Raw genomic sequence first — 55,868 nt, forward strand, 5'->3', positions numbered from 1 at the left:
ACCGGGGACGGGACGCCCCGGCGAGGACTCGGCCCCCGCCCCTTCGGACACCTCGTCCTACACCCCGTCGGCGGAGTTCTTCGACCTCGTCGCCGCCGAGCACACCGCGACCGCGAGCGCGCCCGCGATCGCCGAGCTCCTCGCCGACGCCGACCTGAGCACCGGACCGGTGGTCGACATCGGCGCCGGCACCGGCCTGGTGACCGAGGCCGTCGCCCGTGCCCGGCCGGACGCCGAGATCCTCGCCTGCGAACCGGCGGTCGGCATGCGTGCCGTGCTCACCAGCCGGGTCTTCAGCGATCCGGACCTGCGCTCCCGCGTCACCGTCACCGCGGACGCGGCTCCCGACCTGGACCTGCCGGACCGGGTCAGCGTCGTCCTGCTCTGCGGAGTCCTCGGCCACCTCGACGCCGACGGACGAGCCCGGCTCTGGCGGCGAGTGAACCGGCGACTGGCCCCCGGCGGGCTGGTGGTCGTCGAACTCATGCGGTTCGAGGAGCCGTCGACTCTCCCCGAGACCAGGCTCGCCACCGCCACCGCCGGACGGCACCGCTACGAGTGGTCGTTCGCCGGAGCGCCGGACGAGGCGGAGGACGGCGTGATGCGCCTGCACTCCACCTGGCGCGTCTACCGGGACGACGCCACGGAGGCGGAGCGCGAGGTGCACGACTCCTACCGGTGGGCGACCTTCGGGCTGAAGGACGTGGTGGCCGAGTCCGGGATGACCGCACGCGCCCTGCCCACCCGTCCCGGGGCGCCCCCGCTGGCCGTACTCACCCGGGCACCGGACGCGCCCGACACGGCGCATGAACCGGCCCTGCCGAAGGCGCGGACCGCCCCCGACGGCCCGGGCACGCCACGCGCCACCACCCCGTTCGTCTCCACCCCCACCTCCACCTCTACTTCCACTTCCACCTCCCGCGACGGCTGAGGACCACCCATGACAAACCCCGTATCGCCGACGGCCTCCGACACCCCCGACGCCCCCACCATCGGTGCCGCCCCGGCCCTCGCCGACCCGCCCCGTGAGTTCCCGATCCAGCGCGGCTGCCCCTTCGCCCCGCCCGCCGAGTACGCCGCGATGCGCACCGACGACCCGGTCGCCCGCGTCACCCTGCCGACCAAGCGCGAGGCCTGGGTGGTGACCCGCTACGACGACGTACGCGAACTGCTCTCCGACCCGCGCGTCAGCGCCGACATCCGCCGCCCGGGCTTTCCCGCCCTCGGAGAGGGCGAGCAGGAGGCCGGGGCCAGGTTCCGTCCCTTCATCCGCACCGACGCCCCCGAGCACACCAAGTACCGGCGGATGCTCCTGCCGGCGTTCACGGTGCGCCGGGTCCGCGCGATGCGGCCCGCCGTGCAGGCGCGGGTGGACGAGATCCTGGACGGCGTGCTGGACGGCGGCGGTCCGGTGGACTTCGTGACGGTCTACGCCAACGCCGTCTCCACGTCGGTGATCTGCGAACTGCTCGGCATCCCGCGGCACAACCTGGAGTTCTTCCGGGACGTCACCAGGATCTCCGGCTCCCGCAACAGCACCGCGGAGCAGGTCTCCGAGGCTCTCGGCGGCCTCTTCGGCCTGCTCGCCGAGCTGATCGCCGAGCGGCGGGAGGAACCCCGCGACGACCTGATCTCCAAGCTCGTCATCGACCACCTGGTCCCCGGCAACGTGACGATGGACCAGCTGCTGTCCACTCTCGGCATCACGATCAACGCCGGCCGCGAGACCACGACCAGCATGATCGCCCTGAGCACCCTGCTCCTCCTGGACCGGCCGGAGCTGCTGGAGGAACTGCGCCAGGATCCCTTGCTGATGCCCGCGGCCGTCGACGAACTCCTGCGCGTCCTGTCCGTCGCCGACTCCATCCCCCTGCGCGTCGCCGCCGAGGACATCGAGCTGTCCGGCCTGACCGTCCCCGCCGACGACGGCGTCATCGCCCTCCTCGCCGGGGCCAACCACGACCCCGAGCAGTTCGACGACCCCGAGCGGGCCGACTTCCACCGCACGGACAACCACCACGTGGCGTTCGGCTACGGCGTCCACCAGTGCGTAGGACAGCACCTGGCGCGACTGGAGCTGGAGGTCGCCCTGGAAACGCTGATCCGCCGCGTCCCCACCCTTCGCCTCGCGGGGGACCGGGACCAGGTCGCCGTGAAGCACGACTCGGCCACCTTCGGCCTCGAAGAACTGATGGTGACCTGGTGACCCCGTCCTTCTCGCCGCACGCCTCCGCACGCGCCGCGCGTGCCGGCAGCCCGTGGATCAGGCTGTGGAACGAGGACTCCGCCTCCCGGCTCACACTGATCTGCCTGCCGCACGCCGGCGGCAGCGCGGGCTTCTACCGGCCCTGGGCGGCGCTGATGCCCCCCGAGGTCGAACTCGTCGGCATCCAGTACCCGGGCCGCGAGGACCGCTTCGACGACCCGGCGAGCGCCGACATGGGCGAGCTGGTGACCGCGGTCGCGGATGCCGTCCAACCGCTGCTCGACCGGCCGTACGCCCTGTTCGGGCACAGCATGGGCTCCGCCGTGGCCTGGGAACTGGCCCACGAACTCGAACGCCGCGAAGCTCCCGGCCCGCGCCGGCTCTTCGCGTCGGGCCGGGCCGCCCCCGGCACGGCGGTGACCGGGCAACTGCACCGCCAGGACGACGACGTCCTGTGCGCGGAACTGAGCCGCCTCGGCGGCACCAGCCGTGAGGTCCTCGACGACCCCGGGCTGCGCTCCCTCATCCTCACGGCCGTGCGCCACGACTACCGGATCATCGAGACCCACCGGCCCGAGGACCGGCCGCCGCTGTCCTGCCCGATCCACGTGCTGACCGGCGACGCCGACCCGGAACTCGGCGAGGAGCGCAGCCGCGACCGAGCCGGCGGCTGGGCGGACCTCACCACCGCCCGCACCGAGGTCCGCGTCTTCCCCGGCGACCACTTCTACCTCACCCCGCGACGCCGTGAGGCGGTCACCACCGTCCTGCGCAGGATGGACCCCTCGCTGACCACGGACGGCAGGCGCACGTGGCCGAGCACCCCGTGAGCTCCCACTTCCCGGTCGCTCCCACCCGGCCCGCCACGCCCGCCCCCGCCTGGAGACTGTCGTGATCGACTACTACTCGACCTCGGCCGAGTTCTACGAACTGGTCGCCACCCGGCACACCGCCAGCAGCGGCCCCCCGCTGTCCCGCGTCCTCGCCGGTCTGGACGTGTCGCACGGCCCCGTCCTGGAGATCGGCGCGGGCACCGGACGCGTGACCGAGGTCATCGCCGCCGCACTCCCCGAGGCCGAGATCCTCGCCGCCGAGCCGTCGGCCACCATGCGGGCCATGCTCACCTCCCGGGTCGCCCGTGACCCGGACCTGCGACGCCGGGTGACGGTGGTCGACGGTTCCGCACAGGACCTCGTCCTGCCCGAACGGCTCTCCGCCGTCGTCATCTTCGGCGTGGCCGGTCATCTCACCGTCCCCGAGCGCGTGGCGCTGTGGAAGCGGCTCGCGGCCCGCCTGCCGGACGGTGCGCCCATCGTCGTGGAACTGATGGGCGTCTCCTCACCCCGCGTCATCCCCCCGGTGATGTCCCTGAGGGAAACCATCGGACACCAGACGTACGAGTGGTGGATCGGCGGCGAACCCATCGAGGGCGACGCCATGCGGTTCACCACGACCTGGAAGGTCCTGCGCGACGGCCGCACCGTGCGCGAGGTCGCCGACAGCTACGACTGGCACACCTTCGACGTCGCCCGGCTGGCCCGCGAGGCGGGCATGACCAGCCGCCGCGTCACCGAGGCGGGAGGCCGGCCCATCCCGGAAATCGGAGTACTCGTCAAATGAAGTCACACCCGTCCGAGTCCGGCCCGGGCTCGGTGCCCCGAGGCCCGGCGGCCCCCGGCGTGGGCACCGAGCCACCCCCGCGCCCGCTGCGCGCGCTGACCGAGCCCGTCCGGGGCCGACTCGCCGTCGCCGTCGGCCTCCAGACCGTCGCGGCGCTCGCCGGAGTGGTGCCGTTCATCGCCGTCTCCGAGATCGCCGACCGCCTCACCGGAGGGACCCCCGCCGACGGTGACACCCTGTGGCCGATGGTCATGCTGGCCTGCGCGGCGGGGCTGCTCGCCCTGGTGTGCGGCACGGCGGCCGGTGCCCTCGCCCACATCGCCGACAACGACCTCCAACTCGCCCTCCGCCGCCGCCTCGCCCGGCACATCGGGCGGCTGCCGCTCGGCCGGCTCACCGACCGGGGCACCGGCGAGGTCAAGCAGGCGGTCCAGGACGACGTGAGCGCGCTGCACACGCTGTTCGCCCACACCCTGCTCGACGTCGTCGCCGTGCTCACCGCGCCCGTGCTGGCCCTGGCCTACCTGTTCACCGTCGACTGGCGCCTCGCCCTGGTGGGGGTCGTGCCCCTGTCGCTCGGCGTGTTCCTCTTCAGCCGGGCCATGGCGGGCGCGGCGGCGCAGATGGCCGAGTTCGGCGCAGCGCTGGGGCGGATCTCCGCCGCCGCCGTGGAGTTCGCGTCCGGCATCGCCGTCTTCAAGAGCTTCGGGCGTGAGGGCAAGGCCCACGAGCGTTTCGTCGACGCGACCGAGGGCTTCGCCGACTTCTTCTCCCGCTGGGTCCGGACCACTCTGGCCAGTTCCACCGCCGCCGTGCTGGTGGTCGCCCCGGCCGTGGTTCTGCTCCTCCTGACCGTGGTGGGCACGGTGCTCGTCACCCAGGACTGGATGACCGGCGCCGAACTCGTCCCCTTCCTGCTGCTCGGCCCCGCCGTAGCCGCTCCCATGGGCGTCGTCGGCCCCCGCGTCCAGCAGATCCGGGCCGGCCAGGCCGCCGCCGTGCGCATCACGGAACTGCTCCACGCCCCCACCCTCCCCGAGCCCGCCGACCCCGCCCTCCCCGACGGCCACCACATCTCGATGCGCGGGGTGTCCTTCTCCTACGACGGGCAGACCGACGTCCTCAGCGACGTCGACCTCGACCTCGCGCCCGGCACGGTCACCGCGCTGGTCGGTCCCTCCGGCTCCGGCAAGTCGACCCTGGCATCACTGCTGCCCCGCTTCCACGACGTCACAGCCGGCACGGTGACCCTCGGCGGTGTCGACCTCCGTGACATCGCCGCGACCGAGCTGTACCGCCGGGTCGGCTTCGTCCTCCAGGACGTACGGCTGCTGCGGGCGAGCGTCGCCGACAACATCCGCCTCGGCCGACCCGAGGCCACCGACGAGGAAGTCGAGCGGTGTGCCCGCGCCGCCCGCGTCCACGACCGCGTCATGGCCCTGCCCGACGGCTACACGACCGAACTCGGCACGGCCGCCACCCTCTCCGGCGGTGAGGCACAACGCCTCTCCATCGCCAGAGCCCTGCTCGCCGACGCACCGGTCCTCGTGCTCGACGAGGCGACCGCGTACGCCGACCCGCACTCCGAGGCACTGATCCAGGACGCGCTGTCCGCACTCGCGGCCGGCCGCACCCTGCTCGTCATCGCCCACCGGCTGTCGACCGTCCGCTCCGCCGACCACATCGTGGTGCTGGAGGACGGGCGCGTCACCGAACAGGGCCGCCACGACGACCTGCTGGCCGCCCGGGGCCGCTACGCCACGCTGTGGGACGCCCAGGGGAGCGCGGACGACATCCGAGAAGGAAGTGCACGATGATCCGTCAGCTCTACCGTGTCCTCGGGCCGGAAGGCTCCCGTCCGCTCAACCGGCTGCTCCTCCTCCAGTGCGGCGCGGCCGTCCTGCAGGGCGTGGCCTTCGCCCTCCTGGTGCCCGTTCTGCGGACCCTGCTCGGCCCGGAACCCGACGACGTGTGGCCGTGGCTGACGGCGTTCGCCGCCTGCGCGCTCGCGCACGCCGTGATCCAGGGCGCGGCCATCAGCGGCGGGTTCACGGTCGGCTCCCAGCTCTCCCGGGTACTGCACCGCCGTTTGGCCGACCAGGCCCTGCGCCTGCCGCTGGGCTGGTTCACCGCCGGCCGCACGGCCGAGTTCAGCAGGCTCGCCGGGCAGAACGTCATCCAGGTGATGAGCACACCGGCCCACCTGCTGCGCCCGTTCATCAGCTCCCTGCTCACCCCGGCGACGCTGGTGATCGCCACGTTCTTCTTCGACGTCCGCACCGCCCTGGTACTGCTGGTCTGCGCGCCCGTGCTGTTCGCCGTCCAGCGGGCGAGCACGGCCGTGATGCGGCGGCTCGACCTCGGCCGTGACGCCGCGATCGGCGAGTCCGCCGACCGGGTCCTGGAGTACGCGCGCAACCAGCCGGTACTGAGGGCGTTCGGACGGACCGCCGAGGGCCATGGAGCGCTGGACGACGCCCTGGTGGCCGAGGCACGCGCGGACCGGCGGCTCATCGCGCGGGGGCTGCCCGGCCTGGTCTCGTTCTCGTTCGCCACCCGGCTCGTGTTCGCCCTGCTGCTCGCCCTGGGCGTGTCCTGGCAGCTCGACGGATCGCTCACCGTGCCCACCCTGCTGGCGCTGCTCGTCCTACTGGTCCGCCTGATCGACAGTGTGTCGTCCGCCGCAGAGGCCGGCGCCGGAATGCGCATCGCCCGCAACACCCTGGAACGCCTCGGCGCGGTCCTCGACGAACCACCGTTCCCCCAGCCCGCCGAGCCGAAGACGCCTCGCGACGCGAGCGTGGAGTTCGCCGGGGTCGGCTTCCGCTACGACGCCGGCCCGGCGGAGGGGGCAGGCGCACGTCCGGTCCTCCACGATGTGACCTTCCGTCTGCCCGAGCGCAGCATGACGGCGCTGGTCGGGCCCTCCGGCGCGGGCAAGACCACGATCGCCGGGCTGCTCGCCCGGTTCCGGGACACCACCGAGGGCACCGTCCGCATCGGCGGCGTCGACGTCCGGGACATCAGCGCCGACGACCTGGCGGCCCACGTCTCCCTCGTCTTCCAGGACGTGTACCTCTTCGACGGCACGATCGAGGAGAACGTCCGCGTCGCCGCCCCCGGCGCGGGCCCCGGCGAACTGGCCGAGGCCGCGGCTCTGTCCGGGCTGGACCGCGTGATCGAGGAACTGCCCGAGGGGTGGGCCACGAAGGTGGGGGAGGGCGGCGCGCGACTGTCCGGCGGGCAGCGGCAACGCGTGTCCGTCGCCCGCGCGCTTCTCAAGGACGCCCCGATCCTCGTCCTCGACGAGGCCACCGCCGCCCTCGACCAGGAGAACGAGCGGCTGTTCGCACAGGCCGTGCGGGCTTTGGCGGACCGCAAGACCCTCCTGGTCATCGCCCACCGGCTGAGCACCGTCGTGAACGCCGACCGGATCCTCGTCCTGGAGGACGGCGAGATCACCGAACGGGGCACGCACGACGACTTGTTGACGGCGGGGGGCACGTACGCCTCCTTCTGGGAACGGCGGGCCCAGGCCCACGGCTGGCGACTGGAGGCGGCACCGTCATGACCCCTCACCCGGAACCAGCGTTCGCCCCTCACCCGGCACCAGCGTTCGACCCGGACTCGGCGCCAGCGTTCAACCCGGACCCAGCGGCAGAGAGAAGGCACGACACCATGAGCACCGGAGCCCGGAACACCTGGGAGGCATGGGCGAGGTCCGTCCCCCCGCTCGCGTGCGCGAGCACCCGGGAGCCCCGCCACGACCCGGCGGCCACCGCCACCCGCCTCGCACAGGCCGGACTGGCCGGCCAGTACGTGGTGTACGAGGGGGAAGGCGGAGCCTGGCACTTCGCGGCGGGCTCCGACGTCAGTGTCACAGCGGACGCCACCGGCATCACCGCGCGGGCCGCCGGACGTACCTGGACCTCGCGCACCGACCGGCGGCCACTGACGGCGTTCGCCGCCGCCCTGTCCGCGCTGCGCGACGAGAGCGACGAAGGACGCCGCTTCTACGGCTGGGCCGCCTTCGAACTCGCCCACCTCCTTCACGCGGACCCGGCGGCGGCCGGAGACCAGCCCCTGCTGCACGCGCTGATCCCGGCCGTCGAGGTGACCCTCACCGAGGACCGGACGGTGGTCCGCGCCGTGGACGAGGCATGGGCGCGCAAGGTCGCCGACCTGCTCGCGGAACCTCCGGCCGGGCGGACCTCCCGCGACGAGCCGACGCGGGAGAGGACCGAGGGCGTCATCGCCGTCGGCACCGCCGCCTACGGCCAAACGGTCTCTCGTACGGTCGGGGACATTCGCGCCGGACTGCTGGAGAAGGCCGTGGTCTCCCGGAAGGTCCCGTTGCCGGCCGAACCCCGCCCGGACTTCCCCGCGACGTATCTCGCGGGTCGCCGGGCCAACACACCGGCACGGTCCTACTTGCTGGAACTCGGCGGCTACCGGGCTGCCGGGTTCAGCCCCGAGACCGTTCTCGAGGTCGGGGACGACGGGCGGGTCAGCACACAGCCGCTCGCGGGCACCCGCGCACTGGGCGCCGACCCGGCGGAGAACGAACGCCGGCGCGCGGAACTGCTCAGCGACCCCAAGGAGATACACGAGCACGCCGTGTCCGTACGCCTGGCCTGGGAGGAGATGGCCGCCGTGTGCCGCCCCGGCTCCGTCGTGGCCGAGGAGTACATGTCGGTCCGGCCACGGGGATCGGTGCAGCACCTTGCCTCACGGGTGACCGGCCGGCTCCGTCCGGACGCCGGACCGTGGGACGCCTTCGCCTCCCTCTTCCCGGCGATAACCGCCACCGGGGTCTCGAAACGCGCCGCGCTCGAGACCCTGGCCCGCCACGAGGACGGGCCACGGGGCCTGTACGGCGGCGCGGTGTTCCGGGGGAGCACGAGCGGCGCCCTGGACGCCGCACTCGTCCTGCGTACGCTCCTCGGCACGGAGAAGGAGGCGTGGCTGCGGGCGGGCGCCGGTGTCACCGCCCAGTCCAGCCCCGAACGGGAGATCGAGGAGACCTGCGAGAAACTCCGCAGCGTCGCCCCGTATCTGCGGTTCTCCACGGAGTGACCCGAGACAGGTAGCCGAAGAGTCGTCGGGGAGGGCGCGTGGCTGGGGCGCTCCTCACCGGCGATTACAGTCGGTTACGATGCACACTTCGTACGCAAGGCCAAAGGGACAGGCTGGCTTCGGGAATGCTGAGAGATGTCACCGCCACCCGCTACATCACGCCCTTGCGTGAGGGCGGCTCGCTGCCGGGACTCGTCGAGGGCGACGACCTCGGCACGTATGTCCTCAAGTTCACCGGCGCGGGGCAGGGACGCAAGACGCTCGTCGCCGAGGTGGTCTGCGGCGAACTCGCCCGCCGGCTGGGCTTCCGGGTGCCGGGTCTTGTGACGGTCGACCTCGATCCCGTGCTGGGGCTCGGTGAGCCCGACCAGCAGGTGCAGGAACTGCTCAAGGCGAGCGGCGGCACCAACCTCGGCATGGACTTCCTCTCCGGCGCGCTCGGTTTCGACCCGCTCGCCTTCGAGGTGAGCGCCGAGGAGGCGGGGCGCATCGTCTGGTTCGACGCGCTGGTGAACAACGTCGACCGGTCCTGGCGCAACCCCAACCTGCTGCGGTGGCGCGGCGAGGTGTGGCTCATCGATCACGGCGCGACCATGATCTGGCATCACAACTGGCCGGGCGCCGAGACCTCCGCCGCCCGGCCGTACGACACCTCCGACCACGCCCTCGCGCGCTTCGCGCCGGACGTCCGCTCGGCCGCCGCCGCGCTCGCGCCCCTGGTCACCGAGGAACTCCTCGCCGAGGTCACCGCCGAGATCCCCGACGTCTGGCTGCTCGGCGAACCCGGCTTCGCCACCCCCGACGACCTCCGACGCGCCTACGCCGAGCCCCTCCTCGCCCGGGCCGCCACCATCCACGAACGCGTCAAGGGGGACCGGTGAGCGACCGCCATGTCTTCGAGTACGCGCTGCTGCGCGTCGTACCCCGCGTCGAGCGCGGGGAGCGCGTCAACGCCGGAGTGCTCCTGTACTGCCGGGGCAGGTCCTACGTCGGGGCCCGCACCCACCTCGACGAGACCCGGCTGCTGGCGCTCGACCCGGACGTGGACCTGCCCGGCGTACGCGCCGCCCTGCGTGCCGTCGAGGGCGTGTGCGCCGGCGGCGACGCGGCGGGCCAGGCGGCCGGCGACGACCCGGGCCGCCGCTTCCGCTGGCTGATCGCTCCCCGTTCCACCATCGTCCGGCCCGGCCCCGTCCACACCGGCCTCACGACCGACCCGGCGGCCGAGATCGAACGGCTCCTCGACCTGCTGGTGCGCTAGGGGGTGTCGTTTGGATCAGGTCGGCTCCAGGAAACGGCGCCTTGCAGCGGAGCAGACCCCGCGACCCCGGCAAGATCCAAACGACACCCCCTAGCCGTGCTTCGCGGCGCCCCGCCTCAGGTGTGCCGGCGGCGCCTGATCGCGTAGCCCGCCGCGAGCGCGGCGCTTGTCACGAAGCCCAGCCCGATGCCGATGTCCCGGCTGCTCGGCCCGGTACCCGAGGCACCGCCGAATCCGCCCTGCGTGCCGAGCGTCGGCGCGACGGTGGGAGAGGTGGCGGGAACCGGCGTGGTGGTGGCCGGGGTCGGGGTGGGACGGGGCATGGAGGTCGCGGAGATGGTCGGGAGCGAGGCCTGCCTCGGCGGTGCCGCGCCGGCCGCGCCTCCGTCCGCCTTCCCGGCGGCGTCGGTCCCGCCCTGGTCGAGCCGGCCGTCGCCGGGTCGGCCCGCGTCTGATCCGCCCTGGCCGGCGTCCTGGCCGATTCCGTCCTGTTCGGGTCGGCCCAAGTCGTGTCCGCCCTCGTCGGGCCGGTACTCGTCGACGCCTCCAGAGTCGTTCCCGCCTTCGTCGGGCCGGTACTCGTCGAGTCGGTCCTCGTCGAAGTCGCCCTGTTCGAGCCGGCCTTCGTCGGCTCCGCTTCCGTCGGCTCCGCTCTCGTCGGGTCGACTCCCGTCGGGCCGGTCCCCGTCGGACAGGTCTGCGGTGAGCGCGTCCGGATCCAAGGCATCAGGGGCGTACGGGTCCGGGTCGACCGGGTCGTTGTCGAGGGCGGACCGGGACGCCTTGTGGTGGGTGAGATCCCAGGAGTCCGGTCCCTGGGAGTGTGCGGGGTAGGCCAGCGGCACGATCGCGGCGATCGCGACGGCTATGCCTGCGGCACCGGTACGACGGCGCATGGACGCCTCCTTTTCCGGCCACGGGTGGCTCGCGCTTCGACGCTAGGGCGCCGGTGGCGTGGGGGCCCGCAGCGCTGGGCCGATCGGGTTGGCCGGGCGCGGTGCCACCCCCGGGAGTCCAGGTAATGGATCACACCGGCCCGGTGTCCCGTTGACACCGGGTGCCAGGGCTTCTAGCGTCACGTCTGCGGAAGGTACTAAGCGGTCGCTCACCCAGGGCGCACCGCGACACTCCGCACGGGCCGCATCCCCAGGACGAGGAGAAGCAGCAATGTCCACCACTGAGCAGCGGGTCGCCGTAGTCACCGGAGCCGCGCGCGGCATCGGTGCCGCCACCGCCGTACGACTGGCCGCCGAGGGCCGTGCCGTCGCCGTCATCGACCTCGACGAGGCCGCCTGCAAGGACACCGTCGAGAAGATCACCGCGGCCGGCGGCAAGGCCGTCGCGGTCGGCTGCGACGTCTCCGACGAGTCGCAGGTCGAGGCGGCCGTCGCGCGGATCGCCGAGGAGCTGGGCGCGCCGGTGATCCTCGTCAACAACGCGGGGGTGCTGCGCGACAACCTGCTGTTCAAGATGAGCGTCTCCGACTGGGACACCGTCATGAACGTGCACCTGCGCGGCGCCTTCCTGATGTCGAAGGCCTGCCAGAAGCACATGGTGGACGCCGGCTTCGGCCGCATCGTCAACCTGTCCTCCTCCTCGGCACTCGGCAACCGCGGCCAGGTCAACTACTCCGCCGCCAAGGCCGGTCTGCAGGGCTTCACCAAGACCCTCGCCAAGGAGCTCGGCAAGTTCGGCGTCACCGCCAACTCCGTCGCCCCCGGCTTCATCGCCACCGAGATGACCAAGGCCACCGCCGACCGCGTCGGCATGGGCTTCGACGACTTCAAGGCCGCCGCCGCCACTCAGATCCCGGTCGCGCGTGTCGGTGAGCCCGACGACATCGCCAACGCCATCGCCTTCTTCACCGGCGAGGCGGCCGGCTTCGTCTCCGGCCAGGTGCTGTACGTGGCCGGCGGACCGCTCGACTAGGGACGCGGAGACTAGGGAAGACTGGGACTAGGGACCACTGACATGACTGAACTCCCCGGGCTCTCCGGCAAGGTCGCGCTCGTCACGGGCGCCAGCCGCGGCATCGGCTACGGCGTCGCCGAGGCGCTCGTCGCGCGCGGTGACCGCGTCTGCATCACCGGCCGGGGCGAGGAAGCCCTCAAGGAAGCCGTCGACAGGCTCGGCTCGGACCGGGTCATCGGCGTCGCCGGCAAGGCGCACGACGAGGCCCACCAGGCCGTCGCCGTCGAGCGCACGATGGAGGCCTTCGGCCGCGTCGACTTCCTGGTCAACAACGCCGGCACCAACCCGGTGTTCGGGCCGATCGCCGACCTCGACCTGAACGTCGCGCGCAAGGTCTTCGAGACCAACGTGATCTCGGCGCTCGGCTTCGCCCAGCGCACCTGGCACGCCTGGCAGAAGGACAACGGCGGCGCGATCGTCAACATCGCCTCCGTCGCGGGCCTGTCGCCCTCGCCCTTCATCGCCGCCTACGGCGTCAGCAAGGCCGCGCTGATCAACCTCACGGCACAGCTGGCGCACGAGTTCGCGCCCAAGGTGCGGGTCAACGCGATCGCCCCGGCGGTCGTGAAGACCAAGTTCGCCGCCGCCCTGTACGAGGGCCGCGAGGAGGAGGCCGCCGCGGGCTACCCGCTGGGCCGGCTCGGCGTGCCCTCCGACATCGGGGGTGCCGCCGCGTTCCTCACCTCGGAGCAGTCCGGCTGGGTCACCGGTCAGACGCTCGTGGTCGACGGCGGCATCTTCCTGAACGCCGGCGTGGCCTGATTTCAGCTGCCGCCCACACCTCAGGATCGATCCCGGACACGGGCGCCGTCGACGAGACCGGCGCCCGTGTCCGCGTTTCGAGACGCCCGGGGTCATGACAACGTAGTCATCGCCAGATGATCAAAACCCCTGTTCAGAAGGGGGTTCAGGTGACGCGGCGCTGCGGTATGGTCTGCCGACCCTTGGTACGGCGGATCGAGGAGCGTGCGCGTGTTCAACCGGAACCGAGGCCTGCGGCGGGCGGCGGCCATCGTGTCCATATCGTCGCTGGTCACCGGATGCGGCATCCTGTCGTCCGGCAGTTCGAAGGACGAGGGGCCGATCGTCGTGGGGACGACCAGCACCCCCAGCACGCTGGATCCGGCCGCTTCCTGGGACGGTTCGTGGGAGCTGTTCCGCAACGTCTACCAGACGCTGCTCAGCTACCCCAACGGCGCGACCGCGCCCGAGCCCGACGCCGCCGAGAACTGCGCGTTCGCCGACTCCACGAACCAGGTGTACCGCTGTGAGCTGCGCGAAGGCCTGACCTTCTCCAACGGGGACCGGCTGGACGCCCAGGCCGTCAAGCACTCGATCGACCGGATCAAGGACATCAACGTCAACGGCGGCCCCGCCGGTCTGCTGGGCAGCCTCGAACGGGTCCAGGCGCCGAGCGAGCGCGAAGTGGTCTTCCATCTCAACAAGCCCGACGCCACCTTCCCGTTCGTGCTCGCCACGCCCGCGATGTCGATCGTCGAACCCGGCGGCTACCCGGCGGACGCCCTGCGCGAGGACGGCGAGGTCGTCGGCTCGGGCCCGTACACGCTCCAGTCGTACGACGAGGGCGAGCGGGCCGAACTCGTCCGCAACGACCGCTACAAGGGCTTCGCCGAGCGCCACAACGACGCGGTGACCATCCGCTACTTCAAGGACTCCGCCGGCATGGTGAAGGCGCTGCGCGACGGGGAGATCCAGGTCACCTACCGAGGTCTCGCGGCCGACGACGTCATCACGCTGCAGGGCGGGGCCGCCAAGGAGGAGGACCTCCAGCTGGTCGAGGGCAGCGGTACGGAGATCCGCTACCTCGTCTTCAACCCCGAGGACCCGTGGGCGGGCCGCAGGGAGGTGCGCCAGGCCGTCGCCCAGGTGATCGACCGGGCGGCGATCGCCCACAAGATCTACCAGGACACGGTCGACCCGCTGTACTCGATGGTCCCCAAGGGCCTGACCGGCCACACCACGGGCTTCTTCGACGACTACGGTGATCCCAGCGTCCCCAAGGCCCGCGAGCTCCTCACCGACGCCGGCATCACCGAGCCCGTCCCGCTGACCCTCTGGTACACCAGTGACCGCTACGGTTCCGAGACGGCGCGAGAGTTCAAGGAGATCAAGCGCCAGCTCGAGTCCTCCGGCCTGTTCACGGTCACCCTCGAGAGCCGCCCTTGGAAGACGTACGTCGAGGGCTACCAGAAGGGCGAGTACCCGGTGTTCGGGCGCGGCTGGTCCCCCGACTTCCCGGACGCGGAGAACTTCATCGCGCCCTTCGTCGGTGAGCAGAACGCGCTCGGCACGCCCTACCTCGCACCGGAGATCACCGGTGAGCTGCTGCCGCGCTCACGCCGGGAGAGCGACCGCGCCGACGTGGAGAAGGAGTTCGAGCGGGCGCAGCAGATCCTCCTGGACGACGCGCGGCTGCTGCCGCTGTGGCAGGGCAAGCAGTACGTCGCCGTCAGCACGGACATCTCGGGCGCGGAGCGGGCCATGGACCCCTCGTCGATCATGATGATGTGGCAGCTGTACCGGAAGACCAGCTGGTAGGCGCTGTCGGGGGCCGGCGGGCGCTCCGATTGTCAGTGGTCGCCGGTAGGTTCTTCAGGAGTGGAAGCGACCGCACAGCGTAAGGAAGTTGACGTGACCGACATCGCCATGCTGCCCGAGTCCTGGCGCGAGGTGCTGGGTGGCGAACTGCACAAGCCCTACTTCAAGGAGCTGATGGAGTTCGTCGAGGAGGAGCGGGCGAACGGCCCCGTCTACCCCCCGCGCGAGGAGGTCTTCGCGGCGCTGGAGGCCACACCGTACGACCAGGTGAAGGTGCTGGTCCTCGGGCAGGATCCGTACCACGGCGAGGGCCAGGGCCACGGGCTGTGCTTCTCCGTCCGGCCGGGTGTGAAGGTGCCGCCGTCCCTGCGGAACATCTACAAGGAGATGCACGCGGAGCTGGACACCCCGATCCCGGACAACGGCTATCTGATGCCGTGGGCGAAGCAGGGCGTCCTGCTGCTCAACGCGGTGCTCACGGTCCGGGCCGGCGAGGCGAACTCGCACAAGGCCCGCGGCTGGGAGCTGTTCACCGACGCGGTGATCCGCGCGGTGGCCGGCCGGACGGACCCGGCGGTGTTCGTGCTGTGGGGCAACTACGCGCAGAAGAAGCTGCCGCTGATCGACGAGACGCGGCACGTGGTGGTCAAGGGCGCGCACCCCTCGCCGCTGTCGGCGAAGAAGTTCTTCGGCTCCCGCCCGTTCACGCAGATCAACGAGGCGGTCGCGGAGCAGGGACACGAGTCGATCGACTGGACCATCCCCCAGCTGGGCTGACCCCGACGGGCGGGCCGGTCCGCCACCGGCCGGCCCGTGCGCGTCACGGGCAGCCTGACCGGTATTTCCGTTATGTGCCGTTAGCGTCGTCGGGGACAGCCGACGACGGGCACGGAGGACGCGGTGGCCAAGGGACAGGAGCAGGCGGCGCCGGATGCCGTGCTGACGCGGATCGGGCAGGTCGTCATGCTGCATCACGCGGGCGACCGTGAGGAGGCCCGGCACCGCTTCCTCGGCCTGTGGGCGGAGATCGGCGAGCGCGGCGATCCGTTGCACCGCTGCACCCTGGCCCACTACCTGGCCGACACCCAGGACGACCCGGGGGACGAACTGGCCTGGGACCTGCGGGCGTTGTCGGCCGCCGAGGAACTCACGGAGGACCGGCCCACCGACCGGTGCCGGGGCACGCTCGCCGCGCGTGCCCTCTACCCCTCGCTGCACCTGAACCTGGCCGCCGACTACGACCGGCTCGGCCACCGTGAGGCCGCCCGCGTTCACCTGCGACGAGCCCGCGGCGCGGCCGGGTCACTCGCCCCCGACCGCTACGGCGAGGGGGTGCGCGCGGCGATCGACCGGCTGGAGCGACGACTGGGCGAGGACGGTCCCACGCCCGATCGCCATGACCGGCCGGACGGGCGGTGGGGACCACCGCGCCAGCGGCCCTAGGAAGTGTCGGTGTCGTTCGTGGCAGGTCTGCTTCGTGAAGCGTCCCGGTGGGCGAGGGTACGGCTCAGCGGCCGTACGCCTGCTCGCAGATGACCGACTGGGGGCTGCCCGGCCGCCAGCCGCCGTACTGCTTGCCGAGGGAGCACACGTTCGCGTTCCGGCCGGCGTCCTGGCCGGCCGGCGGCGGTACGTCGGGGACCTGGGCGCGAGGTCGCTCGGACCCGTGCGCCCGCTCCGGCGCCTTGGAAGGGGCGGGGCGCGGCTGCTGTTCGGGGCGGGCAGGGGCGGCCGGGGGTTTCCGCGGCGGTGGGGCCGTCGGAGGCGTCGTGCGGCGCGGCTCGCCGGAGGCGTGGCCGGGGGTCCGGGAGGGACCGATCATCTCCAGCGCCTCGCGGGCCGGGGCCTGCACGACCCGAGGCTCGGCCGGGCCGTCCGGGTGCGGCGCGGACGAGCGGGCGCCGGCCGCCGACGGTTCTGCCGCGGCCGGGCCCTGGACCGTCGTACAGGCGGCCAGGGCCGAGACAGCCACGATCACGAGGAGCGTTGCGGTGGTCGTCGTTCGATGCACCCGGGCCACTCTGCTGGGTCGGGCCCCGTCCGCGGCGCCGGACGAGCGGAGGTTGCCCCGCACGGGTGATCTCCCGCCCCGTACGGAGGCCCCGGGGCCGTCGAAGGTGACGTCAGTCGCCCGTGGCGCCGTCGAGGCGTTCGCGGATCAGGTCGGCGTGCCCGTTGTGGCGGGCGTACTCCTCGATCATGTGGGTGTGGATCCAGCGCAGGGTGTACCGCTCACCGGTGCGCCGGTGCCTGCCGCGGGTCGGTTCGCCGAGAGGGAAGCCGGCCGCGTTGCGCCTGGCCGCCCCGATCTCGGCCTGCCAGGTGGCATGGGCCTCCTGCCACGTGTCCGCCTCGGTCACACGGAAGTCGCCGTCCGGGTCCTCGGCGGTGTAGTAGATCGGGTCCGCGTCCTCGTCCGCCAGCACCCTGCGGTACCAGCTCCGCTCCACCTCCGCCATGTGCCGCACCAGCCCCATCAGGGACAACGTGGACGGGGCCACGGAGGCGGTCCTGAGCTGGGCGTCGGTGAGGCCCTCGCACTTCAGCGCGAGGGTCTGCCGGTGGTACTCCACCCAGCCCTCCAGCATGGTGCGTTCGTCGGCGTCGGTGGCGGGTTCGCGGCGTTCGTTCGTCATGTCGGCATCCTCGCCGACGAATACCCCGGCCCACCAGGGGATTTCAGCCGCCCAGCATGCCGTCGAGCATCTCGCGCAGTCCCGCCCGGACCTCCTCGAGGCCCGGCACCTCCGCGTGGAAGGACCCGGCCACGCAGCTGAACATCAGTCCGTCCGCCCAGGCGACCAGTGACAGCACGTGCCGGGCCGGATCGGCCGAGCCCATCGATGTGACCAGGGTGCCGAGCTGCTCCCGGAAGCGGGCGCCCGCCGAGTCGAAGTGGGCCCGCAGCTCGGGGCGGCGGGTGGCCTCGAGGGCCAGTTCGTAGCGGGCCAGCGTCAGTTCGCGGTGCTGGGTCAGCGCGCGGTGCGTGGCCAGTGCCAGGGCGTCCACCAGGGAGTCCAGGCCGTGGCGCGGGTCCGGCATCTCGTGCAGCGCCAGCAAGCGCGCATCCCGGTCGGCCAGGCGCCGCACCGCCAGCTCCAGGAGCGCCTGCCGGGTGCGCGCGAGGTTGGACGTGGAGCCCTGGGGGAGTCCGGCCGCCTCGTCGACCGCACGGTGCGTGAGTCCGCGCATCCCGCGCTCGGCGAGCAGGGCGAGGGCGGCGTCGGCGACGAGGCCGGCGCGGGAGGCGCCGGCCGGGGGCGGGGGAGCGGCGGTGCGTGCGGACACGGGTCGTGCGGACATGGGTACAACCTACCCGCCTCACTACGTCTGTAGTACAGTCGGGACGGCAGGCGTCACTACGCCTGTAGTGAGCGTGAGCCGGAGGAGGAGCCATGACACGGACCAGGCAGGCCCTAGTGATCGGCGGCGGGATCGGCGGCCTGACCGCGGCGGCGGCCCTGCACCGCCGCGGCCTGCGGGTCACCGTCCTGGAGCGCGCCCCCTCGCTCCAGCCGATCGGCGCGGCCATCTCCCTGTCGCCCAACGCCCTGCGCGCCCTCGACGTCATCGGCCTCGGCGACGAGATCCGCGAACTCGCCGCCTGGCAGGGCGACGGGGGACTGCGCACGCCGGGCGGGCGCTGGCTCTCCCGTTCCAGCGCCGAGGCCGCGGCGGCACGGTTCGGCGGGCCGCTGGTGCTGTTGCACCGGGCCGCCCTCATCGACCGCCTGGCCGCGCGACTGCCGACCGGCGTCGTGCGCACCGCCGCCGACGCGACGCTCACCGACCCCGGCGGCAGCGACCGGCCGGCCCGGGTACGCACACCCGACGGCGAGCTGGAGGCCGACCTGGTCGTCGGAGCCGACGGCATCCACTCCGGCGTACGCGGCACGCTGTTCCCGCACCACCCCGGCCTCGTCTACTCCGGCTTCACCACCTGGCGGGTGGTGATCCCGGTACCCGGCGCCGAGTTCGCCTCGCACGAGACCTGGGGCCGGGGCCGCATCTGGGGCACGCACCCGCTGGGCGACGGCCGGGTCTACGCCTACGCCGCCGCCGTCGCCCCGGCCGGCGGACACGCGGCCGACGAGAGGGCCGAGCTGCTGCGCCGGTACGGCGACTGGCACGAGCCGATCCCCGCCGTCCTCGCCGCCGCCCGCCCCGAGGACGTCCTCCGTCACGACGTGCACCGCGTCGCCGAGCCGCTGCCCGCCTACCACCAGGGCAGGGTCGCTCTCCTCGGGGACGCCGCGCACGCCATGCCGCCGACCCTCGGCCAGGGTGGCAACCAGGCCGTCGAGGACGCGATCGTGCTCGCACACCACCACGACGACCTGGCCGCCTACACCGCCGCCCGCCTCCCCCGTACGACCGCTGTCGCCCGCCGGGCCGTCAGGGTCGCCCGGTTCAACCTGATGACCAACCGCGCCGGGATCGCCGTACGCGACACCGCGATCACCGCGCTGTCCAAGGCCGGGCCCGCCCTCTTCCTGCGCGGCTTCGACGGCATCGCCGACTGGCGGCCCCCGGTGGGGGCCCCGCCCGCTTGAACGAGGCCGGGAGTGCGGGACGCCGTATGCTTCCCAGCGGACCCAGCTCGGCGAACGTCAGAGGAGCACACCCCGTGAAGGTCGGCTGCATCGGACTCGGCGACATCGCGCAGAAGGCCTACCTGCCGGTGCTCGCCACCCTCCCCGGCGTCGAGCTGCATCTGCAGACCCGTACCCCGGCGACGCTCGCCCGGGTCGCCGACGGACTGCGCCTCCCGGACGGGCAGCGCCACGCGGACCTCGACTCGCTCCTCGCCGAGGGCCTCGACGCCGCCTTCGTACACGCGCCGACGGCCGTCCACCCGGAGATCGTGACCCGCCTGCTCCAGGCCCGCGTCCCGACCTACGTCGACAAGCCGCTCGCCTACGAACTCGCCGACTCCGAGCGGCTGGTGGCCCTCGCCGAGGAACGGAACACCGGCCTCGCCGTCGGCTTCAACCGGCGCCACGCCCCCGGGTACGCGCAGTGCGCCGAACACCCGCGCGAGCTGATCCTCATGCAGAAGAACCGCATAGGCCTGCCCGAGGAACCGCGCACGATGATCCTCGACGACTTCATCCACGTCGTCGACACGCTGCGCTTCCTGGCGCCCGGCACGGTGGACGACGTGACCGTGCGCGCCCGTGTCGAGGACGGCCTGCTCCATCACGTCGTGCTCCAGCTCGCCGGGGACGGTTTCACCGCGCTCGGCGTCATGAACCGGCTGAGCGGCTCGGCGGAGGAGATCCTCGAGGTCTCGGGCCAGGACACCAAGCGCCAGGTGGTCAACCTCGCCGACGTGATCGACCACAAGGGCCAGCCGACCGTGCGACGGCGCGGAGACTGGGTCCCGGTGGCCCGCCAACGCGGTATCGAGCAGGCGGTGCTCGCCTTCCTCGACGCCGTGCGCGTCGGCAAGGTGCTCAGCGCCCGGGACGCGCTCGAGACCCATGAGCTGTGCGAGCGGGTGGTGCGGGAGGTGGCGGAGCGCTCCGCCTGACCCGTACTTCCCGTACGCCCTCGGCGGCGGCCCAGGCCGCGAGGATCAGCAGCGCCGCGTGCAGCGTCCAGTCGCCGTGGCGGACATACGGTGTGCTGCCGTGGGTGAGCGGTACCTCGTACACCCGTGAGGCGCTCGCGTCGGTGCCGAGCCACGAGCCGATCCGCGCGCCGCCCGCGTCGTAGACGGCGGAGACACCGGTCAGGGTCGCGTGCACCATCGGGCGGCCCGTCTCGGCGGCGCGCAGCGCGGCGAGCGAGGCGTGCTGCTCCGGTGCCCAGGTGTGCTGGAAGGTCGACGTCGACGACTGGGCGAGCAGCACCTCGGCGCCGTCGGCGGCCAGCCGGCGGCTCATGTCGGGAAACGCGCTCTCGAAGCACACCATCGGCCCGATCCGCAGCCCGTCCCCGACGTCCATCACCACCTGCTCGGTGCCCCGCCTGCGGTCCTCGCCCGCCGCCTCGCCGACGGAAGTGGCCCAGCCGAGCAGCGAGCGTGCCGGGACGTACTCCCCGAACGGGACGAGCCTCATCTTGTCGTACCGGTCGCCGGTCGGGCCGTCGGGGCCGACGAGCACGGAGCTCTTGTAGATGCCGGGCTTGTCGGAGCGCCGCGCGTCCACGTTGACCAGGATGTCCGCGCCGGTCTCCCGCGACAGCGCCGCCAGCCGCCGGGCCAGGTCGGGCCGGTCGTCGAGGTCGAAACCGACGCTGCTCTCGCCCCAGACGATCAGGTCGAGGTCCCGGTCGGCGAGCCGGCGGGTCAGCTCCTCCTCGCGGTCGAAGCGCCGGTCGGGGCCGGCGGCCCCGGTGACGACGCCGGGCTGCACCACGGCGATCGCGGCCCGCTCGCCGTCCGCGCCGGGACGCGGCGACCAGACCCAGGCCGCGGAGGTGGCGGCGGCGGTGGCGACCAGCCCGGCCAGGGCGGGCACCCGGGCCCGGCGGACCGCGACGAGTACCGCGACGGCGACATTGACGGCCACCACGAGGAAGCTCAGCAGCCACACCCCGCCCACCGAGGCGAGCCGCAGCGCCGGTGCCACCTGCCACTGACTCGAGCCGAGGACACCCCAGGGACCGCCGAGCCCTTCCCAGGAACGGATCAGCTCCACCGCCAGCCAGCCCGACGGCAGCACCACCAGTGCCGCAGCGGCCCGCCCGGCCGAAGGCGCCCCGCCCAGCAGCCGGCGCACCAGCCAGCCCCACGGCGCCCAGAGCGCGCCGAGCAGCGCGGCGATGACGAACGTGAACACGTGCAGGTTGGGCATCAGCCAGTGATGCATGGCCAGCATGAATCCGAAGCCGCCGCACCACCCGTCGTACGCCGCCCGCTTCCAGGTCGGTGCCGTCCGGGCCAGCAACAGCCAGGGCACCAGCGCGACCCAGGCCCACCACCACAGGGCCGGACCCGGAAAGGCGAGTACGGGCAGCGCGCCGACGACCGCGGCGGCGGCCGAGCGCCGCCACGGGGAGGCGAGCCGGTGGCCGAGCGTCTTCATGGGCACCTCCCTACCCCGTGGTCCCTTCAGTGTGCGCTCTCGACGAGGGCGGATTCAGTTGATCACAGCGGTCGTCCGTGGCGTGGCGCGCCGAGCCGGTGATCTCACTTACGATGATCGATGATCGATCAAACAGCTCTCATTCCCCCTCGGAATTCCGATCTACTGCTGGAGGCAACTCATGGAGCGTCCCGTCACGGTGGTCACCGGTGGCAGCCGCGGAATCGGCGCGGCGACCTGTCTGCGGCTCGCGGCGGACGGCCACGACGTCGCCGTGGGGTACGTGCGGGACCCGGCGGCCGCGGAGGCGGTCGTCGCGGGGGTGCGCGAGGCGGGCGGCCGCGGTGTCGCCGTACGCGTGGACACGTCCATCGAGGCCGACGTCGAGCGGCTCTTCGACGTGGTGGAGGAGCGGCTCGGGCCGGTGACGGGGCTGGTGAACAACGCGGCGGTGACCGGTCCGCTGGGGCGGCTCGCCGACAGCGACACCGCCGACCTGCGCCGGGTCCTCGACGTCAATCTGCTGGGCGTGCTGCTGTGCGCCCGGCGTGCCGCCCGGCTGATGACCGCGCGGGGGAGCGGCGTGATCGTGAACGTGTCGTCGGGCGCCGCGACCATCGGCAGCCCGGGGGAGTACGTCCACTACGCCGCGAGCAAGGCGGGCGTCGACGCCCTGACCCTGGGGCTGGCCAAGGAGCTCGGCCCGGACGGCGTCCGCGTCAACGGCGTGGCGCCCGGGGTCGTGGACACCGAGATGCACGCGTCGATGGGCGACCCCGACCGGGCGCGGCGGATGGGATCGGCCGTTCCGCTGGGGCGTGCGGGCCGGGCGGAGGAGATCGCCGCGGCGATCTCCTGGCTGATGTCGCCCGACGCGTCGTACACGACGGGGACGGTGCTGCGGGTGGCCGGTGGCCGCTGACGCCGGACGGCGCCGAGGGTGGACGCCGACGCCGGGCGGCGCCGCGGGTGGGCGGGGCTGAGGGCGGCCGGCCCCCCGCGGGGCACGCCGGCCGTCAGGCGGCCTCGATGACCTCGCCGCGGATCGCGGTCGCCCACTCGACCACCAGCAACTCGTACTCCACACGCTCCTGTGCCGACAGGGTCCCGCCCGCGCGCCGCCACAGCGCACGGATCTTGTCGTTCAGCTCCGCGGCGGACCGCACGGAACCAGAAGTCAGGGAATCGGGGGACATGAGGACAAGCCTAGGGGCAAGCACTGACAGTGCGCTACCGGACGGCTACCCAGGCGGATGCGGTCAGCCCGACGACTCGGCGGCGTGCGGGCTGAGGACACCCGTCGCGACCAGGGCGATGATGACGATGCCGAGCGCGATGCGGTACCAGACGAACGGCATGAAGCTCTTGGTCGAGATGAACTTCATGAACCAGGCGATGACCACGTACCCGGTGGCGAAGGCGATGACCGTCGCGAAGAGCGTCGGCCCCCAGGAGACGTGGTCGTTCTCCATCGCGTCGTTGAGCTCGAACAGACCGGAGGCGAGCACCGCCGGGATCGCGAGCAGGAACGAGTAACGGGCCGCGGCCTCCCGCCGGTACCCCATGAACAGGCCGCCGCTGATGGTGGCCCCGGAGCGGGAGACGCCGGGAACGAGGGCCGCCGCCTGGCAGAGGCCGTAGATCAGGCCGTCCCGGACGCTGAGGTTCTCCAGTTCCTTGCGCCGCCGGGGCGCGCGGTGCCGGCCGCCCTTCTCGTCCCGCGCGGCCATCCGGTCCGCGACGCCGATGATGACGCCGACGACGATCAGCATGGTCGCGGTGATCCGCAGGTCGCGGAACGGCCCCTCGATCTGGTCCTTCAGCGTCAGACCGAGCACACCGATCGGGATCGAGCCGATGATCACCAGCCAGCCCATGCGCGCGTCGGGGTCACCGCGCAGCTCCTTGTTCGCGAGCGACCGCGTCCACGTCGAGATGATCCGCCCGATGTCCTTGCGGAAGTAGATGAGAACGGCGGCCTCGGTGCCGATCTGCGTGATCGCCGTGAAGGCCGCGCCCGGGTCGTGCCAGCCGGAGAACGCCGCGGTCAGACGCAGATGCGCGCTGGAGGACACGGGGAGGAACTCGGTCAGCCCCTGGACGAGTCCGAGGATGAGGGATTCAAACCAAGACATGAGGTAACGGAGTCCAAGTGCCGAGCGAGAAAACGGTCTATGGGCACACCGGACCGCCGTGTGCGGTGATCGGGATCAGGGCGCGCCGAGGGGCAGCGTAACGTCCTTGGGTGAAATCCAGGTGACATGGGCGGGCGGGCGGACACGCCGAGGCGATGGTCCTGGAGGCGGTGTGATGTCCAGTCAGCGCCCGCGCAACTGGTTCCGCTTGCGCCAGGCCACCACGGCGCCCGCCAGCCCCGGCAGGGCGATGCAGGCCAGCGCGATCAGGAAGGCGGGGGAGGTCGGCGTCGAGGCGCGGGCGCCGGCGACGGCGTAGGCGGCGGTGTTGGGGATCGACCCGAGCCCCGTCGCCAGCAGGAAGGGCAGCAGGCCCATGCGGGAGACGGCCGCGCAGTAGTTGGCGGCGGCGAACGGCACCCCGGGGAACAGCCGAGCCGCCAGCATCGAACGGAAACCGTGCCGGCTGAGCTGCCCGTCCGCGGCCTTCAGCCACTTGCCCCGCAGCAGCGGCCGCAGCGCCTCCTGGCCCAGCGCCCGCCCGAGGCAGAAGGCGATCCCGGCGCCGAGCACCGTCCCCGCGAGGGCGGAGGCGAGCCCCAGCTGCGATCCGAACAGCGCGCCGGCCGCCAGGTTCAGCAGCGGACGCGGTACGAAGGCGACGGTGCACAGTCCGTACGCCACCGCGTAGGCGACCGCCGCCGCGGCTCCACCGAGTTGCGGCGGCCAGCCGTCGGTCAGCAACTGCTGCGGCTGGAACAGCACAACCGCGGTCGCGGCCGAGGCCAGCAGGGCGACGAGCAGGGAGAGCCGGGACCACGGAGAGAGCAGGACTCTCGTCACGCGGGCGGCGAAGCCGGTCGGTTCGACGGGCGCGGCGGCGGTGGCGACGGCGAGCTCTGTCGCCGCGGTCCGGGGAGAGACCGTGGCGGTGCCCCCAGAGCGGGTGGTGGCATCGAACATCCGGTGACACTAACCGACAAATGTGTGTGATCGCCGTATGGTGCGTCTCATGACCGTTACAGCCGAGGGAATTTCGGGCGTTCCGCGCAGCCCTCTCGCCGACACGGTACTGAAGCGGCTCCCCGCCGTGTACACCGCCGCGGCCGATCCCGAACGGGCCGTGGCCATGCGGGCGTACATGAAGGACGTGGCTCCCTTCCTGGGCCTGACCTCCCCTGTTCGCCGTGCCCTGTCCCGCACCGTCCTGGAGGGGCTGCCCCGCCCGGGCGAGTCGGACTGCGCCGCGGTCGCGCTGCGTTGCTGGCGGCTGCCCGAGCGCGAGTACCACTATTTCGCCGTCGACTACCTGCGCCGTCATGTGACGCATTGCTCTTCCGGTTTCCTTCCCGTGGCCCGGCACCTGCTCACCACGGTGCCGTGGTGGGACACCGTCGACCTGCTCGCCGCGCACGTCGTCGGAGGGCTCGTCGCGGCCGACCGGGACCTCACGGCCGAGATGGACGCCTGGATCGCGGACGAGGACCTGTGGCTGGTCCGCACGGCCCTGCTCCACCAGCTGCGCTACCGGGAACGCACCGACACCGAGCGCCTCTTCGACTACTGCCTGCGCCAGTCGGGCCACGACGATTTCTTCGTCCGCAAGGCCATCGGCTGGTGCCTGCGCGAGTACGCGAAAACCGACCCGGACGCCGTACGAGCCTTCGTGTCCGAACACGGGCGACGTCTCGCGCCGCTGTCCGTACGGGAGGCGCTGCGGAACATCGGTCCGTAGCGGACCGGGGAGGCCGGGAGGACCGGCACGGTTGTCGAGGTTATCGAACGTCCGTGCCATAAAAAACCATTCGACGTGGGGCAAAGCGTCGGCAAGTATCGACGGCATGTTCCGGTACGCCTTCCACCTCGCGACATCCGCGGTCGCGGATGCCCCGAAGGCTGCCGTCCTCTTCTTCCCGGCCGCCGTCGACGGCGCCCGAAGCTGACCCTCCCCGGATCGTCCGGCGGACCCCGCAGGGGGAGGGTCGGCCAGTCCCCGGGGTCCCCACCACCGCCACGAGGCTTCGAGGTACCGCCATGTCCAAGACGGCGTACGTCCGCACCAAACCGCATCTGAACATCGGCACGATGGGCCATGTCGACCACGGCAAGACCACCCTGACCGCCGCCATCACCAAGGTCCTCGCCGAGCGCGGCACCGGCACGTTCGTGCCGTTCGACCGCATCGACCGCGCCCCCGAGGAGGCGGCGCGCGGCATCACGATCAACATCGCGCACGTCGAGTACGAGACCGACACCCGGCACTACGCGCACGTGGACATGCCCGGCCACGCCGACTACGTCAAGAACATGGTCACCGGCGCCGCCCAGCTCGACGGGGCGATCCTCGTCGTCTCCGCGCTGGACGGGATCATGCCGCAGACCGCCGAACACGTACTGCTCGCCCGGCAGGTGGGCGTCGACCACATCGTGGTCGCGCTCAACAAGGCCGACGCGGGCGACGGGGAACTGACCGACCTGGTCGAACTGGAGGTGCGGGACCTGCTCACCGCGCACGGCTACGGCGGCGACACCCTGCCCGTCGTACGGGTGTCGGGGCTGAAGGCCCTGGAGGGCGACCCGCGGTGGACCGCGTCCGTCGAGGCGCTGCTCGACGCCGTGGACACGTACGTGCCCATGCCCGAGCGGTATCTGGACGCGCCGTTCCTGCTGTCCGTGGAGAACGTGCTCACCATCACCGGCCGCGGCACGGTCGTGACCGGCGCGGTCGAGCGCGGCACCGTCCACGTCTCGGACCGGGTCGAGGTGCTGGGGGCGTCCGTCGAGACGGTCGTGACCGGGCTGGAGACCTTCGGCCGGCCGATGGAGGAGGCGCAGGCCGGGGACAACGTGGCCCTGCTGCTGCGCGGTGTCGCACGCGACACGGTGCGTCGGGGGCACGTGGTCGCCGCGCCGGGCAGTGTCGTTCCCGCGCGGCGCTTCACGGCGCGGGTCCACGTGCTGTCGGCGCGCGAGGGCGGACGTTCGACGCCGGTCGCCACCGGTTACCGGCCGCAGTTCTACATCCGGACCGCGGACGTGGTCGGGGACGTCGACCTCGGTGCGGTGGCGGTGGCGCGACCCGGGGACACGGTCACGATGACGGTGGAGCTGGGACGGGACGTGCCGCTGGAGACCGGCCTGGGGTTCGCCGTCCGCGAGGGCGGGCGGACCGTGGGGGCGGGGACCGTGACCGAAGTCGGGTGAGGGCCGGTGCGGACGGGCCGGGCACAATGAGGAGGTGAACGAAGCCCTACCCGTCAGCCGCGTCACCGACCACGGCACCGCCAAGCTCATGCCCGACGTCGACCGGCGGCGGGCCTGGCTGCTCACCGTCGACGGGGCGCCGCAGTCGTACGTCGACCTGGACGAGCCGGCGCACCTGGAGTTCGAGTACACGCGCCGGCTCGGCCACGTCCTGGACACGGTCGCCGAGCCGGGGCGTGCGCTGGACGTACTGCATCTGGGCGGGGGCGCGTTCTCCCTGCCCCGGTACCTGGCCGCGACCCGGCCCGGTTCCCGGCAGGACGTCGTGGAGGCCGACCGGGGCTTGCTGGACCTGGTCGCCGAGCACCTGCCGCTCCCGGACGGCGCGGGCGTCACCGCGCACGGTGCCGATGCCCGCGCCTGGCTGGAGGCGGCCCCCGCGGACTCGGCCGACGTCCTGGTCGCCGATGTCTTCGGGGGCTCGCGGGTGCCCGCGCACCTGACCTCCGTCGGCTACGCCCGCGAGGCGGCACGGGTGCTGCGCGCCGACGGCGTGTATGTGGCCAATCTGGCCGACGGGGCGCCGTTCCCCTTCCTGCGCGGCCAACTGGCCGGCTTCGCCACGCTCTTCGCCCAGCTGGCGCTGGTCGCCGAACCGGGTGTGCTGCGCGGACGCCGCTTCGGCAACGCCGTCCTCGTCGCCGCGCACCGGCCGCTCGACACGGCGGCCCTGGCCCGGCTCACCGCCGCCGACGCCTTCCCGGCCAGGGTCGAGCACGGGCCAGCCCTGCGGGACTTCATCGGTGACGCGCGGCCGGTGAGGGACGAGGACGCGGTGCCGTCGCCCGAGCCTCCCGCCGGGGCGTTCGGTATCGGCTGAGCGGCGCGCGCGGCGCCGCCCGCCGGTCGCCTACGTGTCGGTCGGCGGGGCCTCGGTGAGGCGCACGGTGCTCAGGATCTTCTGTACCGTCGCCTCCGGGATCTCCTCGTCGACGCCCTTGACGCCGTACAGGTTCCACGTGACGAAGTCGCCCGCGCCGTTCTTGAACGCGAAGGTGGTCGCCTTGCCCTCGGTGTCGCACTTCCCCTTCTGGGGGGTGCCCTCCGAGTGCGCCGTGATGAGGCTGCCCTCGATGCCGGACGTGGTGGTGTACGCCTTCGGCTTGCCGTACTTCACGCTCTTCATGTCCGGCTGCGTGTAACCGCCGAAGATCCACCACGGCACCCGCGTCTCGGCCGCATGGTCGGTGTTCTTGGCGCCTTCCTCACCACGCGTACCGGCGGTGGCGAGGGCGGTGCTCTCCTTGCGGCCGTCCTTGTTCTCGTCGCTCGTGCACCACTCGGACTTCAGATAGGCCGGGGCTGTGACCGAGGTGCGGCCCAACTTCCCGTCCTTCTCCTCCCACTCGAAGCCGGTGCTCATGTCGACGGTGTCGATCTCCCAGTCGGCGGGCACGTCGAACATGGTGCCGAAGCGCGGGTTGGCGACGACCTTCCAGCCGTCGATGGTCGCCTTCACACCCTCTCCGCCCCGCGGGTTGTCGTCGCCGGACGCGCTCGGGTCGGTGGACGGGGTCTCGGACTTGTCGGCGGACGCGCTCGCGGACGGCTTCTTGTCCTTGCCGTCGTCCGCCTGGTCGTCCTTGTCACCGCCCAGTACCAGGAACCCGGTGACACCGGCGGCCACCACCACGGCGAGCGCCGCGACGATCGCGACCACCTTCGTCCGGTTGCCGCCACCGCCGCCGCCCGGAGACGGCTGCGCGGCCCCGGCGGGCTGCGGAACACCCCACTGAGGCTGCTCGACCGTGCCGGGCTGCTGCTGATAGCCGGGCTGCTGCTGGTAGCCGGGCTGCTGATAGGGATTCGGCTGTTGGTACCCCGGCTGCTGGTACGGATTGTTCTGCGGGTTCTGCTCGCCCCCGGGCGGCTGCTGTCCTGGCCACATGAGCAGTCACCCTAATGCCGCCCCGGACACGATTCGGTCACCGGCCTTTGTCAGGGACGTACCGAAGTCCACGACGCGCGTCCCGGCGGCGGCACTTGGGCTTTCCGCAATCCGCAGGCCGGTGCCTCAGGAATCCGCCGGCGTGAACTCCCTGACCGTGGCGAGGATCTTCTGGACGGCGGCGTCCGGTACCTCGTCGTCGACGTCCGCGGCGCCGAAGAACGACCAGGAGACGAGGTCACCGTCGGCGTTCTTGAAGGCGAAGGTCGTCGCCTTGCCGTCCACGTCGCACTTGTCCTTCTTCTCGACCCCGGACGACCGGGAGGTGGCGACGCTGCCCTCGATGCCGGAGGCGGTGGTGAAGGAGGTCACCGGCCCCGTCGAGACCTTGTCCCGGTCCGGCTGGGTGAAGCCCCCGTACACCCAGGCCGCCGAGTCGGCCCGGGCGATCTCCTCGGTGTTCCGCGCGCCCTTGTTGCCGCGGCTGCCCGCGCTGGCCAGGGGCGTGTGGTCGACCGAGCCGTCCCGGTCGTCGTCCGTCGCACACCACTTCTCCTTGAGGACGGCCGGGGCCCTCATGGCGACCAGGGGCTTCTCCTCGGGGTCGTCGTCCTCCGCGACGTACGTGACCCAGTCGGGCGACTGCCGCATCCAGGTGGCCGGTACGTCGAAGGCGATCCCGATGTCGGGGTTGGCCACGACGTTCCAGCCCTCGACGGTCGGCTTCGGGCCGTCCTCCCCGTTCCGCGGGTTGTCGGCGACCGGCGCGGTCGTCGAGGCGGCGGTGGGGCCGGGCCCGGCCCCGTCGTCCTCGCCGCCGCCCAGCAGGAAGACCCCGGTCACGGCGGCGGCCACCACGACGGCCGAGGCGGCGACGATCGCCACCACCTTCGTACGGCCCCCAGGACCCCGGCCGGGGGGCGGGGCGGCCGTGACCGTGGGGGCGTTCCACGGGGCGTGCGGCTGCTGCCCGGCGTGCGGCTGGTGCTGCTGGTAGCCAGGCTGCTGGTACGGGTTGGGCTGCTGGGGGTTCGGCCCGCCGGGGGGCGACTGCTCTCCTGGCCACATGGGCGAAAAGCATACGACGATCATCGCGGATGCCTGGCCCCTGGATGCTACTCATGGGTAACCTGCCTCCATGAGCGCAGATCAGATGTCGATCGGCGAGTTGCTCGCCGCCACGGTGCCGATGGTCCGGACCCTGAACCTCGAGTACCTGGAGACCACTCCGGAGAAGGCCGTACTGGCCCTTCCGGACCAGAACGAGTACCGCAACCACGTCGGCGGTCCGCACGCCGGCGCCATGTTCACGCTGGGCGAGTCGGCGAGCGGAGCGATCGTGCTGGCCGCGTTCGGCGACCAGCTCTCCCGGGCGGTGCCGCTGCCGGTCTCCGCGGAGATCGCCTTCAAGAAGATCGCGCTCGGCCCGGTCACGGCCACCGCGACACTCGGCCGCCCCGTCGCCGAGGTCGTCGCGGAACTGGACGCCGGCAGCCGCCCCGAGTTCCCGGTGAGCGTCGCCATCCGGCGCGAGGACGGCGCGGTCACCGGTGAGATGTCCGTCATATGGACCCTGCGTCCCAACAGCTGACGTCGGCCGAGCCGGTAGGCTTCCCGGGTGCGCCTCGACGAGGCGCACCCGGGAAGCGGACAGGACAGACGCTGGGCCCACCCGGAACGCAGCGGAAACGCGAACTCGGAGGGTCCGGTCTTGCACGTCCAGGAGTGGCTCGACACGGTGCCCGCGGCGGCCGTCTACGCCGTCGTCGGACTGGTCATCGGTCTGGAGAGCCTGGGCATCCCGTTGCCGGGCGAGATCATCCTGGTCTCGGCGGCCCTGCTCTCCTCCCAGCACGGCGGCATCGACCCGCTGGTCCTGGGCGCCTGCGCGAGCGCGGGCGCGGTGATCGGCGACTCCATCGGGTACGCCGTCGGCCGCAAGGGAGGCCGGCCGCTGCTGGCCTGGCTGGGCAGGAAGTTCCCCAGGCACTTCGGCGAGGGGCACATCGCCACCGCCGAGCGGTCCTTCCAGAAGTGGGGCATGTGGGCCGTCTTCTTCGGCCGCTTCGTCGCCCTGCTGCGCATCTTCGCGGGTCCGCTGGCCGGCGTGCTGCGGATGCCGTACTGGAAGTTCCTGATCGCCAACGTCCTCGGCGGCATCGTCTGGGCGGGCGGCACCACCGCCGTCATCTACTACGTCGGCGTCGTCGCCGAGTCCTGGCTCAAGCGCTTCTCGTGGCTGGGCCTGGTGGTGGCGGTCGCCCTGGGCATCGCGTCGATGCTGATCGTCAAGCGCAAGGCCGGCAAGGCCGGCGAGGCCCGGGCGGCAGCCCAGTCGGCGACCGCCGGGGAGTGAAGCGCCCTGTGAGGGGCGCGGGGCCGGCACACTCCGAGGCTCCGCCACGGGCGTGAGCGACCCGCGCACCCCACGGACGGCGACCATGGACGGCCCCGGACGGCGACCGTGCGCGACCCCCGGACGGCGACGGTGCGCGACCCCCGGACGGCGACGGTGCGCGACCCCCGGACGGCGACGGTGCGCGACCCCCGGACGGCGACGGTGCGCGACCCCCGGACGGCGGCCACGCGCGACCTGCGGACGGTCTCCTACAGAACCTCTCCGAGCGCACCCCGGTGCTCCGTCGCCAGCGCCGCGTACATCGTCCCGTTCAGCGTGACCCCCTGACGCTCCTCCTCCGTCAGCTCCCGCTTCACCTTCGCCGGCACCCCCGCGACCAGCGAGCCCGGCGGCACCCGCATCCCCTGCGGGACCAGCGCCTGGGCCGCGACCAGGGAGCCGGCGCCGATCACCGCGCCGTTGAGGACCGTGGCGCCCATGCCGATCAGGCAGTCGTCCTCGACGGTCGCGCCGTGCACCACGGCGTTGTGCCCGATGGAGACGCGTTCGCCGACGGTGACGGGGAAGCCCGGGTCGGCGTGGAGCGTGCAGTTGTCCTGGACGTTGCTGCTCGCGCCGACGGAGATCCGCTCGACGTCGCCGCGCAGCACCGCGCCGTACCAGACGCTCGCCCCCGCGTGCAGCGTCACGTCCCCGATGACCGAGGACGTCGGCGCCACGAAGGCCTCCGCGTCCACCTTCGGATCCCTGCCGCCGATGCCCGTGATCAGCGCCTTCTGCGTCATCTTCGCCTCCTGCTCGGGTGATCTACGGCACCGTACGCCACCCGGTGGGGTGAAGATCACAGACCTCCGTAGTCATGGCCCTACCGCACGCCGACTACCGTGAGCGAGTGCCGAAGCGCAAGAACACCCACCCGTCCTGGCGGAGCCGCCTCGCGCAGCGGGCCGTCCACGCGGGCTGGGCCTGGGTGCAGCGCACCGGCTCCGTCACCGCCGCACACCCCGGACGCTTCCGCTTCGGCGCGCTGGGCACGGGCACCCGGCTCGCCTTCCCGCTCGGCACCGTCTTCGGAGAGCCCTGGATCCATGTCGGCGCCCACTGCATCATCGGCGAGCAGGTCACCCTGACCGCCGGGCTCATGCCCGACCTGGACCTCGGCCCCGAGCCGATCCTGCGCATCGGCGACGGTGTGGTCCTCGGCCGCGGCAGCCATGTCATCGCGGACACCACGGTCACCATCGGCAGCGACTGCTACTTCGGACCGTACGTCTACGTCACCTCCACCAACCACTCCTACGACGACCCGCACCAGCCCATCGGCAAGCAGTGGCCCCGGATGGACCCGGTGGAGATCGGCTCCGGCTGCTGGATCGGCACCGGCGCGGTGATCCTGCCCGGCGCCCGGATCGGGCGGAACGTGGTGGTCGCCGCCGGTGCCGTGGTCCGGGGCACGGTCCCCGACCACGCCGTGGTGGCGGGCGCGCCCGCCCGCGTCGTACGGCGCTGGACGGCCGACGAGGGCTGGCAGCCGCCGCTGCGGACCCCGGCTCCGGTCCCGATACCCGACGGGGTCACGCCGGGACAGCTGCGCGCGCTGTCGGAGCTGGACGACGAGGCGGTGGCCCGGCTGGCCGAGCTGGACGGCGAGGCGGGAGCCGCGGGCAGGCTCGCGGAGCCGGCCGCCGAGAGCTGAACGTCCGGACGCCTCGGCCCGTCGCGGGGAGCGGCGTGCACACCGGGGAGACCCGCGGGCCCGCCCGCCGCCCGCCGTCCGCACCTCGTACGGCCGTTCAGCGCGCCGTCCGCTGTTGCTAGCGTGCCGCCATGCACGCACCCATCGGCAACTTCGACAACGCCACGCCCGCCCCGGAAAGCCTCGACGAGCTGACCCGCCCGGTCGCCGACGCCGTACGCCACTGGAGCGGCAGCGTCCCCGCCGACCAGATCGTCTACGTCGACACCGAACCGGAGTGGGCCGACACCGCCACCTTCGTCGAGCACTACGGCCGTGAGCTGCTCGAACAGTCCGCCAACTGCGTCGTGGTCACCGGCAAGCGGGGCGGCGGCGCGACTCTGGCCGCCTGCGTGGTGCTCTCCACCACCCGGGTCGACGTCAACGGTGTCGTACGCCGTCACCTGGGCGCCCGCAAGGCCTCCTTCGCGTCCATGGACACGGCGACCGGTGAGACCGGCATGGAGTACGGCGGCATCACCCCGGTCGGCCTGCCCGGCGACTGGCCCGTGCTCGTGGACTCGGCCGTCATCGACCTGCCGTACGTCCTCGTCGGCAGCGGACGCCGGCGCGGCAAACTGCTGGTGCCGGGCAAGGCCTTCGCACAACTGCCGGGAGCCGTGGTCCTGGACGGGCTGGGCGTCGCCTGACCTTCACGCGGTGGCGTGGTGGGCCAGCCCGAGATGCGGGTCCGCCTCGCCCGGAGCCGGTGCCGGGTCGGCGTGGACCAGGGCGGCGGTGAGGCGCGGCACCGCGTGCAGCAGGGCGTGCTCGGCCTCGACGGCGATGCGGTGGGCCTGGCGGACCGTCACCTCGCCGTCCACCACCAGGGCCACCTCGGCGCGCAGCCGGTGCCCGATCCAGCGCAGCCGCAGCTCACCCACCCCGCACACGCCGGGCACCTCGCGCAGTACGCGCTCGGCCCGGTCCACCAGCGCCGGATCGACGGCGTCCATCAGGCGCCGGAACACCTCGCGCGCCGCGTCCCGCAGCACCAGCACGATCGCGGCCGTGATCGCCAGGCCCACGAGCGGGTCGGCGAGTCGCCACCCCAGCGCCGCGCCTCCGGCGCCCAGCAGGACGGCCAGTGACGTGTAGCCGTCCGTACGGGCGTGCAGTCCGTCGGCGACCAGTGCGGCGGAGCCGATCTCCCGGCCCGCGCGGATCCGGTAGCGGGCCACCCACTCGTTGCCGGCGAAGCCCACCACGGCGGCCACGGCGACCGCCGGTACGTGTGAGACCGGGCGCGGGTCGAGCAGCCGGTCCACCGCCGTCCACGCCGCGAGGACCGCCGACGCGGCGATCGTCAGAACGATCACGACGCCTGCCAGGTCCTCCGCACGCCCGTAGCCGTAGGTGAAGCGCCGGGTGGCCGCGCGCCGGCCCAGGACGAAGGCGATGCCCAGCGGTACGGCGGTCAGCGCGTCCGCGGTGTTGTGCACCGTGTCGCCCAGCAGCGCCACCGACCCGGAGACCAGCACCACGGCCGCCTGCGCCGCCGCCGTCGCGCCGAGCACCGCCAGCGACACCCACAGCGCGCGCAGTCCGCGGGCCGAGGACTCCAGGGCGGGGTCCAGCTTGTCGGCACTCTCGTGGGAGTGCGGGGTGAGGCGGTGCGCCAGACGGTGCCACGGGCCGGCGGGGGAGTGGCGGCCGGGGGCGTGCTCGCCGTCGTGGGGAGGGTGAGGACGAGGGCGAGGGCGATGGTGATGCCGGTGCGGGTCGCTCACGGGGTGCCCCTTCCGGTGTTTCAGCGCGGGTTGCGACGCGGTGGGCCGGTGCGGTGTTCCGGGCCGGTCTTCCTGTGCGTCGGTGGACGCCCGGCGTCCGTCAGGCCATTATGTGCGTATGAGCGCACGCATGCACCTGTCACCTGCGGACGATGCGCACCCGCGCACGCCGGGCGAGGAGCAGTTCGCGCTCGCCGCCGAGGTCCTCGCCCTGCTCGGGGACCGTACTCGCCTGACCCTGCTGCACGCCCTGACCGGTGGCGAGGCCGACGTCTCCACCCTCACCGAGGCCTGCGGAGCGGCCCGGCCCGCGGTCAGTCAGCATCTGGCCCGGCTGCGGCTCGCGGGGCTGGTGAGCACCCGCAAGGAGGGGCGCCGGGTGGTGTACGCGCTGCGTGACGGGCATCTGCGCCGTCTGGTCGACGAGGCGCTGAACGTGGCCGACCACCGGCTCGGCGACCGGCCGCTCCACGACTGAGCGGGATTCCTCGGCCGAAGGACGGCCACACCTGCTCGAGCAGGGTGTCGGCGGTGTGCGGGAACGGTCCGCGCGGCGCCGTGCGGAAAACCCCTGGCAGCCCGAGGACGGGCGCCGCTATGCTCCCCGCGATGACTACTCCTTCTGTCGGCAGAATGGGGGACCCGTCCGCGCAAGGTGAGTGCTGATGCTCACTCACACCGCGAATGGGGACTCCCGCCTTTCCCTCTGGCGGCGCGTGCGCGAGTTCGCCGTGCCGCCTTCCATGATCGAGACCGCGACAGTCCGCCGCCACGCCGGGGACTGGGCCGGGGCGTGTGCCGCCGCGGGCATCGACGTCGACCTCAACCTGCGTTCCGCGGCGCGCGTGTACGGCCTCGACCTCGCGACCCGCGTCCGGGCCGACCTGCGCCACCTCGCTCCCGACCTGCTGCGCTGGCACATGCCGAGAATCGCTCCGGACGGGCTGCTGCGTCCGGGCCTCACGCTCACTCTGGCGCGGTACGACATCGCGACACGTGACGGCGCGCGTCCGGTGCACCTCGTGGTCCGGACCCCGCCCGCCTGGGCGGACGGCGGCCAGCGGATCAGCCTGGCCCTGTGGGACGGTTCCGGCCCGGAGACCGGCGCCCCCCGGCATCCGCACCCCCGGCCCAGCCGGCGGTTCCGCCTCGACCTGCACCGTCACCTGTGGGACGCGCGCCGAACCGATGAGCTGCGCGTCCGGGCGGGGACCGGCCTGCCACCCGCCAACGACCCACCCGGACTTCCCGGCCACCCCGGCCTGCCGGGGACGGAGCCGCCGGGGCGTCGCTGTGCCGTCGACCGGTGGGCGGCCGAGGCGGCGATCCTGCTCCGCGCCGAACGGCGAACGGCGACTGGCACCGGTACGGGCGGTGGCGGTGACCCTGGTACGGGCGGTGGCACCGGTGCCGACATCGGCACCGTCGCCGTGCGGCTCGGGGCCGGGCGGCGGCTGGCCGTGGAACTGGTCGCGGACAGGGACGGCGCCGGTCCGCCCACGCTGCGGATCGAGACGGCACCCACGGGCGGCGCCGCGTCCGCGCTGCCGGTGCTGCCCGACGCGGCGACCTGGGTGCCACCCGACCTGGAACTGGTCCGCGCCGGCGCCATCGAGGCCGGGCGGCTGCATCCGCTGGTCGCCTCCGCGCTGGTGCCGGACCATGTGCCGACCGCCCCGCCCCGGACTCCGTACCCGGGTTCGGCGCAACCGCCCCGTCTCGTGGAATGCCGGGGAGTCCGGCACCGGATCGGCATCGTCGACGGGGTACTGGTGGCGCTGGACCACGACCCGGCCGAAGTCCGCCGGGAGGAGCTGCTGGCCGCGCTGACCGGCACGCCGCTGCCCTGCTTCCAGGTCATCGACGAGGCGCACCGACGTCCGGAGTGCCTCCCCGACATCCGCGAGCGCCTCGACCACGGCGACACCGCCGGCGCCCTCGCCGTGGTCGAAGACCTGCTGGGCGCCGACGCCTGCCTGCGCGACGGCGCCCTGCGGGACGAACTGGAGGCCGCCGTACAGCGGCGGATCACCTACGGGATGTACCGGGCAGGCCTCGACGGACCCGGTCCCAAACGCATCTGTCCGGGCCCTTACCGTCCCCGCGTCACTCGTTCCCGCCCGCGCCACGCGACCCGCGACTGACGCCACGCGACCCCGCGACTGACCGAGGGTCGTCCCGCCCCCCACGCCGCGCCCCGTCCAGCGGTCCTTCCCGCCCATCACGAGCCCAAAAGGTGATGACCTATGACGACTTATGCCCCCGTGACCTCCATGACTCCCATGAACTCCGCGCCCACCGTCGTCGGCCCCATGTCCGCCGACCCCTCCGATCCCTCCCAGCTCGACGTCGCCGGTGAACTGCTGACCCTGCTGCGCGACTCGACCACCGAACCGCGGCCCGACAACCAACTGGAGGCTCTCACCCTGGCCGTGGCCGCCGACCTCCCCGTACTGCTGTGGGGAGAGCCGGGGATCGGCAAGACCGCTGCCCTGACCCAGCTCGCCACCGCCCTGGATCTTCCGCTGACCACCGTGATCGCCAGCGTCCACGAGCCGTCCGACTTCTCCGGGCTGCCCGTCGTCGGCGACGACCCCGCGGAACAGGGCGTCCCGATGGCCCCGCCGGAATGGGCGGTGCGCCTGGTCCGGGCCGGCCGGGGCCTGCTGTTCCTCGACGAGCTGTCCACCGCGCCGCCGGCCGTACAGGCCGCCCTGCTCCGCCTCGTCCTCGAACGGCGGATCGGCGCCCTCCGACTGCCGCCCGGGGTCAGGATCGTGGCCGCCGCCAACCCGCGCTCCTCGGCGGCCGACGGCTGGGAGCTGAGCCCGCCGCTGGCCAACCGGTTCGTCCACCTCCAGTGGACCCACGACCACGACGTCGTCGTACGAGGGCTCGGCGGGACCTGGCCCCGGGCGACGCTGCCGCGGCTCGACCCGGGCGGGCTCGCGGAAGCCGTGGGCCACGCCCGCCGCGCGGTGTGCGAGTTCCTCACCGCCCGCCCCGGGCTCGTACACCGGCTGCCCAGCGGCGAAACGCGCCGGGGCGGCGCCTGGCCGTCGCCCCGGAGCTGGGACATGACCCTCAGCCTGATCGCCTTCGCGACCGCCGCCGGTTCCTCCAGGGAAGTGCTCTCCCTGCTGGTGCGGGGCACCGTGGGCGACGGCCCCGGGCTGGAACTGATGGCGAGCCTGGACCGGATGGACCTCCCGGACCCCGAGACGTTGCTCGCCGACCCGTCCGGCGCCGTGCTGCCCGAACGTGGGGACCTGCGCCAGGCCGCGCTCGACGGCGTGGTGGCCGCCGTACGCAAACGTCCGGAGAAGTCCCGGTGGGACGCGGCGTGGGCGCTGCTGGCCCGCGCGATGGAGACCGGCGCCCCGGACGTCGTGGTCGTCCCCGCCACCACACTCGCCGGTCTGCGGCAAGAGGACTGGGACATCCCGGCGTCGATCGAGCGGCTCGCCGGAGCCATGGCCCTGTCCCGGCGCGCGGACCGGGCGGCGGACCGGGCGGCGGCGCGGACCGCGGGCACCGCCAAGGCGGGACGATGAGCACGGGAACGCCGACCGCGGCCGCGCCGGCGGCAACGCCGGTCCCGGTCGTCTGCGACCTCGACAAGCTCTTCGCCGCCCGGCTGCACGCCGCCCGGGTCCGGCCCTACCTGGCGACGGCGCTGTTCGCCCTGCACGTCGTCCCGTCACGGGCGGTGCCGACGATGGCCGTCGACCGGTACTGGCGGTGCTACGTCTCGCCGGTCTTCGTGGACCGAACGCCCGTGGAGGAACTGGCCGGGGTCTGGGTGCACGAGGTGTCGCATCTGCTGCGCGACCATCACGGACGCAGTGACCGGGTCGCGCGGGAGCGCGGGCTGGCCGGCCCGGCCGAACGGCTGCGGATGAACATCGCCGCGGACTGCGAGATCAACGACGACGTGTTCGGGGACGGACTGGTCCGTCCCGAGGGGGCGGTCGAGCCGGAGCTCCTGGCACTGCCCGAGGGACAGCTCATGGAGGACTACCTGCGCCAGTTCCGGCTCGGGCGGCTCACCGAGAGCCTGGCCTGGCTGGACTGCGGCAGCGGCGCCGACGGACTCGAACGGGAGTGGGACCTCGGACCGGACGGCGCGGACGGGCTCAGTGAGCAGCAGCAGGACGCGGTGCGTTTCCGGGTCGCGCAGGGCATCAACGCCCGCCCGGGAAGCGCGCCGAAGGGGTGGAAACGGTGGGCGGAACAGGCGTTCCATCCGCCGCAGCCGTGGCGGGACCTGCTGGGAGCGGCCGTCCGCTCGGCGGCCTCGTCGGGCGGCGCGGGGGAGGACTACTCCTACGGCCGGCCGTCGCGACGTTCGGCCGGGACGCCCGGCGTCGTGCTGCCGAGCCTGCGGCGCAGACCGCCCCGGGTCGCCGTGGTCATCGACACCTCCGGGTCGGTCAGCGACGCGGAACTCGGCAGCGCGCTGCTCGAGGTCGCCGCGATCGCCCGTGCCGTCGGAGGGCGTCGCGACCTGGTGACGGTGGTGCCCTGCGACGCGTCGGCCCGGTTCGCTCACTCCCTGTGCCGTGCCGAGGGGATCCCTCTGGTGGGCGGGGGCGGTACGGACCTGCGCACGGGCTTCGCCAAAGCGCTGCGCGCACGTCCCGCGCCCGACGCCGTCGTGGTCCTGACCGACGGGCAGACACCCTGGCCGGCCACACGGCCCGCGTGCCGGACGGTGGTCGGACTGTTCCCCCGGCAGCGGGCGCGCTCTTCGTGGAACGAGAACAACCCGGAGTACGTACCCGACTCACCGCCCGACTGGGCCCGCGTGGTGGTCATCGGGCCGGACCCGGCCGGTGGCCGGTGAGGTGCCGTCACGTCCCTGCGGCCTCGCGCCCCGGGCTTCCGGAGAGCGATCAGCCGAGCCGGGGGATCTCGATCGCCGGGCAGCGGTCCATCACCATCTCCAGGCCCCTGGCCCGGGTCCGCGCGTACGCGGCCTCGTCGATCACGCCGAGCTGGAACCAGACGGCCCGGGCCCCCTTGGCGGCCGCCTCGTCGGCGACCGGCCCGGCCAGCTCGCTGTTGACGAAGACATCGACGACGTCCACGTCGAAGGGGACGTCCGCGAGAGAGGCGTACCCCCGCTCCCCGTGCACCGTCTCCGCCTTGGGATGCACGGGTACGACGCGCTTGCCGAAGCGCCGCAGCACCTCGGCGACGCCGTACGCCGCGCGCTGCCGGTTGGACGACAGGCCCACCACGGCCCAGGTGTCGCCGAGCTCGGTGAGGATCTTCCGGACGGTTGCCTCGTCGCCGTACACCGGCGGCCTCCTTGGACTAGTGGACGACTCGCGTATCGATCTTCTCGCGTCTTCCGCAGCGACAACGGACGGCGGCCCGCCGGGATTCCCCGCACGGCGAGGGCGGGACGGCGAGCGCGCCCCCTGTGCGCCACCGCCCCGCCCCGCCTACGCTCACCCCGTGCTGCGCATCATCGACGCCCGGACCCACAAGCCCGCCACCGCCGCCCCCGCCCGGCGGGGGCCCACCCGTGTCGAGGCGCACGCGCCGGGCCGTGACACGACCGGACTGCGTGTGCTGCTCGTCGCCGACCTCCTGGTCCGTGCCCTGGAACTCGACGGCACGCCCGCGTGGGCGCTGCTGACCGGCGTGGAGGACGGGACACGGCTGCGTGCGGACGCCGCGGCCCTCGGCGTCCGGCCCTTCGAGGACGACGGCGCCGCCGGGCCGGGCGCCGGCCAGGCCGTGTACGTCGTGCGCCAGGGCGGGGCCACGCCGGACGGGGCGACGGTCGCCGTCGCCCCGGCGGACGCGGCCGGACAGGACATCGCCGGCCTCGCCGCCCCCGACGCCGTGCGTCTCGCGCTGCTGGAACGGCACCACCACGCGCGCGTGGAGCTCGACGCGAGCGCGCTGGACGACGCCCGGGACACGCTCGCGCGCTGGCGCCGCGCGGTCGCCGCCTGGGCGCGGCAGCCGTCGCGCCCCGTCCCGGGCGAGGTGCGGGACCAACTGCGGGCGGCCTGGGAGGACGACCTGGACGCCCCCGGGGTGCTGAGTGTCCTGCGCCGGGTGGAGACCGATCCGGACCTTCCCGACGGAGCCCGCTTCGAGATCTACGCCTACGCCGACCGGTTCCTCGGCCTGCACCTCGCCCGGGATGTCGGAGCCCCGGCCTGATCGCGCGCCCCGGGTCCGGCCCTGCCGGCCGCGACGACCGTGCCGAGGAGCGGATCACGGTGAGCGCATAGGCTGGCCGGATGCAGGACGAGTACCGCACCGTCGCCCGCGCGGGTGTGCACGAAACCGAGATCAACCGCTCGCGCTTCCTGTGCGCCCTCGCCCCGGCCGCCACCGAGCAGGAGGCCCAGGAGTTCGTCGCGGCCGTACGCAAGGAACACGCCGCCGCCACCCACAACTGCTGGGCGTACGTCATCGGAGCCGACGCCGCCGTCCAGAAGGCCAGCGACGACGGCGAGCCCGGCGGCACCGCCGGCGTCCCCATGCTCCAGATGCTGCTGCGCCGGGACATGCGGTACGTCGTCGCCGTCGTCACCCGCTACTACGGCGGCGTCAAGCTCGGCGCGGGCGGACTGATCCGCGCCTACGGCGGCGCGGTCGGCGAGGCCCTGGACGACCTCGGCACGCTCACCCGCCGCCGGTTCCGCCTGGGCACGGTGACCGTCGACCACCAGCGGGCCGGCAAGCTCCAGAACGACCTGCGCACGGCGGGACGCGCGGTGCGCGACGTGCGGTACGACGAGGCCGTCACCATCGAGATCGGCCTGCCGGAGGCCGACGTGGACGCCTTCAGGTCCTGGCTCGCGGACGCCACCGCGGGGTCGGCCGGGTTCGAACTGGGCGGCGAGGCGTACGGGGATGCGTGCCCCCGCCGGCCGTAGGAGACGTGTTGTAGCGAACCTGCGGGTCAGTTGCGGGACGGCGCGTAGTCGCAGCGCCCTCCGGCGGCGCCGGTCTCTCGTCCGGGACGTCATGGATACAGAAAACCGTTCACCCGTTTGGAGTGAAAGCTGTTGTGGCTGCTGTAGACATGCGGCTGTCTCTGGGGTTAGTGTTTTGTCGTAGCCAGGAAGTCAGTGAGGCGCGGCAGAGACGAACTGCCCGCATACGGAACAGTGGTTGCGGCACGGCAGTGGAGCGGTGGGGCCAGCGGTTCCCAGGGTCCCCGCGCTGGTTGCCGGGCCGGGTGGCCTACAGGGCCACCGGTAGTGAGCAGGACCAGCAGTGGAAGAGGTAGATCAAAGAGTAGGAGGAGAACGCCATCAGGATCGCCCGGGAGAGAGTGATCTCCCCGGGTACCGCAGACCCCGGAACGGAAGGTGGTCCCACGGTCACGCATCCGCGATCCCTCAGCTGCCCGCCCCCCGACGGGGGACGGCGCGGAAACAGAAGGCCGGCAGTGCAGTAGGCCGGCGGATGGTGTTGCAATTCCCTCGGGGCCTTGGTGCCGTACGGCACCAAGGCCCCACGACGTGTTCCCCGATCAGAGGTGCAGATGACCCCAGATACCCCGCTCAACCGTATCGACGACGACGACTACCCCGCCTACACCATGGGGCGGGCAGCAGAGATGCTCGGCACCACACCCGCCTTCCTGCGCGCCCTCGGCGAAGCCCGGTTGATCACGCCGCTCCGTTCCGAGGGCGGTCATCGCCGCTACTCCCGCTACCAGCTGCGTATCGCCGCCCGCGCCCGCGAACTCGTCGACCAGGGCACCTCCGTCGAGGCGGCCTGCCGCATCATCATCCTGGAAGACCAGCTCGAAGAGGCCCAGCGCATCAACGAGGAACTACGACGACGCCCTGCCGACCCCCGGGACAGGGCCGACGTCTGACCCGGCCTCCAGGGGCGGGAACGGCTTCGAGCGGGGCAGGAACGGTGATGTGGCTCCGGGCGGGCATCTGCCCGCCGGCCCTCGGCGGCAAGACCGCGGTTCCTGTCCTGCCCGGTAGCGTCACCGCTCGGGCCACCAGGGAGGGCCGGCGCTTAGAATCCAGCTCATGCCGAAGTGTGACGAGCTGATCATTGACATCGCCGCCCTCGTGGAGTCGGGGCAGAGCAGTCGGATGTCCCTGACCGTGGTCACCGGTGGTGCTGTCATCACCGGTCGCCTGGCTCCCGAAGCCGTGTGGAGGCGGAGGGTGTCGGAGGTGCTGACGGGCTCCGCCGACCTGGGCGAGTTCTCCGCCGTCTTCAAAGCCCCCGCGAAGAAGGACGGGCCACCCACGCACCTGCACTTCCACGTCGCCCGGATCCTCCAGGGCACGATGGGGATCCCGGAGACGGGCGGGATGTACCGCGTGGCGATCGAGGACGTCAGCGCCTGGACCGTCGGTGACTTCAGCTACTCCGACCACTGACCCGCCCACCCACTGACCCGCCGAAGCGCCGAGAACGGCACGGCACGTGGCGAGGGCTCACCCGTGTGCCGCGCCGGTAGGGCCCTCGGTTCAGCGGGACAGGGCGAGGACGCCCAGGGCGTTGCCGTGTTCGTCGACCACGGGCAGGGCCCGGAGCCGCCGGTGGCGCATCGCGTGCTCGGCTTCGGCCACCGTGGTCTGCGGCGAGGCGAAAGGCCCGCCGCTGCCGGCGATGTCGCGCAGCCGGACCCGGTCCGTGTATCCGGAGGTGTCCCTCACGACGGTGAGCCGGGCCCGGGTGACCAGGCCGGTGAACTGGCCGTCCTCATCGCATACGACGAGGTGACCCGTGCGGGCGGCGGCCATGACGGACAGCGCCACCTCGACGGTCATGTCGTCCCAGACCTGAGGTCCGGCCGCCTCCATGGCATCGGCGACCGTCCGGTGCACGCTGGTGCTGGTGCTGGTGCTGGTGCTGGTGCTGGTGCTCGTTGAGCGGGGATGCGTCTGGAGCAGCGTCAAGAAGTGCCTCCTGCGGAGAGGGGTCGGTTTTCCGGTCAGGAAGGTCCTAGGCGGCCGCGTCGGTGACGGAGCGCCGACCGGGTGCGCGTCGGGTCGCCGGAGCCGGGCGGCGTCGACCGCGTGAGGTGGCACCACGCTTCTTGGGGCGTTCGACCACCGGCGCGGTGATCACGACCGGGATGCCGGAGGGGGCCTGGGCGCCGGTGATGCGGTGCAGAGCCTCTGCCCCGGCGCACACCTGGGTGGTCTGCGGGGCGATACCGGCCGTTGCCATGAGACGGGTCATGGCACGGCGCTGGTTCGGTGTGACCAGGGTGACGACGCTGCCGGACTCGCCGGCGCGTGCGGTGCGGCCGCCGCGGTGGAGGTAGTCCTTGTGGTCGGTCGGGGGGTCGACGTTGACGACGAGGTCGAGGCTGTCGACGTGGATGCCGCGTGCCGCGACGTTGGTCGCCACCAGCACGGTGACGTGCCCGCTCTTGAACTGCGTCAACGTACGGGTGCGCTGCGGCTGCGACTTGCCCCCGTGCAGGGCGGCGGCCCGTACCCCGCTGTTCAGCAGGTGCTCGGTGAGGCGGTCGACGGCGTGCTTGGTGTCCAGGAACATGAGCACCCGGCCGTCACGTGCGGCGATCTCGGTGGTCGCCGCGTGCTTGTCGGCGCCGTGCACGTGCAGCACGTGGTGCTCCATCGTCGTGACCGCGCCGGCCGACGGATCGACGGAGTGGACGACGGGGTCGCTCAGGTAGCGGCGCACCAGCAGATCGACGTTGCGGTCGAGAGTGGCGGAGAACAGCATGCGCTGGCCGTCGGGACGCACCTGGTCCAGCAACTCGGTGACCTGCGGCATGAAGCCCATGTCGGCCATCTGGTCCGCTTCGTCGAGGACGGTGACGCGGACCCGGTCCAGCCGGCAGTCGCCGCGTTCGATGAGGTCCTTGAGGCGCCCGGGGGTGGCGACGACGACCTCGACGCCACCGCGCAGCGCGCTCGCCTGCCTGCCGATCGGCATCCCGCCCACGACCGTGGCCAGGCGCAGCCTCACCGACCGGGCGTACGGGGTGAGCGCGTCGGTGACCTGCTGCGCCAGTTCACGCGTCGGTACGAGGACCAGCCCCAGCGGCTGCCGGGGCTCGGCCCGCTGCCCAGCGGTACGGGCCAGCAGGGCCAGCCCGAAGGCCAGGGTCTTGCCGGAACCGGTGCGGCCCCGGCCGAGGACGTCACGGCCCGCGAGGGAGTTCGGCAGGGTCGCGGCCTGGATCGGGAAGGGCACGGCAACGCCCTGCGAGCCGAGCGCGGCCAGCAGCTCCGCGGGCATGGCGAGTTCGGCGAAGCCCGCCGCGGCGGGCAGCGCGGGGGTGACCGTCTCCGGGAGCGCGAACTCGCCCTGCACCACGGCGGGGCGGCGGGCGCGTCCGTTGGCGCGGAACGGCCCGCCGGAGCGGCTCGGGGCCGGGGAAGCGAATCGGTTGCCGTCCTTCCCGGGGGCGCCGCCGTTCCGAGTACGGGCGAAGCGGTCGTTCGTGCGTGTGCGGGTGTTCATACGGAACCTTCCTTGGTGCGGCACACATCAAGGAATTCCCGCAGCGGAGAGCACGGAGAATTGCAAGAATAGGCCGAATGGAGCGGGAACCCGCGTATGTGAATCCGCGTATTCCGCGCAGTTGTCCCGCAGGCGAGTCCCACTGCGGAAAATGCATACAGCTGGGGCCCGCACCCCGAAGGATGCGGGCCCCAGCTGCGAAGTGTGCGCCCGAGGGCGCACCGGCGTCAGGCGAGAACGATGTTCTCGGCCGTCGGGCCCTTCTGGCCCTGGGCGATGTCGAAGTTCACCTTCTGGCCTTCGAGCAGCTCGCGGAAGCCCTGTGCGGCGATGTTCGAGTAGTGGGCGAACACATCGGCGCCGCCACCGTCCTGCTCGATGAAGCCGAATCCCTTTTCCGCGTTGAACCACTTCACGGTGCCAGTAGCCATGTCTTTTCTCCTTCGGGGTGCGTCGGCGTCCGCACTGTGCGGACGCCGTGTCGCCGTGATGATCACCCCGCCCGGAAAAAGACCGGTACTCAAAAGCGCTTCCGGCGGCACAGAAGCCGACCGGGAAGAGCTTGAAATTCGGGAACCACAACTGCAACTGAGATCGACAGTAGCACGTTGCGGTGATCCGTGTGCGATAAACAATTCCACTCTGTTCGTTGGTGCAGGGAAACTGTCCGCATGTTCCGTAAAACCCTCGTCTCGCGGGTGCAGATAAAAAGGGTTCGTGCTCTCGCCTGTTGTCTTCCGTGGCCGTGGGCGTGGCCGTGGCCGGTCAGGTACCGCGAGCCTGGCGGTCGGAGGGAGGTGAGGGGTGGATCATGTGGCCGCATGCGTTAGCGTGGCGGGCGTTGGTCGCGAGCCTCGTGCTGGTTCGTGCTGGTTTCAGAGGCGCGTAGGGGTAAACGTGCAGGTCAGAGTGGCTTCATGAAAATCTTGCACACCTCCGACTGGCATCTCGGCCGAGCGTTCCACCGGGTGAATATGCTCGAAGCTCAGGCCGGGTTCATCGGTCACCTCGTCGATACCGTGCGTGATCACGGCGTCGACGCCGTGGTCGTGTCAGGAGACGTGTACGACCGGGCCGTGCCGCCACTGGCCGCCGTCGAGCTGTTCGACGACGCCCTGCACCGCCTCGCCGACCTCGGTGTGCCCACGGTGATGATCTCCGGCAACCACGACTCGGCCCGCCGTCTCGGTGTCGGCGCCGGACTCATCGACCGCGCCGGCATCCACCTGCGCACCGACCCCGCGGGGTGCGGAACCCCGGTGGTGCTGGCGGACACGCACGGGGAGGTGGCCTTCTACGGGCTGCCCTATCTGGAACCCGCCCTGGTCAAGAGCGAGTTCGGGGTGGAGAAGGCGGGCCACGAGTCCGTGCTCGCCGCCGCCATGGACCGGGTCCGCGCCGACCTCGCCACACGCGCGCGGGGCACCCGTTCCGTCGTCCTCGCGCACGCCTTCGTCACCGGCGGCGAGCAGAGCGACAGCGAGCGGGACATCACCGTCGGCGGGGTCGCCGCGGTGCCCCGCGGTGTCTTCGACGGCGTCGACTACGTGGCACTCGGGCACCTGCACGGCTGCCAGACCCTCACCGAGCGCGTCCGCTACTCGGGCTCCCCGCTGCCGTACTCCTTCTCGGAGCACCAGCACCGCAAGAGCATGTGGCTCGTCGACCTGGACGCCGAGGGATCGGTCACCGCCGAGCGGCTCGACTGCCCGGTGCCGCGGGAGCTGGCCCGGCTGCGGGGCACCCTGGAGGAGCTGCTCGCCGACCCGGAGCTGACCCGGCACGAGGAGGCGTGGGTCGAGGCGACCCTCACCGACCCGGTCCGCCCGGCCGACCCCATGGCCCGGCTCACCGACCGCTTCCCGCACACGCTGAGCCTCGTCTTCGATCCCGAGCGGGCCCCGGACGACCCCGCCGTGTCCTACGCCCGGCGCCTCGCCGGCCGCAGCGACCAGCAGATCGCGGAGGACTTCGTGACCCATGTGCGCGGCGCAGGACCCGACGGCCACGAACGGAGCGTGCTGCGGGACGCCTTCGACGCGGTGCGCGCGGACGACACCGCGCGGGAGGTGGCCCGGTGAGGCTGCACCGCCTGGACGTCACCGCCTTCGGCCCCTTCGGCGGCACGCAGAGCGTCGACTTCGACGAGCTGTCGGCCGCCGGACTCTTCCTGCTGCACGGACCCACCGGCGCCGGCAAGACCTCCGTCCTCGACGCCGTGTGCTACGCGCTCTACGGCTCGGTGCCCGGCGCCCGCCAGAGCGGCCAGGGCATGACCCTGCGCAGCGACCACGCCGTCGCCGCGCGCACCGAGGTGCGCCTCGAACTCACCGTCGCCGGACGCCGCCTGGAGGTCACCCGGCAGCCGCCCTGGGAGCGCCCGAAACTGCGCGGCAGGGGTACGACCGTCGACAAGGCCCAGACCTGGCTGCGCGAGTACGACGCGAGCGCCGGAACCTGGAAGGACCTCAGCCGTTCCCACCAGGAGATCGGCGAGGAGATCACGCAACTGCTCGGCATGAGCCGCGAGCAGTTCTGCCAGGTCGTGCTGCTGCCCCAGGGCGACTTCGCGCGCTTCCTGCGCGCCGACGCGGAGGCGCGCGGCAAGCTGCTCGGCCGGCTCTTCGACACCCGGCGCTTCGCCGAGGTCGAGAAGCGCCTCGCCGAGCGGCGCCGCGCGACCGAGGCCCGGGTGCGCGAGGGGGACGCCGCGCTGCTGGCCGACGCCCACCGGATGCAGCAGGCCGCCGGTGACGCCATGGAACTGCCCGAGCTGGCGCCCGGCGAGCCGGGACTGGCCGAGGCCGTCCTCGGCGCCGCCGCCGTCGCGCGCACCACCGCCCGGGAACTGCTGGCCGTCGCCGAATGCAGGCTCACGGCCACCGAGTCCGCCCAGGCCGCGGCCGAACGCGACCTCGCCGACACACGCGAACTGGACCGGCTGCAGCGCCGGTTCACGCAGGCGCGGGAGCGGGCCGACCGGCTGGCCGAGCGGGCCGGCGCCCACCATGCCGCGCAGCAGCGCATGGAGCGCGCCCGCAAGGCCGAAGCGGTCGCGCCCGCACTGGAGTTGCGGGACGCCGCCGATGCCGAACACCGGCGGGCCGCAGCCTCGGAGGCACACGCGCGCGCCGCCCTGCCGCAGGCCCTCGCGGACGCCGGCGCGACGGGGCTGGCCGCCGCCGCGCGCCGGGCCGCCGAGGAACTGGGCGGCCTGGAGTCGGCCCGGCGGGCCGAACAGCGCCTCGCCGAACTGGTCGAGGAGCGGGCCCGACTGGACCGCCAGGAACGCGCCGACGAGGACGTCCTGCACGAGGCGGAGAGCTGGCTCGCCGACTGGGAGACCACGCGCTCCCAGTCGCAGGCCGGCGTCGACTCCGCGCAGGAGGCCGCGACCCACGCCGAGCAGCTCACCGTGCAGCGCGACCCGGCTCAGCGCCGGCTGAACGCGGCCCGGCAACGGGACCGGCTGACCGGTGACACGGCTGAATCCCAGCGGCACGTCCTCGCTGCGGCCGAACGCGCCGTCGAGGCCCGTGCCCACTGGCTCGACCTCAAGGAGCAGCGGCTGAACGGCATCGCGGCCGAACTCGCCGCTGGGCTCATCGACGGCGCACCGTGCGCCGTGTGCGGCGCCACCGAACACCCCGCCCCCGCGCGCAGGAACGCCGGTCACGTCGACCGCGAGGCGGAGGAGCGCGCCCTCGTCGCCTACCAGGACGCCGACGAGCGGCGCGCCCAGGCCGAACGGCGCCTGGGCACCGTACGGGAGGCACTCGCCGCCGCCACCGCGGAGGCGGGCGACGCGCCCACCGCCCGGCTGGCCGAGGAGGCCGAGGAGCTGGAGCGGCGGTACGCGCGGGCGCGGGCGAGCGCCTCCGGGCTGCACGCCGCGCAGGAAGAGCTGCGCCGGGCGGAGCGCGAGCGGGAGCAGCGGATCGCCGCCCAGCAGCAGGCCGCCGTCCGGGCCGCGTCCCGGGTCGGCAACCGGGAGCGACTGGAGAGTGAACGGACCGCGCTGGAAGAGGAGTTGACCCGGGCCCGTGGCACCGCCGACAGTGTGGCGGCGCGGGCCGCCCAGCTGGAGCGCCGGGCCGCGCTGCTCACCGAGGCCGCCGACACCGCCCGCGTCGCCGAGGACACGGCCCAGCGGCTCAAGGACGCCGACGCCCGCCTCGCCGACGCCGCCTTCCGCGCCGGCTTCGACACCCCGCGGGACGCCGCCGCCGCACTGCTCGACGACGCCGCCCACCGCGAGCTGCAACGCCGGCTCGACGCCTGGGACGCGGAGGAGGCCGCGGTACGCGCGGTCCTCACCGAGGCCGACACCGCCGCCGCGGCCCAGCGGCCACCCGCCGGCCTCGGCGCGGCGGAGGACACCGCCGCCGCCGCGGGCCGACGGCTGCGCGAGGCCTCCTCGGTACGCGACGCCGCCGCCCGGCGCTGCGCCGAGCTGGACCGGCTGTCCGCGCACGCCACCACCTCCGTGCGCCGGCTCGCCCCGCTGCGCGAGGAGCACGGCCGCGTCGCCCGCCTGGCCTCCCTCGCCTCGGGCACCTCCGCGGACAACGAACGCCGGATGCGCCTGGAGTCGTACGTGCTGGCGGCCCGCCTGGAGCAGGTGGCCGCCGCGGCGACCGCGCGCCTCGAGCGCATGTCCTCCGGCCGCTACACCCTCGTCCACTCCGACGACCGCACCGGGCGCGGCCGCAGCGGTCTCGGCCTGCACGTCGTCGACGCCTGGACCGGCCGCGAGCGCGACACGGCCACGCTCTCCGGGGGCGAGACGTTCTTCGCCTCGCTCGCCCTCGCGCTCGGCCTGGCCGACGTCGTCACGGACGAGGCCGGCGGCGTCCGCCTGGACACCCTCTTCATCGACGAGGGTTTCGGCAGCCTCGACGACCAGACCCTCGACGAGGTCCTCGACGTTCTCGACTCCCTGCGTGAACGGGACCGCAGCGTCGGCATCGTCAGCCATGTCGCCGACCTGCGGCGGCGGATACACGCCCAACTCGAGGTCGTGAAGGGGCGGACGGGGTCGGTACTGCGGCAGCGGGGCGCCGGCTGAGCGCTCCCGGCGGGCCTCAGCGGCCCAGGGACCGGCGGGGGAGCGGCGAGGAGTGGACGACGCTGGTGGTGACCGACCCCAGTGCGCTGATGCGGCCCGACACCTCCTCCAGGTGCCGCACGTCACCGACGTCACCAACGCCTCCCGCATCGAACGGGCCGCGACCTTGATGCCGCACGGGCGAGTCTCGCCTTCCACACCGACGTCTCCGACGTAGCCACCGCGCTCGCGGCCCCGGCGCCGCACGCGACCGCACCGACCAGGTGCGGGTCGCCCCGGACCGCTGACCTCCCGGACGGCGGGGCGATATCCGCATGCGTGGTGGCGGCGGACCGCCCATCATGGTTGCCCATGCCGCGACTTCCGCACCCCGCCCCCGAAGACCTGCGCCGCGACCCCCTCCCCCTGCGCGGCCGGACCGCCCTCGTCACCGGAGCCAGCCGGCGCGGCGGCATCGGCCACGCCGTGGCCCGCCGGCTCGCCGCGTACGGGGCGAGTGTCCACCTGCACCACCACGTGCCGCACGACGCCGCCATGCCCTGGGGCGCCGACCGTACGGAGGACGTGGTCGCCTCCGTACGCGCGGCGCTCGGCGACCCGGACGCCACCGTGCTGGCCGGCCCCGGCGACCTGGCCGACCCCGCCGCCCCCGGCGAACTCCTCGCCACCGCCGCCGAGGCGCTCGGCGGACGGCTGGACATCCTGGTCGCCAACCACGCCCTCAGCGGCTTCGACGGCACCCTCGACACGATCGACGCCGCCATGCTCGACGCGCACTGGCAGGTCGACACCCGCTCGGTACTGCTGCTCGTCCAGGCCTACGCCCGGCACCGCGCCGCGCTGCCGCCCCGCACACCCGGCGGACGCGTGGTGATGATGACCTCCGGCCAGGACCTCGCGGGCGGCATGCCCGGCGAGATCGCCTACGCGCTGCAGAAGGGCGCGCTCGCCTCCATCACCCGCTCCCTGTCGACGACCCTCGCCGAGCACGCCGTCACCGTCAACGCGGTCAACCCCGGGCCCGTGGACACCGACTACATGACCGGCGAGGACTACGAGGCCGTCGCCGCGCTCTTCCCCGCCGGGCGGTGGGGCATGCCCGACGACCCGGCCCGCCTCATCGCGTGGCTCGCCACGGACGAGGCGGAATGGGTGACCGGTCAGGTCGTCGACTCGGAGGGCGGTTTCAGGCGGTGACGCCCGGGGCGGCCGGCAGCCGGCGCCCGGTTCAGAGCCGCGACAGCTCGTCCACCAGGTCGTCCAGGCCCAGCGAGCCCTGGGAGAGGGCCGCCATGTGCCAGGCCTTCGGGTCGAAGGCGTCGCCGTGCCGCTTCCGGGCGTTCTCCCGGCCCAGCAGCCACGCCCGCTCACCGAGCTTGTAGCCGATCGCCTGGCCCGGGATCGTCAGGTACCGGGTCAGCTCGCTCTCCACGAAGTCCGCCGGGCGGCTGCTGTGCGCGCCGAAGAACTCCTGCGCCAGTTCGGGCGTCCAGCGCTCGCCGGGGCGGAACGGGGAGTCCGCCGGGATCTCCAGCTCCAGGTGCATGCCGATGTCGACGATGACCCGGGCGGCCCGCATCATCTGCGCGTCCAGGTAACCGAGCCGCTGCTCCGCGTCCGTCAGGAAGCCCAGCTCGTCCATCAGCCGCTCGGCGTACAGCGCCCAGCCCTCGGCGTTGGCGCTGACCATGCCGACCGAGGCCTGGTAGCGGGAGAGGTCCTCCGCCACGTGCGCCCACTGGGCGAGCTGGAGGTGATGACCGGGGACACCCTCGTGGTACCAGGTGGAGACCAGGTCGTAGACCGGGAAACGGGTGAGGCCCATCGTCGGCAGCCAGGTGCGGCCGGGGCGCGAGAAGTCCTCCGACGGGGACGTGTAGTAGGGCGCCGCCGCGCTGCCGGGCGGGGCGATGCGCGACTCCACCTTCCGCACCCGCTCGGCGAGTTCGAAGTGGGTGCCGTCCAGTGCCTCGATCGCCTGGTCCATCAGGCCCTGAAGCCACTCGCGGACCTCGTCGACGCCCTCGATGTGCTTGCCGTGCTCGTCCAGGTGCGCCAGCGCCACCCACGGCGTCCCGGCGCCCGGCAGGATCTTCTCCGCCTCCCGCTTCATCTCGGCGAGCAGACGGTGGTACTCGGCCCAGCCGTACGCGTACGCCTCGTCCAGGTCCAGGTCCGTGCCGTTGTAGTAGCGCGACCAGCGGGCGTAGCGCTCGCGGCCCACCGTGTCCGGGGCACCCTCGATCGCCGGTGCGTAGACGTCGCGCATCCAGTCCCGCAGCTCCACCACGGCCGCGGTCGCGCCCCGGGCCGCCTCGTCCAGCTCGGCGCGCAGCGCGTCGGGGCCGGTGGAGGCGAAGTCCTCGAACCAGCCGCGGCCCTCACCCGTGTCCGCCCACTCGCCGAGCTGCTCGACGAACGTCGCGGTCGGGCGCGGAGACGCGTACAGCTTGCGTTCCAGACCCAGGGCCAGGGACTCGCGGTAACCCGCGAACGCCGCCGGCACCGCGCGCAGCCGCTCGGCGATCCGCGCCCAGTCCTCCTGCGTCTGCGTCGGTGTGATGGTGAAGACCTCGCGCACCGAATGCGCCGCGGTGCCCATGTTGCCGACCGAGCGCAGGCCCTCCTCGGCCTCGTGCACGGCGAGTTCGGCGGTGAGGCGCTCACGCAGGAGCCGGGCGCAGCGCCGTTCCACGTCGCTGTCCCCGCCCGGCCGGCGCTCCGCCTCGTCCAGCAGGGCGAGCGTGGCCCGCGCCAGCTCCGCGAGGGCCTCCTGCCCCGCGGGCGAGAAGTCGGGCAGGCGGCCGGAACTCTCCTGCACGCCGAGGAACGTACCGGTGACCGGGTCGAGGGCGATGAGCTCGTCGACGTAGGCGTCGGCGACCTCACGGGGCAGCGGGCTCTTGGTCTCTGACATGCGGACATCCTCATACGGATTCCGGTGCCACGTCAGCCCGGTTCGCCGGGCCCGCTGCCGCGGACGGCCGGATTTCGCTCAGGGCGTGGCCGTGGGGGCGGCGGGCGGCAACAGGGGTCCGCACTCCCACTGCTGGAAGATCAGCCGCGTCTCGACGCGCGCCACCTCCCGGCGGGAGGTGAACTCGTCCAGGACCAGCCGCTGCAGATCCGCCATGTCCGCGACCGCGACATGGACGAGGTAGTCGTCCGGGCCGGTGAGATGGAAGACGGTGCGCGACTCCGCGAGCGCCCGGATCCGGTCCACGAACGGGCCGACCAGCTCCCGCCGGTGCGGGCGCACCTGTACCGACAGCAGCGCCTGGAGGCCGCGGCCGAGCTTCGCCGGGTCCAGTTCGAGCCGATGGCCGAGGATCACCCCGGCCCGCCGCAGCCGGGCCACCCGGTCCAGGCAGGTCGACGGGGCCACCCCGACCTGGGCGGCGAGATCGCGGTAGGTGGTCCGGGCGTCGTTCTGCAGCAGCCGCAGCAGATGAAGATCCACCGGATCCAGTACGACGGACTCGGTCATACGCCGAACGTAGCACGGTCGACGACCCCACAGGCCCGGTGAGTGTTCAGTCTTCGGCCATGGACTCTGCGCGCACACACACGTCACCGTCCGGCGAGGCACGCGCCACCGCGCCCTCGGACCCGCCCACGGGCAGGGCACTGGCCACCGAGGCCGTGCACGCCGGCCGCGACGACCTCGCCGGCCAGGGACTGCACGCCCCGCCCATCGACCTGTCCACGACCTACCCCTCGTACGACAGCCGAGGCGAGGCCGCCCGCATCGACGCGTTCGCCGCCACCGGCGCCGAACCCGAGGGTCCGCCGGTCTACGGCCGTCTCGGGAACCCCACCGTCGCCCGCTTCGAGACGGCGCTGGCCCGGCTGGAGGGTACGGAGGCCGCGGTCGCCTTCGCCAGCGGCATGGCCGCGCTGAGCGCGGTCCTGCTGGTCCGGGGCTCGATGGGACTACGGCACGTCGTCGCGGTCCGGCCCCTGTACGGCTGCAGCGACCATCTGCTGACCGCCGGGCTGCTGGGGTCCGAGGTCACCTGGACCGACCCGGCCGGTGTCGCGGACGCGCTGCGCCCGGACACCGGCCTGGTGCTCGTGGAGTCACCGGCCAACCCCACGCTGGCCGAGGTGGACCTGCGGGCCGTCGCCCACGCCTGCGGATCGGTGCCGCTGCTGGTGGACAACACCTTCGCCACGCCCGTGCTCCAGCGCCCCGCCGAACAGGGCGCGCGTCTGGTGCTGCACAGTGCCACCAAGTACCTCGGCGGGCACGGCGACGTGCTGGCCGGTGTGGTGGCCTGCGACGAGGAGTTCGCGGGGCGGCTGCGGCAGGTCCGCTTCGCCACCGGTGGCGTACTGCACCCGCTGGCCGGCTACCTGCTGCTGCGCGGGCTGTCGACCCTGCCCGTACGGGTGCGGGCCGCCTCCGCGAACGCCGCCGCGCTCGTTGGGCGCCTCGCCGCCGATCCGCGGGTGGCCCGCGTCCACTATCCGCGCATCGGCGGTGCCATGGTCTCCTTCGAGGTCCACGGGGACCCGCACGACGTCATCGGCCGCGTCCGCCTGATCACCCCGGCCGTGAGCCTCGGCAGCGTCGACACGCTCATCCAGCACCCGGCGTCCATCAGCCACCGCATCGTGGACGCCGACGACCGACGCGACGCCGGGGTCGGCGACCGGCTCCTGCGGCTGTCGGTCGGCCTGGAGGACGTCGACGACCTGTGGGCCGACCTGGACCGGGCGCTGGGGGAGCGTGCGCCGGGGGAGCGGGCGGCCGGGGCGGTCCCGCCGCGGGAGGCGCTGTCGCGGACCGACTGATCGTCGTGGGCCGGGTGGGGTGGTTGGCGTTCGCGGGTCGACCGGTTGTCGTGAGGCGGTTGGCGTTCGCGGGCGGACCGACCGTCGCGGGCCGGGTGGGGCCGTCGGCGTTCGCGGGTCGACCGGCGGCGCAAACCGCCCGCCGGCTCACTCCCGGCCGATCCGCTCACCGCGCGGCAGCCGCGCCGCGGCCCGGGACGCCGGGTCCAGGCGGGCTGTGACGACCAGGGTCCCCTCCTCGATCTGGTAGTCGAGGGGGAGGCCCAGGCCGCGCATCGCGGCGACCATACCGGTGTTGGACGCCTGCGTCACGGCGTACACGTTCGCGCAGCCCGTCTCCGCCGCCATCGCCACGAGTCGGCCGAGGAGTTCGCCGCCGATGCCCCGGCGCTGCCACGCGTCCTCGACGAGCAGCGCGACCTCCGTCTCGTCCCCGTCCCACAGCAGGTGACCCAGTCCGACGATCCGCCCCGAGGCGGTCTGTACGGCCAGAGTGCGGCCGTAGCGCGGGCTGAGCAGGTGGTTGAGATACCGGTCGGCGTCCTTGACCGGGCCGTGGTAGCGCAGCCCGAGCGTCTGAGCCGAGCACCGCTCGTGCATCGCCTTCGCCGCCGGGACGTCACGTGTGTCGGCCCGGCGGACCGTGATGTCGCTCCCCTCCGGCAGCGTCAGCACGTCCCGGCCGCGCGGGACCCGCGGACCGAGCCGGGCGTCCA

General features: G+C 73.1%; 55 protein-coding genes and 1 pseudogene (2 of these 56 cut by a window edge). 36 read left to right on the forward strand and 20 right to left on the reverse strand.

All coding sequences use genetic code 11. From position 1 onward, the window contains the following. The 9 genes from QC283_RS25455 to QC283_RS25495 form a co-directional block, all read left to right on the forward strand. Window positions 1-931: the final stretch of a Gfo/Idh/MocA family oxidoreductase gene (locus QC283_RS25455; protein WP_279563998.1), read on the forward strand. It extends 1,286 nt beyond the left edge of the window; 931 of the gene's 2,217 nt are visible here — the last part of the coding sequence; the start codon falls outside the window, past its left edge; its stop codon occupies window positions 929-931. Window positions 932-940: 9 nt separating this feature from the next. Beyond that, window positions 941-2,206 (forward strand): cytochrome P450, encoded by a 1,266-nt coding sequence (locus QC283_RS25460; protein ID WP_279563999.1) that lies wholly within the window; start codon window positions 941-943, stop codon window positions 2,204-2,206. Continuing rightward, entirely contained in the window at window positions 2,203-3,036 is an 834-nt protein-coding gene (locus QC283_RS25465) for a thioesterase II family protein (protein WP_279564000.1), read from the forward strand. Before QC283_RS25460 ends, QC283_RS25465 begins: the two co-directional genes overlap by 4 nt. A gap of 61 nt (window positions 3,037-3,097) precedes the next feature. Next, entirely contained in the window at window positions 3,098-3,826 is a 729-nt protein-coding gene (locus QC283_RS25470) for a class I SAM-dependent methyltransferase (protein WP_279564001.1), read from the forward strand. After that, entirely contained in the window at window positions 3,823-5,643 is a 1,821-nt protein-coding gene (locus tag QC283_RS25475; protein WP_279564002.1) for an ABC transporter ATP-binding protein, read from the forward strand. Before QC283_RS25470 ends, QC283_RS25475 begins: the two co-directional genes overlap by 4 nt. Continuing rightward, window positions 5,640-7,397, forward strand: coding sequence for an ABC transporter ATP-binding protein (locus QC283_RS25480; RefSeq protein WP_279564003.1), 1,758 nt, complete (start codon window positions 5,640-5,642; stop codon window positions 7,395-7,397). Before QC283_RS25475 ends, QC283_RS25480 begins: the two co-directional genes overlap by 4 nt. A 107-nt stretch (window positions 7,398-7,504) precedes the next feature. Beyond that, window positions 7,505-8,902: a salicylate synthase gene (locus QC283_RS25485; protein WP_279564004.1), complete on the forward strand. Its 1,398-nt coding sequence runs from the start codon at window positions 7,505-7,507 to the stop codon at window positions 8,900-8,902. 125 nt (window positions 8,903-9,027) lie between these two features. Continuing rightward, window positions 9,028-9,783 carry a HipA family kinase gene (locus tag QC283_RS25490; protein WP_279564005.1) on the forward strand — a complete coding sequence of 252 codons (756 nt, stop codon included), beginning with the start codon at window positions 9,028-9,030 and terminating at the stop codon, window positions 9,781-9,783. Continuing rightward, window positions 9,780-10,163, forward strand: coding sequence for a DUF3037 domain-containing protein (locus tag QC283_RS25495; protein ID WP_279564006.1), 384 nt, complete (start codon window positions 9,780-9,782; stop codon window positions 10,161-10,163). The genes QC283_RS25490 and QC283_RS25495 overlap by 4 nt, the downstream gene beginning before the upstream one ends. 116 nt (window positions 10,164-10,279) lie before the next feature. Here QC283_RS25495 and QC283_RS25500 read toward each other — a convergent pair whose 3' ends face one another. After that, window positions 10,280-11,059: a hypothetical protein gene (locus tag QC283_RS25500; RefSeq protein WP_279564007.1), complete on the reverse strand. Its 780-nt coding sequence runs from the start codon at window positions 11,057-11,059 to the stop codon at window positions 10,280-10,282. Between the two features lie 271 nt (window positions 11,060-11,330). Here QC283_RS25500 and fabG point away from each other — a divergent pair, with 271 nt between their 5' ends. The 5 genes from fabG (at window position 11,331) to QC283_RS25525 (ending at window position 16,136) form a co-directional block, all read left to right on the forward strand. Continuing rightward, window positions 11,331-12,092: a 3-oxoacyl-ACP reductase FabG gene (gene fabG / locus QC283_RS25505; RefSeq protein WP_279564008.1), complete on the forward strand. Its 762-nt coding sequence runs from the start codon at window positions 11,331-11,333 to the stop codon at window positions 12,090-12,092. 42 nt (window positions 12,093-12,134) lie between these two features. Then, window positions 12,135-12,896 (forward strand): SDR family oxidoreductase, encoded by a 762-nt coding sequence (locus QC283_RS25510; protein ID WP_279564009.1) that lies wholly within the window; start codon window positions 12,135-12,137, stop codon window positions 12,894-12,896. Between the two features lie 210 nt (window positions 12,897-13,106). After that, entirely contained in the window at window positions 13,107-14,693 is a 1,587-nt protein-coding gene (locus QC283_RS25515; protein WP_279564010.1) for an ABC transporter substrate-binding protein, read from the forward strand. Between the two features lie 93 nt (window positions 14,694-14,786). Continuing rightward, window positions 14,787-15,470: a uracil-DNA glycosylase gene (ung, locus tag QC283_RS25520; RefSeq protein ID WP_279564011.1), complete on the forward strand. Its 684-nt coding sequence runs from the start codon at window positions 14,787-14,789 to the stop codon at window positions 15,468-15,470. A 123-nt stretch (window positions 15,471-15,593) separates the two neighbouring features. Continuing rightward, window positions 15,594-16,136 (forward strand): hypothetical protein, encoded by a 543-nt coding sequence (locus QC283_RS25525; protein WP_279564012.1) that lies wholly within the window; start codon window positions 15,594-15,596, stop codon window positions 16,134-16,136. 64 nt (window positions 16,137-16,200) lie between these two features. On the opposite strand, the gene QC283_RS25530 is transcribed toward QC283_RS25525, so the two are convergent. From QC283_RS25530 to QC283_RS25540, 3 genes are all read right to left on the reverse strand, one after another. After that, window positions 16,201-16,713 (reverse strand): hypothetical protein, encoded by a 513-nt coding sequence (locus tag QC283_RS25530; RefSeq protein WP_279564132.1) that lies wholly within the window; start codon window positions 16,711-16,713, stop codon window positions 16,201-16,203. A gap of 103 nt (window positions 16,714-16,816) precedes the next feature. Continuing rightward, complete coding sequence (locus QC283_RS25535; protein ID WP_279564013.1) at window positions 16,817-17,329, reverse strand: DinB family protein; 513 nt, start codon at window positions 17,327-17,329, stop codon at window positions 16,817-16,819. A gap of 43 nt (window positions 17,330-17,372) precedes the next feature. After that, window positions 17,373-17,996 (reverse strand): TetR/AcrR family transcriptional regulator, encoded by a 624-nt coding sequence (locus QC283_RS25540; protein WP_279564014.1) that lies wholly within the window; start codon window positions 17,994-17,996, stop codon window positions 17,373-17,375. A 92-nt stretch (window positions 17,997-18,088) separates the two neighbouring features. Between QC283_RS25540 and QC283_RS25545 the strand changes: the two genes are divergently transcribed. Together QC283_RS25545 and QC283_RS25550 are read left to right on the forward strand one after the other, a co-directional pair. After that, a complete protein-coding gene (locus tag QC283_RS25545; RefSeq protein ID WP_279564015.1) occupies window positions 18,089-19,246 on the forward strand; it encodes an FAD-dependent monooxygenase in 1,158 nt (385 codons plus the stop codon). A gap of 74 nt (window positions 19,247-19,320) precedes the next feature. Next, window positions 19,321-20,226 (forward strand): Gfo/Idh/MocA family protein, encoded by a 906-nt coding sequence (locus QC283_RS25550; protein ID WP_279564016.1) that lies wholly within the window; start codon window positions 19,321-19,323, stop codon window positions 20,224-20,226. Here the strand turns inward: QC283_RS25550 and lnt are convergent. Next, window positions 20,150-21,727 (reverse strand): apolipoprotein N-acyltransferase, encoded by a 1,578-nt coding sequence (gene lnt / locus QC283_RS25555; protein WP_279564017.1) that lies wholly within the window; start codon window positions 21,725-21,727, stop codon window positions 20,150-20,152. The genes QC283_RS25550 and lnt overlap by 77 nt on opposite strands. A 181-nt stretch (window positions 21,728-21,908) precedes the next feature. On the opposite strand from lnt, the gene QC283_RS25560 reads away from it, so the two are divergent. Beyond that, window positions 21,909-22,649: an SDR family oxidoreductase gene (locus QC283_RS25560; RefSeq protein WP_279564019.1), complete on the forward strand. Its 741-nt coding sequence runs from the start codon at window positions 21,909-21,911 to the stop codon at window positions 22,647-22,649. Between the two features lie 94 nt (window positions 22,650-22,743). Here the strand turns inward: QC283_RS25560 and QC283_RS25565 are convergent, their stop codons facing one another. From QC283_RS25565 to QC283_RS25575, 3 genes are all read right to left on the reverse strand, one after another. Next, window positions 22,744-22,923 (reverse strand): hypothetical protein, encoded by a 180-nt coding sequence (locus QC283_RS25565; RefSeq protein WP_279564020.1) that lies wholly within the window; start codon window positions 22,921-22,923, stop codon window positions 22,744-22,746. Between the two features lie 63 nt (window positions 22,924-22,986). After that, entirely contained in the window at window positions 22,987-23,862 is an 876-nt protein-coding gene (locus QC283_RS25570; protein ID WP_279564021.1) for an undecaprenyl-diphosphate phosphatase, read from the reverse strand. A gap of 183 nt (window positions 23,863-24,045) precedes the next feature. After that, a complete protein-coding gene (locus QC283_RS25575; protein WP_279564022.1) occupies window positions 24,046-24,825 on the reverse strand; it encodes a TVP38/TMEM64 family protein in 780 nt (259 codons plus the stop codon). 49 nt (window positions 24,826-24,874) lie between these two features. On the opposite strand from QC283_RS25575, the gene QC283_RS25580 reads away from it, so the two are divergent. The 3 genes from QC283_RS25580 (at window position 24,875) to QC283_RS25590 (ending at window position 27,946) form a co-directional block, all read left to right on the forward strand. After that, window positions 24,875-25,597, forward strand: coding sequence for a DNA alkylation repair protein (locus QC283_RS25580; RefSeq protein ID WP_279564023.1), 723 nt, complete (start codon window positions 24,875-24,877; stop codon window positions 25,595-25,597). Window positions 25,598-25,896: 299 nt separating this feature from the next. Next, window positions 25,897-27,066: an elongation factor Tu gene (tuf, locus tag QC283_RS25585; RefSeq protein ID WP_279564024.1), complete on the forward strand. Its 1,170-nt coding sequence runs from the start codon at window positions 25,897-25,899 to the stop codon at window positions 27,064-27,066. A 34-nt stretch (window positions 27,067-27,100) separates the two neighbouring features. Continuing rightward, window positions 27,101-27,946: a spermidine synthase gene (locus QC283_RS25590; protein WP_279564025.1), complete on the forward strand. Its 846-nt coding sequence runs from the start codon at window positions 27,101-27,103 to the stop codon at window positions 27,944-27,946. A 30-nt stretch (window positions 27,947-27,976) separates the two neighbouring features. Here QC283_RS25590 and QC283_RS25595 read toward each other — a convergent pair whose 3' ends face one another. Further along, window positions 27,977-29,014, reverse strand: coding sequence for a hypothetical protein (locus QC283_RS25595; protein ID WP_279564026.1), 1,038 nt, complete (start codon window positions 29,012-29,014; stop codon window positions 27,977-27,979). A 126-nt stretch (window positions 29,015-29,140) separates the two neighbouring features. After that, window positions 29,141-30,082 (reverse strand): hypothetical protein, encoded by a 942-nt coding sequence (locus QC283_RS25600; protein WP_279564027.1) that lies wholly within the window; start codon window positions 30,080-30,082, stop codon window positions 29,141-29,143. Window positions 30,083-30,167: 85 nt separating this feature from the next. Here QC283_RS25600 and QC283_RS25605 point away from each other — a divergent pair, with 85 nt between their 5' ends. Continuing rightward, window positions 30,168-30,605: a DUF4442 domain-containing protein gene (locus QC283_RS25605; RefSeq protein WP_279564133.1), complete on the forward strand. Its 438-nt coding sequence runs from the start codon at window positions 30,168-30,170 to the stop codon at window positions 30,603-30,605. A 120-nt stretch (window positions 30,606-30,725) separates the two neighbouring features. Beyond that, the gene (locus tag QC283_RS25610; protein ID WP_279564028.1) at window positions 30,726-31,370 is read left to right on the forward strand and encodes a DedA family protein; all 645 of its coding nucleotides are present in this window, start codon (window positions 30,726-30,728) and stop codon (window positions 31,368-31,370) included. A 251-nt stretch (window positions 31,371-31,621) separates the two neighbouring features. Here QC283_RS25610 and QC283_RS25615 read toward each other — a convergent pair whose 3' ends face one another. After that, a complete protein-coding gene (locus tag QC283_RS25615) occupies window positions 31,622-32,158 on the reverse strand; it encodes a gamma carbonic anhydrase family protein (protein ID WP_279564029.1) in 537 nt (178 codons plus the stop codon). Between the two features lie 107 nt (window positions 32,159-32,265). Between QC283_RS25615 and QC283_RS25620 the strand changes: the two genes are divergently transcribed. Further along, on the forward strand, window positions 32,266-33,069 hold the full coding sequence (locus tag QC283_RS25620; RefSeq protein WP_279564030.1) for an acyltransferase: 804 nt from the start codon (window positions 32,266-32,268) through the stop codon (window positions 33,067-33,069). A 131-nt stretch (window positions 33,070-33,200) separates the two neighbouring features. Continuing rightward, window positions 33,201-33,758, forward strand: coding sequence for a YbaK/EbsC family protein (locus tag QC283_RS25625; RefSeq protein ID WP_279564031.1), 558 nt, complete (start codon window positions 33,201-33,203; stop codon window positions 33,756-33,758). A 3-nt stretch (window positions 33,759-33,761) separates the two neighbouring features. Here QC283_RS25625 and QC283_RS25630 read toward each other — a convergent pair whose 3' ends face one another. Then, window positions 33,762-34,838: a cation diffusion facilitator family transporter gene (locus QC283_RS25630; protein ID WP_336620665.1), complete on the reverse strand. Its 1,077-nt coding sequence runs from the start codon at window positions 34,836-34,838 to the stop codon at window positions 33,762-33,764. A 118-nt stretch (window positions 34,839-34,956) separates the two neighbouring features. On the opposite strand from QC283_RS25630, the gene QC283_RS25635 reads away from it, so the two are divergent. The 4 genes from QC283_RS25635 (at window position 34,957) to QC283_RS25650 (ending at window position 39,684) form a co-directional block, all read left to right on the forward strand. After that, window positions 34,957-35,316 (forward strand): ArsR/SmtB family transcription factor, encoded by a 360-nt coding sequence (locus QC283_RS25635; protein ID WP_279564032.1) that lies wholly within the window; start codon window positions 34,957-34,959, stop codon window positions 35,314-35,316. Between the two features lie 187 nt (window positions 35,317-35,503). Continuing rightward, window positions 35,504-36,982: a hypothetical protein gene (locus QC283_RS25640; protein WP_279564033.1), complete on the forward strand. Its 1,479-nt coding sequence runs from the start codon at window positions 35,504-35,506 to the stop codon at window positions 36,980-36,982. A 138-nt stretch (window positions 36,983-37,120) separates the two neighbouring features. Continuing rightward, complete coding sequence (locus tag QC283_RS25645) at window positions 37,121-38,392, forward strand: AAA family ATPase (RefSeq protein WP_279564135.1); 1,272 nt, start codon at window positions 37,121-37,123, stop codon at window positions 38,390-38,392. Further along, on the forward strand, window positions 38,389-39,684 hold the full coding sequence (locus tag QC283_RS25650) for a vWA domain-containing protein (RefSeq protein WP_279564034.1): 1,296 nt from the start codon (window positions 38,389-38,391) through the stop codon (window positions 39,682-39,684). Before QC283_RS25645 ends, QC283_RS25650 begins: the two co-directional genes overlap by 4 nt. Before the next feature lie 49 nt (window positions 39,685-39,733). Here QC283_RS25650 and QC283_RS25655 read toward each other — a convergent pair whose 3' ends face one another. After that, entirely contained in the window at window positions 39,734-40,141 is a 408-nt protein-coding gene (locus QC283_RS25655) for a CoA-binding protein (protein WP_279564035.1), read from the reverse strand. Between the two features lie 160 nt (window positions 40,142-40,301). On the opposite strand from QC283_RS25655, the gene QC283_RS25660 reads away from it, so the two are divergent. From QC283_RS25660 to QC283_RS25675, 4 genes are all read left to right on the forward strand, one after another. After that, entirely contained in the window at window positions 40,302-41,021 is a 720-nt protein-coding gene (locus tag QC283_RS25660) for a hypothetical protein (RefSeq protein ID WP_279564036.1), read from the forward strand. 80 nt (window positions 41,022-41,101) lie between these two features. Further along, window positions 41,102-41,743, forward strand: a complete 642-nt coding sequence (locus QC283_RS25665) for a YigZ family protein (protein ID WP_279564037.1) — start codon at window positions 41,102-41,104, stop codon at window positions 41,741-41,743. A gap of 614 nt (window positions 41,744-42,357) precedes the next feature. Further along, window positions 42,358-42,696: a MerR family transcriptional regulator gene (locus QC283_RS25670; protein ID WP_279564038.1), complete on the forward strand. Its 339-nt coding sequence runs from the start codon at window positions 42,358-42,360 to the stop codon at window positions 42,694-42,696. 166 nt (window positions 42,697-42,862) lie between these two features. Next, on the forward strand, window positions 42,863-43,222 hold the full coding sequence (locus tag QC283_RS25675; RefSeq protein WP_279564039.1) for a hypothetical protein: 360 nt from the start codon (window positions 42,863-42,865) through the stop codon (window positions 43,220-43,222). A 90-nt stretch (window positions 43,223-43,312) separates the two neighbouring features. Here QC283_RS25675 and QC283_RS25680 read toward each other — a convergent pair whose 3' ends face one another. The 3 genes from QC283_RS25680 to QC283_RS25690 form a co-directional block, all read right to left on the reverse strand. After that, on the reverse strand, window positions 43,313-43,744 hold the full coding sequence (locus tag QC283_RS25680; RefSeq protein ID WP_279564040.1) for a CBS domain-containing protein: 432 nt from the start codon (window positions 43,742-43,744) through the stop codon (window positions 43,313-43,315). Window positions 43,745-43,790: 46 nt separating this feature from the next. After that, a complete protein-coding gene (locus tag QC283_RS25685) occupies window positions 43,791-45,287 on the reverse strand; it encodes a DEAD/DEAH box helicase (protein ID WP_279564041.1) in 1,497 nt (498 codons plus the stop codon). 227 nt (window positions 45,288-45,514) lie between these two features. Continuing rightward, window positions 45,515-45,718, reverse strand: a complete 204-nt coding sequence (locus QC283_RS25690; RefSeq protein ID WP_003974279.1) for a cold-shock protein — start codon at window positions 45,716-45,718, stop codon at window positions 45,515-45,517. A gap of 486 nt (window positions 45,719-46,204) precedes the next feature. Between QC283_RS25690 and QC283_RS25695 the strand changes: the two genes are divergently transcribed. Together QC283_RS25695 and QC283_RS25700 are read left to right on the forward strand one after the other, a co-directional pair. Continuing rightward, window positions 46,205-47,368: an exonuclease SbcCD subunit D gene (locus QC283_RS25695; protein WP_279564042.1), complete on the forward strand. Its 1,164-nt coding sequence runs from the start codon at window positions 46,205-46,207 to the stop codon at window positions 47,366-47,368. Further along, window positions 47,365-50,355: an SMC family ATPase gene (locus tag QC283_RS25700; protein ID WP_279564043.1), complete on the forward strand. Its 2,991-nt coding sequence runs from the start codon at window positions 47,365-47,367 to the stop codon at window positions 50,353-50,355. The genes QC283_RS25695 and QC283_RS25700 overlap by 4 nt, the downstream gene beginning before the upstream one ends. Window positions 50,356-50,371: 16 nt before the next feature. Here QC283_RS25700 and QC283_RS25705 read toward each other — a convergent pair. Continuing rightward, window positions 50,372-50,476 (reverse strand): annotated as a pseudogene (locus QC283_RS25705) (Lrp/AsnC family transcriptional regulator); the annotation flags it as partial. A 230-nt stretch (window positions 50,477-50,706) separates the two neighbouring features. On the opposite strand from QC283_RS25705, the gene QC283_RS25710 reads away from it, so the two are divergent. Then, window positions 50,707-51,552, forward strand: coding sequence for an SDR family oxidoreductase (locus QC283_RS25710; RefSeq protein ID WP_279564044.1), 846 nt, complete (start codon window positions 50,707-50,709; stop codon window positions 51,550-51,552). 31 nt (window positions 51,553-51,583) lie between these two features. Here QC283_RS25710 and QC283_RS25715 read toward each other — a convergent pair whose 3' ends face one another. Both QC283_RS25715 and QC283_RS25720 read right to left on the reverse strand, forming a co-directional pair. After that, on the reverse strand, window positions 51,584-53,272 hold the full coding sequence (locus QC283_RS25715) for a DUF885 domain-containing protein (RefSeq protein WP_279564045.1): 1,689 nt from the start codon (window positions 53,270-53,272) through the stop codon (window positions 51,584-51,586). Window positions 53,273-53,350: 78 nt separating this feature from the next. Further along, a complete protein-coding gene (locus QC283_RS25720; protein WP_279564046.1) occupies window positions 53,351-53,842 on the reverse strand; it encodes an Lrp/AsnC family transcriptional regulator in 492 nt (163 codons plus the stop codon). Between the two features lie 59 nt (window positions 53,843-53,901). Here QC283_RS25720 and QC283_RS25725 point away from each other — a divergent pair, with 59 nt between their 5' ends. Then, window positions 53,902-55,152, forward strand: a complete 1,251-nt coding sequence (locus QC283_RS25725; protein WP_279564047.1) for a trans-sulfuration enzyme family protein — start codon at window positions 53,902-53,904, stop codon at window positions 55,150-55,152. Window positions 55,153-55,299: 147 nt separating this feature from the next. On the opposite strand, the gene QC283_RS25730 is transcribed toward QC283_RS25725, so the two are convergent. Beyond that, window positions 55,300-55,868: the end of a GNAT family N-acetyltransferase gene (locus QC283_RS25730; RefSeq protein WP_279564048.1), read on the reverse strand. It continues 763 nt past the right edge of the window; the window shows 569 of its 1,332 coding nt (coding positions 764-1,332); the start codon falls outside the window, past its right edge; its stop codon occupies window positions 55,300-55,302.

It is taken from the genome of Streptomyces sp. DH41 (assembly GCF_029813785.1).
Taxonomy (GTDB): Bacteria; Actinomycetota; Actinomycetes; order Streptomycetales; family Streptomycetaceae; genus Streptomyces.

What these genes read in the sequence shown, in the direction of transcription:
- QC283_RS25460 (WP_279563999.1), top strand. Translation starts at nt 941, where the DNA reads ATGACAAACCCCGTATCGCCGACGGCCTCCGACACCCCCGACGCCCCC.
- QC283_RS25475 (WP_279564002.1), top strand. Translation starts at nt 3,823, where the DNA reads ATGAAGTCACACCCGTCCGAGTCCGGCCCGGGCTCGGTGCCCCGAGGC.
- QC283_RS25480 (WP_279564003.1), top strand. Translation starts at nt 5,640, where the DNA reads ATGATCCGTCAGCTCTACCGTGTCCTCGGGCCGGAAGGCTCCCGTCCG.
- QC283_RS25485 (WP_279564004.1), top strand. Translation starts at nt 7,505, where the DNA reads ATGAGCACCGGAGCCCGGAACACCTGGGAGGCATGGGCGAGGTCCGTC.
- QC283_RS25490 (WP_279564005.1), top strand. Translation starts at nt 9,028, where the DNA reads ATGCTGAGAGATGTCACCGCCACCCGCTACATCACGCCCTTGCGTGAG.
- QC283_RS25500 (WP_279564007.1), bottom strand. Translation starts at nt 11,059, where the DNA reads ATGCGCCGTCGTACCGGTGCCGCAGGCATAGCCGTCGCGATCGCCGCG.
- fabG (WP_279564008.1), top strand. Translation starts at nt 11,331, where the DNA reads ATGTCCACCACTGAGCAGCGGGTCGCCGTAGTCACCGGAGCCGCGCGC.
- QC283_RS25510 (WP_279564009.1), top strand. Translation starts at nt 12,135, where the DNA reads ATGACTGAACTCCCCGGGCTCTCCGGCAAGGTCGCGCTCGTCACGGGC.
- QC283_RS25535 (WP_279564013.1), bottom strand. Translation starts at nt 17,329, where the DNA reads ATGACGAACGAACGCCGCGAACCCGCCACCGACGCCGACGAACGCACC.
- QC283_RS25540 (WP_279564014.1), bottom strand. Translation starts at nt 17,996, where the DNA reads ATGTCCGCACGACCCGTGTCCGCACGCACCGCCGCTCCCCCGCCCCCG.
- QC283_RS25545 (WP_279564015.1), top strand. Translation starts at nt 18,089, where the DNA reads ATGACACGGACCAGGCAGGCCCTAGTGATCGGCGGCGGGATCGGCGGC.
- lnt (WP_279564017.1), bottom strand. Translation starts at nt 21,727, where the DNA reads ATGAAGACGCTCGGCCACCGGCTCGCCTCCCCGTGGCGGCGCTCGGCC.
- QC283_RS25560 (WP_279564019.1), top strand. Translation starts at nt 21,909, where the DNA reads ATGGAGCGTCCCGTCACGGTGGTCACCGGTGGCAGCCGCGGAATCGGC.
- QC283_RS25565 (WP_279564020.1), bottom strand. Translation starts at nt 22,923, where the DNA reads ATGTCCCCCGATTCCCTGACTTCTGGTTCCGTGCGGTCCGCCGCGGAG.
- QC283_RS25570 (WP_279564021.1), bottom strand. Translation starts at nt 23,862, where the DNA reads ATGTCTTGGTTTGAATCCCTCATCCTCGGACTCGTCCAGGGGCTGACC.
- QC283_RS25575 (WP_279564022.1), bottom strand. Translation starts at nt 24,825, where the DNA reads ATGTTCGATGCCACCACCCGCTCTGGGGGCACCGCCACGGTCTCTCCC.
- QC283_RS25580 (WP_279564023.1), top strand. Translation starts at nt 24,875, where the DNA reads ATGACCGTTACAGCCGAGGGAATTTCGGGCGTTCCGCGCAGCCCTCTC.
- tuf (WP_279564024.1), top strand. Translation starts at nt 25,897, where the DNA reads ATGTCCAAGACGGCGTACGTCCGCACCAAACCGCATCTGAACATCGGC.
- QC283_RS25595 (WP_279564026.1), bottom strand. Translation starts at nt 29,014, where the DNA reads ATGTGGCCAGGACAGCAGCCGCCCGGGGGCGAGCAGAACCCGCAGAAC.
- QC283_RS25600 (WP_279564027.1), bottom strand. Translation starts at nt 30,082, where the DNA reads ATGTGGCCAGGAGAGCAGTCGCCCCCCGGCGGGCCGAACCCCCAGCAG.
- QC283_RS25605 (WP_279564133.1), top strand. Translation starts at nt 30,168, where the DNA reads ATGTCGATCGGCGAGTTGCTCGCCGCCACGGTGCCGATGGTCCGGACC.
- QC283_RS25615 (WP_279564029.1), bottom strand. Translation starts at nt 32,158, where the DNA reads ATGACGCAGAAGGCGCTGATCACGGGCATCGGCGGCAGGGATCCGAAG.
- QC283_RS25625 (WP_279564031.1), top strand. Translation starts at nt 33,201, where the DNA reads ATGCACGCACCCATCGGCAACTTCGACAACGCCACGCCCGCCCCGGAA.
- QC283_RS25635 (WP_279564032.1), top strand. Translation starts at nt 34,957, where the DNA reads ATGAGCGCACGCATGCACCTGTCACCTGCGGACGATGCGCACCCGCGC.
- QC283_RS25640 (WP_279564033.1), top strand. Translation starts at nt 35,504, where the DNA reads ATGCTCACTCACACCGCGAATGGGGACTCCCGCCTTTCCCTCTGGCGG.
- QC283_RS25645 (WP_279564135.1), top strand. Translation starts at nt 37,121, where the DNA reads ATGAACTCCGCGCCCACCGTCGTCGGCCCCATGTCCGCCGACCCCTCC.
- QC283_RS25650 (WP_279564034.1), top strand. Translation starts at nt 38,389, where the DNA reads ATGAGCACGGGAACGCCGACCGCGGCCGCGCCGGCGGCAACGCCGGTC.
- QC283_RS25665 (WP_279564037.1), top strand. Translation starts at nt 41,102, where the DNA reads ATGCAGGACGAGTACCGCACCGTCGCCCGCGCGGGTGTGCACGAAACC.
- QC283_RS25670 (WP_279564038.1), top strand. Translation starts at nt 42,358, where the DNA reads ATGACCCCAGATACCCCGCTCAACCGTATCGACGACGACGACTACCCC.
- QC283_RS25675 (WP_279564039.1), top strand. Translation starts at nt 42,863, where the DNA reads ATGCCGAAGTGTGACGAGCTGATCATTGACATCGCCGCCCTCGTGGAG.
- QC283_RS25685 (WP_279564041.1), bottom strand. Translation starts at nt 45,287, where the DNA reads ATGAACACCCGCACACGCACGAACGACCGCTTCGCCCGTACTCGGAAC.
- QC283_RS25690 (WP_003974279.1), bottom strand. Translation starts at nt 45,718, where the DNA reads ATGGCTACTGGCACCGTGAAGTGGTTCAACGCGGAAAAGGGATTCGGC.
- QC283_RS25695 (WP_279564042.1), top strand. Translation starts at nt 46,205, where the DNA reads ATGAAAATCTTGCACACCTCCGACTGGCATCTCGGCCGAGCGTTCCAC.
- QC283_RS25710 (WP_279564044.1), top strand. Translation starts at nt 50,707, where the DNA reads ATGCCGCGACTTCCGCACCCCGCCCCCGAAGACCTGCGCCGCGACCCC.
- QC283_RS25715 (WP_279564045.1), bottom strand. Translation starts at nt 53,272, where the DNA reads ATGTCAGAGACCAAGAGCCCGCTGCCCCGTGAGGTCGCCGACGCCTAC.
- QC283_RS25720 (WP_279564046.1), bottom strand. Translation starts at nt 53,842, where the DNA reads ATGACCGAGTCCGTCGTACTGGATCCGGTGGATCTTCATCTGCTGCGG.
- QC283_RS25725 (WP_279564047.1), top strand. Translation starts at nt 53,902, where the DNA reads ATGGACTCTGCGCGCACACACACGTCACCGTCCGGCGAGGCACGCGCC.